This window comes from Streptomyces sp. NPDC021622 (genome assembly GCF_040640795.1).
Lineage (GTDB): Bacteria > Actinomycetota > Actinomycetes > Streptomycetales > Streptomycetaceae > Streptomyces.
In genome coordinates this window covers 110,743-166,395 of record NZ_JBFACK010000017.1, presented here as the reverse complement: position 1 = coordinate 166,395, position 55,653 = coordinate 110,743, and the positions used below count along the sequence as shown (strand labels likewise).

Annotated in this window: 53 protein-coding genes, 1 tRNA gene and 1 riboswitch (1 of these 55 only partly in view); of the genes, 29 read left to right on the top strand and 25 right to left on the bottom strand. The window is 70.6% G+C overall.

The features are described 5' to 3' along the window. Positions 1-17: 17 nt before the first annotated feature. Together murQ and AB0G47_RS30490 are read left to right on the top strand one after the other, a co-directional pair. Positions 18-989, top strand: coding sequence for an N-acetylmuramic acid 6-phosphate etherase (murQ, locus tag AB0G47_RS30495; RefSeq protein ID WP_360776570.1), 972 nt, complete (start codon positions 18-20; stop codon positions 987-989). A 72-nt stretch (positions 990-1,061) separates the two neighbouring features. Further along, the gene (locus tag AB0G47_RS30490; RefSeq protein ID WP_360776568.1) at positions 1,062-2,552 is read left to right on the top strand and encodes a PTS transporter subunit EIIC; all 1,491 of its coding nucleotides are present in this window, start codon (positions 1,062-1,064) and stop codon (positions 2,550-2,552) included. Here AB0G47_RS30490 and AB0G47_RS30485 read toward each other — a convergent pair. Continuing rightward, positions 2,498-3,502 (bottom strand): helix-turn-helix transcriptional regulator, encoded by a 1,005-nt coding sequence (locus AB0G47_RS30485; protein WP_360776566.1) that lies wholly within the window; start codon positions 3,500-3,502, stop codon positions 2,498-2,500. The genes AB0G47_RS30490 and AB0G47_RS30485 overlap by 55 nt on opposite strands. Positions 3,503-3,787: 285 nt before the next feature. On the opposite strand from AB0G47_RS30485, the gene AB0G47_RS30480 reads away from it, so the two are divergent. The 3 genes from AB0G47_RS30480 to AB0G47_RS30470 all read left to right on the top strand — a co-directional run bounded on the left by AB0G47_RS30480 (position 3,788) and on the right by AB0G47_RS30470 (position 7,276). After that, entirely contained in the window at positions 3,788-5,302 is a 1,515-nt protein-coding gene (locus AB0G47_RS30480) for an AMP-binding protein (RefSeq protein ID WP_360776564.1), read from the top strand. After that, positions 5,299-6,183 (top strand): hypothetical protein, encoded by an 885-nt coding sequence (locus AB0G47_RS30475; protein WP_360776562.1) that lies wholly within the window; start codon positions 5,299-5,301, stop codon positions 6,181-6,183. The genes AB0G47_RS30480 and AB0G47_RS30475 overlap by 4 nt, the downstream gene beginning before the upstream one ends. A gap of 331 nt (positions 6,184-6,514) precedes the next feature. Further along, positions 6,515-7,276 carry a polysaccharide deacetylase family protein gene (locus tag AB0G47_RS30470; RefSeq protein WP_360776560.1) on the top strand — a complete coding sequence of 254 codons (762 nt, stop codon included), beginning with the start codon at positions 6,515-6,517 and terminating at the stop codon, positions 7,274-7,276. Positions 7,277-7,294: 18 nt separating this feature from the next. Here the strand turns inward: AB0G47_RS30470 and AB0G47_RS30465 are convergent, their stop codons facing one another. Both AB0G47_RS30465 and AB0G47_RS30460 read right to left on the bottom strand, forming a co-directional pair. After that, positions 7,295-7,519 carry a hypothetical protein gene (locus AB0G47_RS30465; protein ID WP_360776558.1) on the bottom strand — a complete coding sequence of 75 codons (225 nt, stop codon included), beginning with the start codon at positions 7,517-7,519 and terminating at the stop codon, positions 7,295-7,297. Beyond that, positions 7,516-7,728, bottom strand: a complete 213-nt coding sequence (locus tag AB0G47_RS30460; protein ID WP_360776556.1) for a hypothetical protein — start codon at positions 7,726-7,728, stop codon at positions 7,516-7,518. The genes AB0G47_RS30465 and AB0G47_RS30460 overlap by 4 nt, the downstream gene beginning before the upstream one ends. Before the next feature lie 114 nt (positions 7,729-7,842). Between AB0G47_RS30460 and AB0G47_RS30455 the strand changes: the two genes are divergently transcribed. Both AB0G47_RS30455 and AB0G47_RS30450 read left to right on the top strand, forming a co-directional pair. Then, a complete protein-coding gene (locus AB0G47_RS30455) occupies positions 7,843-8,685 on the top strand; it encodes a helix-turn-helix transcriptional regulator (RefSeq protein ID WP_360776554.1) in 843 nt (280 codons plus the stop codon). Then, entirely contained in the window at positions 8,666-8,932 is a 267-nt protein-coding gene (locus AB0G47_RS30450) for a DUF397 domain-containing protein (RefSeq protein WP_360776552.1), read from the top strand. The genes AB0G47_RS30455 and AB0G47_RS30450 overlap by 20 nt, the downstream gene beginning before the upstream one ends. A 27-nt stretch (positions 8,933-8,959) precedes the next feature. Here AB0G47_RS30450 and AB0G47_RS30445 read toward each other — a convergent pair whose 3' ends face one another. Continuing rightward, positions 8,960-10,159 (bottom strand): MFS transporter, encoded by a 1,200-nt coding sequence (locus AB0G47_RS30445; protein ID WP_360776550.1) that lies wholly within the window; start codon positions 10,157-10,159, stop codon positions 8,960-8,962. A gap of 74 nt (positions 10,160-10,233) precedes the next feature. Further along, positions 10,234-10,560, bottom strand: a complete 327-nt coding sequence (locus AB0G47_RS30440) for a hypothetical protein (RefSeq protein ID WP_360776549.1) — start codon at positions 10,558-10,560, stop codon at positions 10,234-10,236. Between the two features lie 431 nt (positions 10,561-10,991). Here AB0G47_RS30440 and AB0G47_RS30435 point away from each other — a divergent pair, with 431 nt between their 5' ends. Further along, positions 10,992-12,260 carry a hypothetical protein gene (locus AB0G47_RS30435; protein ID WP_360776547.1) on the top strand — a complete coding sequence of 423 codons (1,269 nt, stop codon included), beginning with the start codon at positions 10,992-10,994 and terminating at the stop codon, positions 12,258-12,260. Positions 12,261-12,299: 39 nt separating this feature from the next. Here AB0G47_RS30435 and AB0G47_RS30430 read toward each other — a convergent pair whose 3' ends face one another. The 5 genes from AB0G47_RS30430 to thrC all read right to left on the bottom strand — a co-directional run bounded on the left by AB0G47_RS30430 (position 12,300) and on the right by thrC (position 19,968). Further along, complete coding sequence (locus AB0G47_RS30430; RefSeq protein ID WP_360776545.1) at positions 12,300-15,404, bottom strand: helix-turn-helix domain-containing protein; 3,105 nt, start codon at positions 15,402-15,404, stop codon at positions 12,300-12,302. Between the two features lie 350 nt (positions 15,405-15,754). Then, on the bottom strand, positions 15,755-17,377 hold the full coding sequence (groL, locus tag AB0G47_RS30425; RefSeq protein WP_360776544.1) for a chaperonin GroEL: 1,623 nt from the start codon (positions 17,375-17,377) through the stop codon (positions 15,755-15,757). 285 nt (positions 17,378-17,662) lie between these two features. Further along, complete coding sequence (locus AB0G47_RS30420) at positions 17,663-17,866, bottom strand: cold-shock protein (protein WP_005315736.1); 204 nt, start codon at positions 17,864-17,866, stop codon at positions 17,663-17,665. A gap of 424 nt (positions 17,867-18,290) precedes the next feature. Further along, positions 18,291-18,566: a MoaD/ThiS family protein gene (locus AB0G47_RS30415; protein ID WP_360776541.1), complete on the bottom strand. Its 276-nt coding sequence runs from the start codon at positions 18,564-18,566 to the stop codon at positions 18,291-18,293. A 97-nt stretch (positions 18,567-18,663) separates the two neighbouring features. After that, positions 18,664-19,968 carry a threonine synthase gene (thrC, locus tag AB0G47_RS30410; protein ID WP_360776539.1) on the bottom strand — a complete coding sequence of 435 codons (1,305 nt, stop codon included), beginning with the start codon at positions 19,966-19,968 and terminating at the stop codon, positions 18,664-18,666. A 17-nt stretch (positions 19,969-19,985) separates the two neighbouring features. Beyond that, positions 19,986-20,115: riboswitch (SAM riboswitch) on the bottom strand. Between the two features lie 155 nt (positions 20,116-20,270). On the opposite strand from thrC, the gene AB0G47_RS30405 reads away from it, so the two are divergent. From AB0G47_RS30405 to AB0G47_RS30395, 3 genes are all read left to right on the top strand, one after another. Then, a complete protein-coding gene (locus AB0G47_RS30405) occupies positions 20,271-21,215 on the top strand; it encodes a glucosyl-3-phosphoglycerate synthase (protein WP_360776697.1) in 945 nt (314 codons plus the stop codon). 123 nt (positions 21,216-21,338) lie between these two features. Beyond that, a complete protein-coding gene (locus AB0G47_RS30400; protein WP_360776537.1) occupies positions 21,339-22,745 on the top strand; it encodes a trehalose-6-phosphate synthase in 1,407 nt (468 codons plus the stop codon). Between the two features lie 136 nt (positions 22,746-22,881). Continuing rightward, the gene (locus AB0G47_RS30395) at positions 22,882-24,369 is read left to right on the top strand and encodes a right-handed parallel beta-helix repeat-containing protein (protein ID WP_360776535.1); all 1,488 of its coding nucleotides are present in this window, start codon (positions 22,882-22,884) and stop codon (positions 24,367-24,369) included. On the opposite strand, the gene otsB is transcribed toward AB0G47_RS30395, so the two are convergent. Genes otsB through AB0G47_RS30380 form a run of 3 tightly spaced genes read right to left on the bottom strand, consistent with a single transcriptional unit; the run spans position 24,357 to position 26,748 of the window. Next, positions 24,357-25,223 carry a trehalose-phosphatase gene (gene otsB / locus AB0G47_RS30390; protein ID WP_360776534.1) on the bottom strand — a complete coding sequence of 289 codons (867 nt, stop codon included), beginning with the start codon at positions 25,221-25,223 and terminating at the stop codon, positions 24,357-24,359. The genes AB0G47_RS30395 and otsB overlap by 13 nt on opposite strands. Positions 25,224-25,239: 16 nt before the next feature. Further along, positions 25,240-25,521 (bottom strand): DUF3263 domain-containing protein, encoded by a 282-nt coding sequence (locus AB0G47_RS30385; RefSeq protein WP_360776532.1) that lies wholly within the window; start codon positions 25,519-25,521, stop codon positions 25,240-25,242. 9 nt (positions 25,522-25,530) lie between these two features. Next, on the bottom strand, positions 25,531-26,748 hold the full coding sequence (locus AB0G47_RS30380; RefSeq protein WP_360776695.1) for an extracellular solute-binding protein: 1,218 nt from the start codon (positions 26,746-26,748) through the stop codon (positions 25,531-25,533). Between the two features lie 242 nt (positions 26,749-26,990). Between AB0G47_RS30380 and AB0G47_RS30375 the strand changes: the two genes are divergently transcribed. The 3 genes from AB0G47_RS30375 to AB0G47_RS30365 all read left to right on the top strand — a co-directional run bounded on the left by AB0G47_RS30375 (position 26,991) and on the right by AB0G47_RS30365 (position 30,172). Further along, positions 26,991-27,977, top strand: a complete 987-nt coding sequence (locus tag AB0G47_RS30375; RefSeq protein WP_360776530.1) for an ROK family protein — start codon at positions 26,991-26,993, stop codon at positions 27,975-27,977. After that, the gene (nagA, locus tag AB0G47_RS30370) at positions 27,977-29,116 is read left to right on the top strand and encodes an N-acetylglucosamine-6-phosphate deacetylase (RefSeq protein ID WP_360776528.1); all 1,140 of its coding nucleotides are present in this window, start codon (positions 27,977-27,979) and stop codon (positions 29,114-29,116) included. The genes AB0G47_RS30375 and nagA overlap by 1 nt, the downstream gene beginning before the upstream one ends. 132 nt (positions 29,117-29,248) lie before the next feature. Continuing rightward, a complete protein-coding gene (locus AB0G47_RS30365; protein WP_360776526.1) occupies positions 29,249-30,172 on the top strand; it encodes a 1-phosphofructokinase family hexose kinase in 924 nt (307 codons plus the stop codon). Here the strand turns inward: AB0G47_RS30365 and AB0G47_RS30360 are convergent. Together AB0G47_RS30360 and cdgB are read right to left on the bottom strand one after the other, a co-directional pair. Next, a complete protein-coding gene (locus tag AB0G47_RS30360) occupies positions 30,153-31,118 on the bottom strand; it encodes a carbohydrate-binding protein (protein ID WP_360776524.1) in 966 nt (321 codons plus the stop codon). The genes AB0G47_RS30365 and AB0G47_RS30360 overlap by 20 nt on opposite strands. A gap of 91 nt (positions 31,119-31,209) precedes the next feature. Then, the gene (gene cdgB / locus AB0G47_RS30355; protein ID WP_360776522.1) at positions 31,210-32,892 is read right to left on the bottom strand and encodes a diguanylate cyclase CdgB; all 1,683 of its coding nucleotides are present in this window, start codon (positions 32,890-32,892) and stop codon (positions 31,210-31,212) included. 393 nt (positions 32,893-33,285) lie between these two features. Here cdgB and AB0G47_RS30350 point away from each other — a divergent pair, with 393 nt between their 5' ends. Further along, complete coding sequence (locus AB0G47_RS30350; RefSeq protein ID WP_360776693.1) at positions 33,286-33,834, top strand: flavin reductase family protein; 549 nt, start codon at positions 33,286-33,288, stop codon at positions 33,832-33,834. 74 nt (positions 33,835-33,908) lie between these two features. Here AB0G47_RS30350 and arfB read toward each other — a convergent pair whose 3' ends face one another. Further along, positions 33,909-34,346, bottom strand: coding sequence for an alternative ribosome rescue aminoacyl-tRNA hydrolase ArfB (gene arfB, locus AB0G47_RS30345; RefSeq protein WP_360776520.1), 438 nt, complete (start codon positions 34,344-34,346; stop codon positions 33,909-33,911). A 203-nt stretch (positions 34,347-34,549) separates the two neighbouring features. Here arfB and AB0G47_RS30340 point away from each other — a divergent pair, with 203 nt between their 5' ends. From AB0G47_RS30340 to AB0G47_RS30330, 3 genes are all read left to right on the top strand, one after another. Further along, positions 34,550-35,125 carry a TerD family protein gene (locus AB0G47_RS30340; RefSeq protein ID WP_266865093.1) on the top strand — a complete coding sequence of 192 codons (576 nt, stop codon included), beginning with the start codon at positions 34,550-34,552 and terminating at the stop codon, positions 35,123-35,125. 152 nt (positions 35,126-35,277) lie between these two features. Then, positions 35,278-36,528, top strand: coding sequence for a Tm-1-like ATP-binding domain-containing protein (locus AB0G47_RS30335; RefSeq protein WP_360776518.1), 1,251 nt, complete (start codon positions 35,278-35,280; stop codon positions 36,526-36,528). 31 nt (positions 36,529-36,559) lie between these two features. Continuing rightward, positions 36,560-37,396, top strand: coding sequence for a phosphoenolpyruvate hydrolase family protein (locus AB0G47_RS30330; protein ID WP_360776516.1), 837 nt, complete (start codon positions 36,560-36,562; stop codon positions 37,394-37,396). Positions 37,397-37,499: 103 nt separating this feature from the next. Here AB0G47_RS30330 and AB0G47_RS30325 read toward each other — a convergent pair whose 3' ends face one another. Continuing rightward, the gene (locus AB0G47_RS30325; RefSeq protein ID WP_266865087.1) at positions 37,500-38,057 is read right to left on the bottom strand and encodes a hypothetical protein; all 558 of its coding nucleotides are present in this window, start codon (positions 38,055-38,057) and stop codon (positions 37,500-37,502) included. A 274-nt stretch (positions 38,058-38,331) separates the two neighbouring features. Here AB0G47_RS30325 and AB0G47_RS30320 point away from each other — a divergent pair, with 274 nt between their 5' ends. Together AB0G47_RS30320 and AB0G47_RS30315 are read left to right on the top strand one after the other, a co-directional pair. Next, positions 38,332-38,847, top strand: a complete 516-nt coding sequence (locus AB0G47_RS30320; RefSeq protein WP_360776514.1) for a GNAT family N-acetyltransferase — start codon at positions 38,332-38,334, stop codon at positions 38,845-38,847. A gap of 218 nt (positions 38,848-39,065) precedes the next feature. Beyond that, positions 39,066-40,634, top strand: coding sequence for a M4 family metallopeptidase (locus AB0G47_RS30315; protein WP_360776691.1), 1,569 nt, complete (start codon positions 39,066-39,068; stop codon positions 40,632-40,634). A gap of 52 nt (positions 40,635-40,686) precedes the next feature. Here the strand turns inward: AB0G47_RS30315 and AB0G47_RS30310 are convergent, their stop codons facing one another. Beyond that, positions 40,687-42,123, bottom strand: coding sequence for a M1 family metallopeptidase (locus AB0G47_RS30310; RefSeq protein WP_360776512.1), 1,437 nt, complete (start codon positions 42,121-42,123; stop codon positions 40,687-40,689). A gap of 46 nt (positions 42,124-42,169) precedes the next feature. Next, positions 42,170-42,463 carry a helix-turn-helix transcriptional regulator gene (locus AB0G47_RS30305; RefSeq protein ID WP_360776510.1) on the bottom strand — a complete coding sequence of 98 codons (294 nt, stop codon included), beginning with the start codon at positions 42,461-42,463 and terminating at the stop codon, positions 42,170-42,172. Between the two features lie 39 nt (positions 42,464-42,502). Between AB0G47_RS30305 and AB0G47_RS30300 the strand changes: the two genes are divergently transcribed. Both AB0G47_RS30300 and AB0G47_RS30295 read left to right on the top strand, forming a co-directional pair. After that, positions 42,503-42,805: a hypothetical protein gene (locus AB0G47_RS30300; protein ID WP_360776508.1), complete on the top strand. Its 303-nt coding sequence runs from the start codon at positions 42,503-42,505 to the stop codon at positions 42,803-42,805. Continuing rightward, entirely contained in the window at positions 42,802-43,230 is a 429-nt protein-coding gene (locus tag AB0G47_RS30295; protein WP_360776506.1) for a hypothetical protein, read from the top strand. Before AB0G47_RS30300 ends, AB0G47_RS30295 begins: the two co-directional genes overlap by 4 nt. Before the next feature lie 23 nt (positions 43,231-43,253). Here the strand turns inward: AB0G47_RS30295 and AB0G47_RS30290 are convergent, their stop codons facing one another. Further along, a complete protein-coding gene (locus tag AB0G47_RS30290) occupies positions 43,254-43,826 on the bottom strand; it encodes a heme-binding protein (RefSeq protein WP_360776504.1) in 573 nt (190 codons plus the stop codon). Positions 43,827-43,957: 131 nt separating this feature from the next. On the opposite strand from AB0G47_RS30290, the gene AB0G47_RS30285 reads away from it, so the two are divergent. From AB0G47_RS30285 to AB0G47_RS30275, 3 genes are all read left to right on the top strand, one after another. Further along, positions 43,958-45,487, top strand: coding sequence for a sensor histidine kinase (locus tag AB0G47_RS30285; RefSeq protein ID WP_360776502.1), 1,530 nt, complete (start codon positions 43,958-43,960; stop codon positions 45,485-45,487). Positions 45,488-45,532: 45 nt separating this feature from the next. After that, positions 45,533-46,171 (top strand): response regulator transcription factor, encoded by a 639-nt coding sequence (locus tag AB0G47_RS30280; RefSeq protein WP_266865075.1) that lies wholly within the window; start codon positions 45,533-45,535, stop codon positions 46,169-46,171. 103 nt (positions 46,172-46,274) lie between these two features. Continuing rightward, complete coding sequence (locus AB0G47_RS30275; protein ID WP_360776500.1) at positions 46,275-46,775, top strand: hypothetical protein; 501 nt, start codon at positions 46,275-46,277, stop codon at positions 46,773-46,775. Positions 46,776-46,880: 105 nt separating this feature from the next. On the opposite strand, the gene AB0G47_RS30270 is transcribed toward AB0G47_RS30275, so the two are convergent. Next, positions 46,881-47,561, bottom strand: coding sequence for a pentapeptide repeat-containing protein (locus tag AB0G47_RS30270; protein ID WP_360776498.1), 681 nt, complete (start codon positions 47,559-47,561; stop codon positions 46,881-46,883). Between the two features lie 115 nt (positions 47,562-47,676). Here AB0G47_RS30270 and AB0G47_RS30265 point away from each other — a divergent pair, with 115 nt between their 5' ends. Then, the gene (locus AB0G47_RS30265; protein ID WP_360776496.1) at positions 47,677-48,870 is read left to right on the top strand and encodes an FAD-dependent oxidoreductase; all 1,194 of its coding nucleotides are present in this window, start codon (positions 47,677-47,679) and stop codon (positions 48,868-48,870) included. Positions 48,871-48,922: 52 nt separating this feature from the next. Then, positions 48,923-49,936, top strand: a complete 1,014-nt coding sequence (locus AB0G47_RS30260; protein ID WP_360776494.1) for a zinc-binding dehydrogenase — start codon at positions 48,923-48,925, stop codon at positions 49,934-49,936. 9 nt (positions 49,937-49,945) lie between these two features. Here the strand turns inward: AB0G47_RS30260 and AB0G47_RS30255 are convergent, their stop codons facing one another. From AB0G47_RS30255 to AB0G47_RS30245, 3 genes are all read right to left on the bottom strand, one after another. Then, complete coding sequence (locus AB0G47_RS30255; protein WP_360776492.1) at positions 49,946-50,425, bottom strand: GNAT family N-acetyltransferase; 480 nt, start codon at positions 50,423-50,425, stop codon at positions 49,946-49,948. Between the two features lie 40 nt (positions 50,426-50,465). Further along, positions 50,466-51,350 carry an aminoglycoside phosphotransferase family protein gene (locus AB0G47_RS30250; protein WP_360776689.1) on the bottom strand — a complete coding sequence of 295 codons (885 nt, stop codon included), beginning with the start codon at positions 51,348-51,350 and terminating at the stop codon, positions 50,466-50,468. Positions 51,351-51,424: 74 nt separating this feature from the next. After that, positions 51,425-52,189, bottom strand: a complete 765-nt coding sequence (locus tag AB0G47_RS30245; RefSeq protein ID WP_360776490.1) for a thioredoxin domain-containing protein — start codon at positions 52,187-52,189, stop codon at positions 51,425-51,427. Between the two features lie 128 nt (positions 52,190-52,317). On the opposite strand from AB0G47_RS30245, the gene AB0G47_RS30240 reads away from it, so the two are divergent. Next, on the top strand, positions 52,318-53,712 hold the full coding sequence (locus tag AB0G47_RS30240; protein WP_360776487.1) for an FAD-dependent oxidoreductase: 1,395 nt from the start codon (positions 52,318-52,320) through the stop codon (positions 53,710-53,712). A 554-nt stretch (positions 53,713-54,266) separates the two neighbouring features. Here AB0G47_RS30240 and AB0G47_RS30235 read toward each other — a convergent pair. Next, positions 54,267-54,340, bottom strand: a tRNA-Thr gene (locus tag AB0G47_RS30235). A gap of 198 nt (positions 54,341-54,538) precedes the next feature. Between AB0G47_RS30235 and ugpC the strand changes: the two genes are divergently transcribed. Next, positions 54,539-55,653: the 5' portion of a sn-glycerol-3-phosphate ABC transporter ATP-binding protein UgpC gene (ugpC, locus tag AB0G47_RS30230; protein ID WP_360776485.1), read on the top strand. The gene runs 22 nt beyond the window's last position; 1,115 of the gene's 1,137 nt are visible here — the first part of the coding sequence; the start codon lies at positions 54,539-54,541; its stop codon lies beyond the right edge, outside the window.

Below are 55,653 nucleotides of genomic sequence, written 5' to 3'. Positions count from 1 at the left end.
TGAAAGAGCCGCACGCCATGACTTCCACGACCGACGCCAGCGACGCCACCGACGAGAACTACGGCGAGCTCCGCGCCCAGCTGGACACGCTGACCACCGAGGCGTTCCGGCCCGAGCTCTCCGAGATCGACCAGCTGCCCACGCCGGAGATCGCGAAGATCATGAACGGCGAGGACGCCACCGTGCCCGCGGCCGTCGCCGAGCAGCTCCCGGCGATCGCCGCCGCCATCGACGCCACCGCCGAGCGCATGGCCCGCGGCGGACGGCTGATCTACGCGGGCGCGGGGACGGCGGGCCGGCTCGGCGTGCTGGACGCCTCCGAGTGCCCGCCGACCTTCAACACCGCGCCCAGCGAGGTCGTCGGCCTCATCGCGGGCGGCCCGAGCGCCATGGTCACGGCGGTCGAGGGCGCGGAGGACAGCAAGGAGTTCGCCGTCGATGACCTGGACGGGCTCGGCCTCACCGCGGACGACGTGGTGGTCGGCATCTCGGCGTCGGGCCGCACCCCGTACGCGATCGGCGCGGTCGAGCACGCGCGGGCCAGGGGCGCGCTCACCATCGGGCTCTCCTGCAACGCGGACAGCGGTCTCGCGGCGGCCGCCGACCACGGCATCGAGGTGGTGGTCGGCCCTGAGCTGCTCACCGGCTCCACCCGTCTGAAGGCGGGCACGGCCCAGAAGCTCGTCCTCAACATGCTGTCGACGATCACGATGATCCGCCTCGGCAAGACCTACGGAAACCTGATGGTCGACGTACGCGCCTCGAACGAGAAGCTGAAGGCCCGCTCCCGCCGCATCGTCTCGCTCGCCACCGGCGCGACCGACGAGGAGATCGAGGCCGCACTCGCCGCCACCGACGGGGAAGTGAAGAACGCCATCCTCACCATCCTCGGCGGAGTCGACGGCCCCACGGCCGCGGACCTGCTCTCGTCCTCGGACGGCCACCTCAGGGCAGCCCTGGAAGCCGCGCGCACAACCCGCAACACCTGACCCTTTCGCACCCCGCGCCCCCCGCCGCTGCCCGAACAGCGCCACCCCGCACAGAGCAAGGCACCCCGCACCATGGCACCTGAGAACAAGAACCGCGCCACAGCCGCCGCGATCCTCCCCCTCGTCGGCGGTGCCCGGAACGTCACGTCCATCGCCCACTGCATGACGCGCCTGCGCCTGAGCCTCGCCGACCGCTCGCTGGTCGACGACGAGGTCCTGAAGGCGCTGCCCGCCGTGCTGGGCGTGGTCGAGGACGACACGTACCAGATCGTGCTCGGACCGGGCACGGTCGCGCGGGTGACGCCGGAGTTCGAGGCGCTGGTGGAGGAGGACCGCGCGGCGGCCCCCGCTCCTGAACACACCCTCACGGCAGAGGAGTTGGCGGCCCAGGGAGCCGCGCTCAAGGAGGCCCGAAAGGCCAAGAACGCAACCCCCTTCAAACTCTTCCTCCGCCGCATCGCGAACATCTTCGTACCCCTCATCCCCGCCCTGATCGGCTGCGGCATCATCGCGGGCATCAACGGCCTCCTGACCAACCTGGAGTGGCTGCCGTCGATCACCCCGGCGCTGGCGGCCATCGCCTCCGGTTTCATGGCGCTGATCGCCGTCTTCGTGGGCTTCAACACGGCGAAGGAGTTCGGCGGTACACCGATCCTGGGCGGCGCGGTCGCGGCGATCATCGTGTTCCCGGGTGTGGCGAACATCGAGGCGTTCGGCCAGAAGCTGTCGCCGGGCCAGGGCGGCGTACTGGGCGCGCTCGGAGCCGCGGTCCTCGCCACGTACATCGAGAAGTGGTGCAGGCGCTGGGTGCCGGAGGCCCTGGACGTCCTCGTCACCCCCACCATCACGGTCCTGCTCTCCGGCCTGGTCACGATCTTCGGCCTGATGTTCCTGGCGGGCGAGGTGTCGACGGGCATCGGCGCGGCGGCGAACTGGCTCCTGGACAACACGGGCGCGTTCGCGGGCCTGGTCCTGGGCGGCCTGTTCCTCCCCCTGGTGATGCTGGGCCTGCACCAGGCGCTGATCCCCATCCACACCACCCTGATCGAGCAGCAGGGCTACACCGTCCTGCTCCCCATCCTGGCGATGGCGGGCGCGGGCCAGGTCGGCTGCGCGATCGCGGTGTTCAAGCGCCTGAGGCACAACACGTCGATCCGTACGACGATCAAGTCCGCGCTCCCCGCGGGCTTCCTGGGAGTCGGCGAACCCCTCATCTACGGCGTCTCGCTCCCCCTCGGCCGCCCCTTCATCACGGCGTGCGTGGGCGGCGCGGCGGGCGGCGCGTTCATCGGCTTCTTCTCGATGATCGGCGAAAAGGTCGGCTCCACGGCGATCGGCCCGTCGGGCTGGGCGCTGTTCCCCCTCCTCGACGGCAACAAGGGCCTGGGCCTGACGGTGGCGATCTACGGCGGCGGCCTGCTGGTCGGCTACGCGGTGGGCTTCCTGGCCACGTACTTCTTCGGCTTCAGCAAGCAGATGCTGGTGGAGTTGAACGTCGGCAGGGCTCCTCAGACCAAGCAGGCGATGAGCTCCTCCCGGCTGGTCACGCCGGTCTTGCGGTAGACCGCCTTGAAATGGTCGTTCACCGTGTGCGGCGACAGGTCGAGACGGCGGGCGATCTGCTTGACGGCCTGCCCTTGGAGGGCCTGCTCGATGACCGTCCGCTCTCTGCCGGAGATGCCGTACCACTGGGCGAGTGCGGGCAACAGGTCGGCGGCCGCGGCGGGTTGGAGCGTGACCACGATATCGCCCGCCATCGCCCCTTCGAGCGGCTGGGCTTGCAGGGAGAACCATCCCAGCGGAGTGGGGGCACGCGTGATCGCGGGCGCGCCCGTGCGCCGCGCGGTGTAGGTGATGTGCCAGATGAAGCTGAACAACTCCCGCTCGCCGGCGGGGTAGACGCCGGGCACGACCCCGCCCAGGGCCTCGCGTCCCGCTGAAGCCACCCCCACGATCTCGTCGTTCCTGTTGATGATGACGATGCCGGGCGGAATGCGGACGGAGCGAGGACGCAGCGGCTTGCCCGTCACATAGCGGTTCACGGCGAGCGCGAGCGACGGCGCGAGATCGGCGGCGCGCGCGGTCTCGATCGCCGAGAACGGCCTGGACCCCCGTTCGCGCAGCAGGACCAGCACGCCCCGGACGACCCCGCGCTCGGTCAGGGCGACGCACATTTCGCTGCCATAGATGTCGGCGCCCATGGTGCCGTGCAGTCTGCGCGCCTGCGGATGCTCGTCCCGTGAGCCCGCGCCGAGCACCGTGACCGGGCAAGGGCCGTGGATGAGTTCGGCGACGGGACTCCGGGTCCGGCCGAGGGCGTCCTCCCGGTCCATGCGGCGCCGCGCATGTGTGTCATAGCCGTTCTCAGAGGCCAGGAAGCACCGCGCGCCGGTGACCGGGTCGAACCCGGAGAGCAGATACCCGTCGTGCGGCACGACCCGGCTCAGCTGACACGAGAGCTCGCCGCCCAGATCCGCCACGGTGTCCGCTCGTGCCGCCGCTTCCGGCGCCAAGCGCCCCACTGAAACCACCACAGTCACCCCCCGAGACCATTCAGCGAGTTTGGCACATATCGCCAGCAAACTCCCTTGGTTTCCGGGCCCCTTCACCCCTTCCGCCAGGCCCCTTCATCCCGTCCGGCCGGATGGGAGAGCAGGCGGATCCACTGCTCCGCCATCCCCAGATCTCGGGATACCGCGCCTTCCTCACGGCCCCGTAATTTTCGGTGAGAAGTCAGCGAGGCGCTTCCGTCCCGGAGGCGCAAGCGGGCCACTTTCGGGCGAGGGGAGGGCGGTTCCATGTTCGTGAGCGCGATTGCCGCCGCGAGGTTCGGCATGTCGATGACGCTGGGAAGGCCGTTCCACCGCCGCTCCCTGGACCGCTTGCTCGACGGGATGCGGGCGGCCCAGCGGGAGTTCGGCGGCATCGCCGTCGGCGACGGCGACGACCTGCTCGGCGGCGCCGTACTCGACCCCGAGACGCGGCGCATGGTCCAGGGGAAGCGTCTGCGCACGCAGGCCTTGCGCGCCGCGGCGGAGACCGACTTCTACGCGGAGGTGTTCAGGCGCCACGGAATCGACGCGTCCGCGATCAGTCATGATTCCGTCGCGTCGATCCCGGTCACGTCCAAGCAGGCACTGCGCGACAAGCCGTCCGCGTTCGTACGGAAAGGCGCCAGGCCCGTCCACACCTGCTCGACGACGGGGACGACGGGGCGGGCGACGACGGTGTGGCTGTCCGACGACGAACTGCACCTCGTGGCCACGCTTTCGACGCTCGCGCAGTTCCAGTCGGAGACGTTCCGTCCCGACGACCAGGTCCTGCTCGGGATCAGCCCCCGCAACCGGATCGCCGTGCACGCCACGTCCTTCGCCGCCGCGGCGGTGGGAGCGGCTGTCCGCATCGGCGGGATGATCGGTCCCGAGCAGATGCTCACGACGCTGGCAGAACACCATGCGATCCCCGGGCACAAGCCCCGGATCAGTGTGCTGACCGCACACCCTTCCTATCTCGCGCTGCTGGTGGAGACGGCGCGGCGGCGCGGCCAGGGGCCGGCCGACTTCGGCCTCGAACGCATCCTGGTGGGTGGCGAGATCCTCACCCGCGGCCTGCGTCGACGGGCCCGGGAGGTCTTCGGCGAGATCGAGTTCGAGGAGAACTACGCGCTGACCGAGCTGGTGCCGTTCGGCGGCGGCCGGTGCGAAAGGGGCCACATCCACTACGAGCCGGCCACCTGCCTCGTCGAGGTGCTCGACCTGCACGGGCGGCACCGTCCGGTCGCCGAGGGCGAGCCGGGCGTGCTGGTCGGCACTCCGCTGCCGCCGTTCCGCGACACCACTCTGCTCCTGCGGTACGACACCGAGGACGTGGTGCAGACCGTCGTGGGACAGCCGGACTGCACCATGAGCCGCCTGCCCGCGCTCGGCCAACTCCTCGGCAAGCGCCGCCAGGCCGTGTGCCACGACGACGGCTGGACCTTCGCCAGGGACGTCGTGGAGGCGCTGGAGTCGGTGGACGGTGTACCGCTGCCCGCCCGGTTCGGGTTCTGGGGGGTGCCGGGCGGCGTGGCCGTCGAGGTCGTGGCTCCGGCGGACCCCGCGCTCCGGGGCGAGATCGGGGTCGCGTTGGAGCGGCAGGGCGTTCCCCTCGCCGAACTCAGGGTCGAGGAAAGCCCCGACGGGCTGCGCCGGCCGGTCCCGCTCCGCTGCGACCTGCGGGAAGGGGAGTTGACCCCGAGCCCGCCACCCGCGGTGGTCGGGGCGGCGGCCCGAGGGGACCTGGCTGTCCGAGCTGTCCGAGGGGGACGGCCGTGATCCTCTCGATCCTCGTGGTGTACGCGTTCACGCTCCTCGCGGCGGCCGGGAGCTGGTGGTACTTCAGGCGGCAGCGGATCGCTCGGCCCCCGTTCGGCGTCATCAACCTCGGGGACGTGACGGTGGCGATGGCGGGACTCGTCCTGATCCCCCTGCTCTACATGGCGCTGCCGCTGGCGGTCGTGGTGTTCCTGCTCGCCTTCCTCACCCTCGGCGCCCTCCAGGTCGCCCTGCAACCGGTCCTCGGGCGCAGGTCCCTGTGGGTCGTGTGCCTCGGACTGATCGCAGCGGACGTGGCCCTCGGCCTCACCGTGGGCGTACGGAGCGACGCGTTCCTGCTGACCAACGACGCGATCATGGTGGTCGTGGTGATCGGCGTGGCCAACCTGTGGGCGCAGAGCGGGATGCGGGCGGCCCACGCGGCGGTGTTCGCCGCGGCCTTCACCGTCTACGACGCCCTCGCGACGTGGAAGTTCTCCGTCATGCTCCACCTCTTCGTCAAACTCACCAAGCTTCCGCTCTTCCCCCTGGTGGGCTGGGGACTCGACGACGTGCCGACGAGCTTCCTCATAGGCCTCGGAGACCTGCTCCTCGTCTCCCTCTTCCCGCTCGTGATGCGCAAGGCATACGGGAGGACGGCCGGCCTCTGCGCGCTCTTCGCGGGGCTCGCCACCACCGCACTCGTTCTCGTCCTCATCGCCGCGGACACCATCGGGCACACCATCCCCGTCATGGTCTTCCTCGGCCCCGTGATCGTCGCCCAGTACCTCTACTGGCGACTGAACCGTGGCGTGGAGCGGCCGACCCGGCAGTACCTGCGGGCCGAACCGCTCACACCGCGGACCCTCGACCGAGTCACCGAAGGAGGTGAACGACCATGACCAAGGCCAACCTCAGCTACCTCCGCTACGCCCTCTCCACGCTCGCGGCGGTGGGCTTCAGCGCTCACGGCTCCACCTGATCCACCACCACGGGTCAGCCGTGACCAGGGACGCCGGTCGTCGCGCAACAGCGCACGACCGGCGTTCCGCCGTGCCGCGTCACACCGTCGGGGAGGATCACGTGAACGTCCGCACGCGTCCACACCCGGGTCTGTCGACGAAATTGTCCGTGATCGGTAACGGACGCATCCCTCGGCCGCCGATCCCCGTCCTGCCATGTGGCCGCGAGTGACCGGGGAGCGGCGAGGGGCTGAGGGTAAAGGGGCGGGACATGGCACGGCACAGCGGCGGGCGTGGCTGGTACGGCAAGCTGATCGGGGCGGCGCTCGGGGTGACGATGCTCGCCACGGGTGCAGGGGTGTGGAACGCACAGGCCGGTACGACAGACGACTCCCCGGCGGCGAAGGCACCGAGCAGCGCCGCCAAGCCGGTCTCGGCGACCATCGCGCACGCCTCGGAGGCGGGGAAGCGCGGCATCAACCTCACCATCGACGACGGCCCCGACCCCAAGTGGACCCCTCAAATGCTCGACCTGCTGCGCGAGTACGACGTGAAGGCCACGTTCTGCATGGTGGGTACGCAGGCGCAGGCACACCCTGACATCGTGAAGAAGGTGGTCGCGGCCGGGCACCGCCTGTGCGACCACTCGGTGTCGCACGACACCGCCATGGACAAGAAGTCCGAGGCCTACCAGTCGCAGCAGATACTCGACGCCGAACGCATGATCACCAAGGCATCCGGTGGCGTACGCCCGATGTACTACCGGGCGCCCGGCGGCGCGTTCACCCCCGCCAGCCGCAAGCTCGCCGCTTCCAGGGGCATGCGCCCGCTGGGCTGGAATGTGGACAGCAAGGACTTCGAACGTCCGGGCGCGGAAGCCATGGTCGCCACCGTCGAGCGGGAGCTTCCGGGCGGCCCGACCGTCCTCTTCCACGACGCGGGCGGCGACCGCACCCAGACCGTCGAGGCCCTGCGCACGCTCCTCCCCCGGCTCAAGCAGCAGGGCTACACCTTCGGCTTCCCGGTCCGCTGAGCCCCGGCCGGGGCCCGGTCACGGCAACCGCCGCTGCCGGTTGAGCTGCCGCACCTTCTCACGCAGCACCTCGCCCGGCGGCGCCTGCCCGGCCTTCTCCGGCGGGCAGTCCCACTCCCGGCCACCGCCGAGGGGCCTCAGCTGTACGAGTCCGCCCTCGCACCCCATGACCAGCCCGACGCTGCCGTCCCGGTAGTCGACGGCGTACGTCCCGGCCTCCGGAACACTCGGGTCGCCGTTCACCGCGCGTCCTCCAGTACGGCGGCCAGCCGCAGCGCCGTATCGAGGTTGCAGCGCCCCAACTCGATCAAGGGAAGCGCCCCTTCGGCCGCCGCCGTCAGCGGGTCCATCCGCAGCGAGGGCAACGTGACCCCTGCCCCTTCGAGACCCACTCTCAACTGCCGCACGGCCTCCTCGGCCGCCCGCACCCGTTCCTCCGCCGTCAACGCCATGACCTCCGCCTTTCACACACAGTGTTCCCGTTTCCTCACCCAGCGTGGTCACTCCCGGCTAGCCTGAACAGCGATGGAGCATCAACAACCCGCCCTGTACGACCGGGAGTTGCCATGCCAGGACCGAAAGACCTCGACCCCTCATCGTCACCGCGCGCCTTACTCGGCGCCGAGCTGCGCCACGCCCGCGAGCGGGCGGGACTGAGCCAGGAGGAACTGGGCACACCCCTGTTCGTCAGCGGCTCGTTCATCGGCCAGCTGGAGGCGGGGACGCGACGGATGCACTTGGAGTACGCGCGACAGATAGACGAACTCCTGGGCACGGACGGCTTCTTCGAGCGGAACTGTGCGGCTATCGCGAAGTCGAAGTATCCCGATCACTTCGCGGAGGCGGCTGAGGCGGAGTCGATCGCGACGGCCATCAGGGAGTACGCGCCACTCCTGATCCCGGGACTGCTCCAGGCACCGGAGTACGCACGGGCCATCTTCCGCGATGGGCGCCCGAGGGCAACGGACGAGGCAATCGGCGAACTGGTAGCCACCCGCCTGGAACGAGCACACCTGCTCACCGGTCCAACAAGCCCGCTGTTGTGGGCAATCCTCGACGAGGCGGTACTACGCCGGAAGGTCGGCGGACCTGCGGTGATGTCGGAAGCGCTACGGCACGTCGTGGCCGTAGCGCACAAGTGCAGGGCCGTCATTCAGGTACTGCCCTTCGAAGCCGGGGGACATATGGCCATGGGCGGCTCTCTGAAGCTCATGGAGTTCGAGAATGCACCGCCGCTCGCCTACCTCGAAGGCTTCCGGATCGGGCGACTTGAGGATGATCCGGCCTCCGTCACCGAGTACCAGCTGGCCTACGATCTGCTCGGGGCCAGCGCACTGTCTCCGCGAGAATCCCTGGCCCTGATCGAGGCAGTGGCAGAGGATTACGCACATGAAGAGCAACAGCCCTGAGCACGACCTGAGCACGGCGATCTGGCGCAAGTCCAGCTACAGCGGCGGCCAGGGTGGCGACTGCCTAGAGGTCGCCACCTGGCGTAAGTCCACGTACAGCGACGCGACCGGCGGCAACTGCCTCGAAGTATCCGACGGTCACCCGGAAATCGTCCCCGTCCGCGACTCCAAGAACCCCACCGGCCCGAAGCTCGTGTTCCGGGCCACGACCTGGTCCGCGTTCGTCACGAACCTCAAGGCCACCTGACAGCGAGAAAGGAACGGGAGGCGGGCCTCAACCCGCCCTCCCTCTCCCCCGTACCGGCCGCCGCAGCAGATAGACGCCCGCGGTCGAGACCAGAACCGCCATGCACGCGATGAACACAAGGCCCGCGCCCTCCAGGCCGAGCGGGCCCGTCAGTACGCCCACCCCGATGACCGGCAGCGAGATGCCCGTGTACGCGACCACGAACAGCGTCGAGATCACCGCCGCGCGCCGGTCCGCGGGAGACGCCTCGGCCACCGCGGACAGCGCCCCGCGGAACGCAAGACCCTGACCGCACCCGCCGACCAGTGCGCTGAGCACCACCAGCGGCAGCAGGTCCCACCGCAGCGCGCCCGCGAGCAGCGCGAGGCCGGCGAGGAGTCCGGCGCAGCCCAGTGGCAGTGACCGCCTCACTCCGACCCGGCCGATCGCCAACTGTCCGGCGGTCGATGCGAAGAAGGCAAGGGCGACGACCAGGCCGCTCACGGCGTGGTTCTCCACGTTCAGGGACTCTGCGAGGAACGCCGGGCTGACCGAGGTGAACACCCCGAACAGCGCGAAACCCACGAAGGAGGCGATCCCCGCGGGTACGAACACCGCCCGCACCTGCGGGGGCACACCGGGCCGCTGCGGCCGTACCGTGCTCAGCGGCCGCGGCTCCCGTACGGTCTCCGGGAGCCGCAACAGGACGGCGGCCGAGGCTGCGACCAGCGCGAGGTGCACGGCGAACGGCAGGTACAGCGGCCAGGCGGCGTACTGCGCGAGCACACCGGCGAGCAGCGGACCGCAGCCGAGACCGCCCATGTTGGCGGCCGTCGCCACGAACGTGGCCCGGGAGGCGCCGACGTACGGCGCCCTGTCCATCACGTACGCCGTGGCGGCCCCTGTGAACAGTCCGGCGGACAGTCCCGAAAGCAGCCGCCCCGCGTACAACCAGCCCATCCCGACGGCGGAGAGGAAGCAGACGGCGCTCGCCGCCGCGCAGCCCAGGCCCCACAGCAGCACCGGACGCCTGCCCACCACGTCCGAGACGTTGCCCGCCAGGAGCAGTACGCCGATGACCCCGAAGGCGTACACGGCGTACACGACGGTGACCGTCAGCTCGGAGAACCCGAACTTGTCCTGGTAGAGGCTGTAGAGGGGGGTCGGCAGTGTGGTGCCGGCCATGCACACGGCGAACACCGCCCCGCTGAGCAGGCACTGGCGCCAACGCCGGTGATCACCATCCATGCCGCCGACGCTAACCCCGCACACCGCCATCGCCTGCCATGACCTGGCCGACACCGCCGCCGGGCTGCTCGCCCCTACTTGTCAGCGAGCGCGGCCTTCCCTTCCTGATCGATCTTGCCGGCGAGGTTGGCGACGTTGGACAGCGCATTCCGGGACTCGCCGACGCCCCGGCCGACGCCGTTGAGGGCGGTTTTGCCCGAGCCGTTGAGGGCCTCCACCGTCGCGGAGTCGGGGGCGAGGTGGTCGACGTTGAGGTTGTCGTGCGCCTGGGCGAGCGCCCCGGTCGCGACGTCGCCGACCGAGGCGCTCGGCGCCGGGCCGGCCGCGAACGCCCCGGAAGCGGAGGCGCCCGCCATGGCCGCGGCGGCGGCACCTGTCATCAGAAACTTGGTGATCTGCATGTCAAGGGAAACGAAAAGCCCCTGACTACGTCACTGCCCTCACGGGGTGGTGAACAGCCACCACTGGTCCGTGCCGTTCTGCGAGCAGAAGAGCTTGCCCTTGCGCATGGTGTCTCCCTGCTGAGGTCGTCTTCGCGACAGAGTTCCCGCGCCGCGGCGGGGTGCGGGCGGCCGGGTCGGGCGCCGTGTTGGCCGACGCGCCGTCGGCCGGCACGGGCCGCTGCGCCGGTGCCACAGGTACGCCCCTGGTCGGCGGGGAACGCCCCTCGCGTCACACGCGTAATCGGCCGAAGTCGCCCTGTCCGAAAGGCCCCTGGCCCCGGCGCGGATCGCCGGGACCGGCTGTCGGCGGCTACCCGGCGTACCAAAGATGGCACCGAACGTCATGACCACGCGTACGCCATCGCACCGGTACTCCGGAGGGGACCTTCATGACCGAGCCCAACGAGCCCAACCAGCCCAGCGAGCCCGACCACCCTGACGAAGAGCAGATCGCCGAAGCCTGGAGGTCCGCCGCCCACATCACGCTGGCGCCCGGCCCCAGGGAGGTCCTCGAAGAGGCGCCCGCCCCGGACGAGGAGTGGACGCTGCCCGGCGGCAAGGCCTGGGTGTACCTCGCCAACCCCAAGTTCGGCCTGGACAAGCCGGTGCTCCTCGGCGACGGGTTCAACACGGGGCCCAGCGATCTGGACTTCTCCTGGGAGATCCTGGAGCGGGGCCCGTACCCGTTCATCAGCGAGCTGCGGCAGCGCGGGCGTGACGTCGTACTGATCGGCTTCGACGAGCGCAGCGCGTCCATCCTGGAGAACGCCGAGGTCGCGCGGGCCGCCATCCGCGAGGCGATCGCGCGGCGCAAGAGCGGCCATCCGCTGGCCGTCGGCGGGTTCAGCATGGGCGGCCTGGTCACGCGGTACGCGCTCGCCAAGATGGAGCACGACAGCGAGGATCACCGGACGGCGCTGTACTTCTCCTACGACAGCCCGCACCGCGGCGCCTGGATCCCGATCGCCCTGCAGTCCTTCGCCCACTACATCCGCAAGCTCAACTCGGCCTTCTCGAACCAGATGAACAGCCCGGCCGCCCGCCAGCTCCTGTGGCAGCACATCGCGGAGTGGGACGACAGCCCCGAGACCGACAAGGAGCGCACCGAGTTCACCGCCGAGCTGGAGCGGGTCGGCGGCTGGCCGCGGCAGCCCCGGAAGATCGGCGTGGCCAACGGCGTACGCACCGGCGAGGGCAACGGAATCGCCCCCGGCGAGCGGGCGTTCCGCGGCAAGGGCCTGGCCATCACCGGCACTCACCTCTACACGCAGCCCGCGGGCGAGGACCAACTCGTCGCGCAGCTACGGGTGGTGACCCTGCGCAAGCCGCAGATCCGCACCTCGGGCCTGCCCGAGATCGACGGCGCGCCCGGCGGCACCCTGGAGGGCTTCGGCATCCTCGCCGACGAGCTGAACAAGATCCCCGCGATCATCGGCCTCGGCTCGGAGGCCGAGATCCGCGAACACTGCTTCGTGCCCGCCGTCAGCGCGGTCGCCCTGCGCGACGTCGACACCCATCAGAAGCTGTACGAGCCCTTCCCGGAGAGCTCCGAGTCCGAGGACAGCGAACTGGACGAGTACCTCTGCGCCTCCCAGAACGAGGGCCACACCCTGGTCACCGAGGAACTCTGCACCTGGATCATGGACCGGCTGCCGTAGCCGCAGGGGCCCCGCTCCGGGTGACGGAGCGGGGTCACCTCACATCCACCGCGTCTCGCGGGCCACCGCCCGCGCCTCGCGGCACCACACCTCGTCGACGGGCGGCAGCTCGTCCCACGTCCACGGCTCGGCAGGGCTTCCGTCGGTCTCCAGGCCGTACGGTGCCTTCGGGGACCAGACACGCGGCGCCGGGCGCTGCGCAACCCGGGCCTCCAGACGCTCCGCCTCCTCCGCCAGGTCCGCCTTGCGCAACGCTTCCAGCAGGGCGTCCGCGCCCTCGACGCTGACCAGGGAGACCTGGGGTACGGCGTCGCGGGCCAGCCGCGCCGCGGCGGCGTACTCCTCGGCCTCCGTCAACTCGTCCAGGAACATGGCCAGTTGGTACGCATCACCGAGGCGCACACGGGAGCGGGTGAGCAGCCCGTCGATGACCCGCTCGGCCCATCCGTCCTGCCCGGCATCCCGCAACCGCCGCGCCAGCGTGAGACCGCCGCCCCGCTCGGCGCTGCGCCGCGCAAGGCGCTCCATCAGGTCGGGCCGCCCCATGTCGCGCAGTTCGCCCAGCAGGAAGCTCACTCGCGTATCGCCTGCGTCGGCCTCCGCCACGGCACGCTCGGCAAGCGCCGGGACCGCGCCCGTCCTGCCGAGCTTGGCCACCTCGGCGAGGAAGTACGCGGCATACTCCGGATCGCCGAGGGCCACCCCCTGCGCCACGGCCCGGTCGGCGATCCGCGCCGCGGCCTCCGTCTCCCCCATCTCGCCCAGCGTCCACAGAAGGTGGGTGACGCCCACGGCCCGGGTGACATCGACGTGCCGTGCCGCCTCCTGGACGAAGGGTTCCGTCAGGGCGCCCGCCACACCCGTGGCACGCAGTCCGTCCAGCATGAACGCGACATTCTCCGGATACCTCAACTCGACGTTTCCCACGGCTCGTTCGGCGAGGAGGCGGGCGGCATCGGTCATCCCGTCGTAGTAGCGCAACTGATCGAGTACGACCCCGACGGCCTCCGGATCGCTCACGTCCGCACCGGCCGCGAGCCGGCCGGCCAGCAGCCGCGCCGCCTCGGGCTCGCCCGCGTCGACCAGCTCCTCAAGGACCTCCAAGGCGCCGTCCTGGTCGCCCACGTCGACGCGCCCCGCCGCCTCCCGCGCCACGGCGGCGAGATCGGCGCCCCGGTCTCCCACGGCGTGCAGCAGCGCCAGAAGCGCGGCGGCGAGCCCCGCGTCGCCGAGGTCGGCACCGGGGAGCAGCCGGTCGGCGAGCCGGACGGCCGCGTCCAGGTGGCCCCGGCGCATCAGGCATCCCAACAGCCATGCGGCGAGCCGTGGTTCGGGAAGCCGCACCCGGGCCATCGGATCCCGGTCCAGGAGCGCCGCCTCCTGGTCGATCTGCGTCAGGTCGGACAGCAGTCCTGCGACCTGCTCCGGATCGGTCAGATCCACCCGTGCAACCGCCCGCCCCACGATCCGGTCCACAGGAGCCTGCCACTTCGCGCTGGCCACGCTCCACAGGAAGGCGCGGGTGCTCTCGCGCGACACGAGCCCGGCGTTCTCCGCGATCCAGAGCATCAACTCGTCGCCGCGCCACGCCTGGCGGGGCAGCGTGAGGAACAGGATCTCCAGCACATGCGGGTGGCCCGCGGCGATCAGCCGGCGCAACAGCAGCGTCGCCTGCTTCCGGAAATCGCGCCGCTCGGCTTCCCTGGCCGTCACGAACAGCTCGTGCGGGTCCGTCGTGTGCTCCTCAAGTGCCCGCCACAGCGCGGGACTCGGCGCGGGCAGCGCCTCCTCGGAGCGCAGCGCCTGCTCCAGGTAGTCGGCGGGCTCGTACGCCGCGTCGCCGCCCGCGGCCGTCCGTACGGCGACCAACGCGGTCAGTACGGAACGGATGTCCGTACGGCGGCCGTCGGGGCGCACCCCGGAGCAGAGGGAGCGCAGCGCGACGGCTGCCCAGTCGGGGTCGGCCGGCCGGTGTCTGGCATCGAGCGCGGCGTCGGCGACAGCGGAAAGCAGGGCGCCGGGCAGGGGGGCGTAGTGGTGCAGGCCGCGCGCCGCGAGCGCCGCGCTGATGAGCGCGTGCTCGACGTGGCTGAAGCAGGCGCCGGGGCCCGCGCCGAACGCCTCCCGCAGCTCGGGCCCGCCGCTGAGATGCGGCACGACAAGACCGTCGCGCGACCCCGCGTTCAAGGAGGCGGTCATCCGCTGGTCCCCGCTGGAATCGGCGAGCAGCCGCCAGCACTCGAGCTCCGGGCCCGTCAGCCGGTCGGGCACGGTCACTCTGCGCGTGGCGGGGGACGCGAGCAGCGCCCGGACGCGGTTGTGCGGGTCCGTCAGCATGTCGGGCCTGGCCAGGAACTCCTGGTAGGGCTCGGTCCACATGGTGCCCACCGCCACGATGCCGCGCTGTGCGAGCAGCAGTTGCCGCAGCAGGTCCGCCGCCGCCTCGGCGCCGGGTCCGCCGTGGAAGAAGCGCTGCGCCTCGTCGAGCCAGAGGACCGCGCCCGCGCCGATCCGCCCGGCGCGCAGCAGCTCCAGGAGACCGGCGTGACCCTCGGGCCGCAGCAGCGGCCGGTCGGGCGCGAGGGCGCGCAGCCCTTCGTACAGGGATCTCGTCTTCCCGGTGGAGGAGCCGCCGGTCACCATCACCAGGACGGAGCACTCCCCGGCGACGGCGGGCTCGATGCGGCGGCGCAGCTCTCCGTCGTGGCGGCGGCTCAGGTACGGGGTGAGGTACGGGAGACCGCCGGGGTCCGCTCCGGGCAGGACGGCTTCGTGCACCTCCAGGAGGGCCGGGTCCGCGTCGCCCGCGGACAGCACCGCCGCCGGGGAGCGGTCATCGCGCCGCACCGGCAGTGTGGCGTCCTCCCGGCGGGCGGCCCGTTCCCACAGTTCCCGCAGCCGGGCGACGCCGGCGCCGTCGGCCCCTGTGGCGCGGGCCAGGGCGTGGACGGTGCGCCAAGTGGGCGGCGGATGGCCGTCGTTGAAGGCGTGGCTGACGGTGGTGCGGCCAAGGCGGACACGGTGGGCCGCCGCGCGCCCGATGAGCCCGTCGATGGTCTGCCCCGCGCTGTCGCGCCGCTGCCTCAGCTCGTTGCGCAGCTGAGCGAGCGCGGCCGCGGCGTCGCCGCCCGCATCGCCGGCCACCGGCCGCCCTCCGCTTCCCCGTTCAACGGTGTCCCTGTTCAACGGCGTTCATTTTCCTCCAGGCGCACCCCGTTGCACACGGACTTCGGGACAGTCCTCACGTCCCTGCCGGACACACTCACCGAGGAGCCGTAGTGTCCCCGTCCCGTCTCGCCGTTCTCACGGCGCTCTCCCTGATCGTGGCGATCGCCCTGGACGTCGCCCTGCTCGCCGTCGCGGTCAGGACGCTGCTCGTATAGAAGGTCGTGTCGTACAGAAGGCCGTACAGAAAACGCCCGAGGGCGGCACCCCTTCGTGAGAAGGGGTGCCGCCCTCGGTACGTGAAGACTGGCCTACCGAGCCGAAGAGGCTCAGAAGTCCATGTCACCGCCCGGCATGCCGCCCGGAGCGGCCGGAGCGGCCTTCTCCGGCTTGTCGGCGATGACGGCCTCGGTGGTGAGGAACAGCGCGGCGATGGAGGCGGCGTTCTGCAGGGCAGAGCGCGTCACCTTCGCCGGGTCGAGGATGCCCTCGGCGATCATGTCGACGTACTCACCGGTCGCGGCGTTCAGGCCGTGGCCGACGGTCAGGTTGCGCACCTTCTCGACGACGACACCACCCTCGAGGCCGGCGTTGACCGCGATCTGCTTCAGCGGGGCCTCGAGGGCCAGCTTCACAGCGGCGGCACCGGTGGCCTCGTCACCCTCGAGCTCAAGCTTCTCGAAGACGGCGGCGGCCTGGATGAGGGCCACGCCACCACCGGCGACGATGCCCTCTTCGACGGCGGCCTTCGCGTTGCGAACGGCGTCCTCGATGCGGTGCTTGCGCTCCTTGAGCTCGACCTCGGTCGCGGCACCGGCCTTGATGACCGCAACACCGCCGGCGAGCTTCGCCAGGCGCTCCTGCAGCTTCTCGCGGTCGTAGTCGCTGTCCGAGTTCTCGATCTCGGCGCGGATCTGGTTGACGCGGCCCTGGACCTGGTCGCTGTCACCGGCACCGTCGACGATGGTCGTCTCGTCCTTGGTGATGACGACCTTGCGGGCGCGGCCGAGCAGGTCCAGACCGGCGTTCTCCAGCTTGAGGCCGACCTCCTCGGAGATGACGGTGCCACCGGTGAGGATGGCGATGTCGCCGAGCATGGCCTTGCGGCGGTCACCGAAGCCCGGGGCCTTGACGGCGACGGACTTGAAGGTGCCACGGATCTTGTTGACGACCAGCGTGGACAGGGCCTCGCCCTCGACGTCCTCGGCGATGATCAGCAGCGGCTTGCCCGACTGCATGACCTTCTCCAGGAGCGGGAGCAGGTCCTTCACGTTGGAGATCTTGGAGTTGACGATCAGGATGTACGGGTCATCCAGGGCCGCCTCCATGCGCTCCATGTCGGTCGCGAAGTACGCCGAGATGTAGCCCTTGTCGAAGCGCATGCCCTCGGTGAGCTCAAGCTCGAGCCCGAAGGTCTGCGACTCCTCGACGGTGATGACGCCTTCCTTGCCGACCTTGTCCATCGCCTCGGCGATGAGCTCGCCGATCTGGGTGTCGGCGGCGGAGATGGAGGCCGTCGAAGCGATCTGCTCCTTGGTCTCGACATCCTTCGCCTGCTCGAGCAGGGCGCCCGAGACGGCCTCGACGGCCTTCTCGATGCCGCGCTTGAGGGCCATCGGGTTGGCACCGGCGGCCACGTTGCGCAGACCCTCGCGCACCAGGGCCTGGGCCAGGACGGTCGCGGTCGTCGTGCCGTCACCGGCGACGTCGTCCGTCTTCTTCGCGACCTCCTTGACCAGCTCGGCGCCGATCTTCTCGTACGGGTCCTCGAGCTCGATCTCCTTGGCGATGGAGACACCATCGTTGGTGATCGTGGGGGCGCCCCACTTCTTCTCGAGGACGACGTTGCGACCCTTGGGGCCCAGGGTCACCTTGACGGCGTCGGCGAGCTGGTTCATGCCGCGCTCGAGGCCGCGCCGTGCCTCCTCGTCGAACGCGATGATCTTGGCCATGTGAAGTGGTCCTCCCGGACGGGGTGGAAATGCAAACGGACCGTGCCCGCGCCCGCGACGGACGGCCTGCGCGCCGTGTGGTTCCTTGCCCCACCCGGCCTGCGGACCTCGCTGACCCGATCCAAGTTCTGTCACTCTCACTGGGAGAGTGCTAAGCCAATGATTAGCACTCGCCCCCTACGAGTGCAAGCGCCTCTCACCGATCCCAGACGTACGAGGGGCCCGTACCCCTGTCGGGATACGGGCCCCTCGCCGTGAGTGCGTCGGTGGCCGATCGCGCCGAGATCAGACGGCGAGCTTGACCATGTCCGCCTGCGGACCCTTCTGGCCCTGCGAGATCTCGAACTCGACTCGCTGACCTTCTTCAAGGGTGCGGTAGCCGTCCATCTGGATCGCGCTGTAGTGGACGAAAACATCCGCACCACCGTCGACCGCGATGAAGCCGTACCCCTTCTCCGCGTTGAACCACTTGACGGTGCCCTGAGCCATGCCTAACTCCCCTATTACTGGCCCTTGCACGGGCCCGCACTTCGCGGACCCGGGTCAGACCTCACCCCCCCAATGGGATGTGGAGGTGTGCGCCGGAACGCGTCGACCGCGGCTGAATGTATCTGTCCAACTGCCGTCTGCAACAGGTCAATCGGACGAGAATTCCGGGCACGCCCGATCGGAAATATGCGGAGAATTTGCCGGACTTCAGGGCAAGTCGGGCCAGACAAATGCCGTGAACGGCTCAAATGGGCACTGCACTTTGGCTACTTCTTGTCGGCTCCGGACCGACTTCGTATATGCGCTCGGCACAAACGGAGAAGCTCGTTTCCCAACTGTACCGCGCTCAACCACACTGAATTGCCCCCTCCGCTTCTCTCGCGGAGGGGGCAATGGAGATAACACAGGGTGCTTGCGTAAAGGATCAGCCGCCGGCGACGGCGGGAATGATCGAGACGCCCGCGCCGTCCGGAGTGGCCGTCTCAAGCCCCTGCTCGAAACGGACGTCGTCGTCGTTCACGTACACATTCACGAAGCGGCGCAGCTTGCCCTGGTCGTCCAGGACGCGGGCGGCGATACCGGCGTGGTTCTTCTCCAGGTCGGCGATGACCTCGGAGAGGTTCGCCCCCTCGGCGGCAACCTCGGCCTGACCGCCGGTGTAGGTGCGAAGAATGGTGGGGATGCGGACGTTGACGCTCATGGGGTTCACCTCAGAGTTACGGGGAGGGAGCGCCCCTGAAAGGGGCGCGGGGAACTGCGCGACCAGCCACGACGGCCCCGCAGACAAGCGGACAAGCTCAGCCTGCAAGACCCGCTTCGCGGAACGCGTCCAGGCTGGGCCGAATGGTCGCGGTGGCCTGGGACGTCTCAGCAACGGCGTCCAGGGTCTTCAGGCCGTCCCCGGTGTTGAGCACAACGGTGGTGAGGGACGGGTCGATGAGACCGGCCTCGATCAGCTTCTTGGCAACGCCCACCGTCACACCACCGGCGGTCTCCGCGAAGATCCCTTCCGTGCGAGCGAGAAGCTTGATCGCATCGACGACCTGCTCGTCGTTCACGTCCTCCACCGCACCCCCCGTACGCCGCGCGATGTCGAGGACGTACGGCCCGTCGGCCGGGTTGCCGATGGCCAGCGACTTGGCGATGGTGTTCGGCTTCTGGGGACGTACGACGTCGTGCCCCGCCTTGAAGGCGGCCGACACCGGCGAGCACCCCTCCGCCTGCGCCCCGAAGATCTTGTACGGCTTGTCCTCAACGAGGCCAAGCCGGATCAGCTCCTTCAGACCCTTGTCGATCTTCGTGAGCTGCGAGCCCGAAGCGATCGGGATGACCAGCTGGTCAGGAAGGACCCACCCCAGCTGCTCACAGATCTCGTACGCGAGGGTCTTGGAGCCCTCGCCGTAGTACGGCCGCAGGTTGACGTTGACGAAGCCCCAGCCCTCGCCCAGCGGGTCGCCGATGAGCTCGGAGCAGAAGCGGTTCACGTCGTCGTAGTTGCCCTCGATGCCGACGAGCTCGCCGCCGTACACCGCGGCCATGACGACCTTGCCCTGCTCCAGGTCGTGCGGGATGAACACGCAGGAGCGGAAGCCGGCGCGGGCGGCGGCGGCGCCGACGGCACCGGCGAGGTTGCCCGTCGAAGAGCACGAAAGAGTCGTGAACCCGAAGGCGCGCGCAGCCTCGAGCGCCTGCGCCACGACACGGTCCTTGAAGGAGTGCGTCGGGTTGCCGGAGTCGTCCTTGACGAACAACTTGCCCTGCTCGACGCCGAGTTCACGGGCGAGGTTGTCGGCCTTGACGAGCTGGGTCCAGCCGGGGTTCAGGTTCGGCTTGTCGGCCACGTCGGCGGGGACGGGGAGCAGCGGAGCGTAGCGCCAGATGTTGGCGGGGCCGGACTCGATCTGCTTGCGGAGCGCCTCGGGGTCACCGGTCGGCAGGTCGTAGGCCACTTCGAGCGGGCCGAAACAGGCCTGACAGGCGAAGATGGGGCCGAGCGCGTAGAGCTCGCCGCACTCGCGGCAGGAGAGGCCCGAAGCGGGGCCGAGGTCTACGGAGTTCGTAGCGGTGGTGGTGTCGTTCGTTGCGACAGTCTGCGCAGCCATGGAGGCGAGGCCCTTTCTCCTCATCTTCCCCGCGGCGCATCTCGCCGCGAGACGGAATTGGCACCTTCCCCACCGTGACCTCGTCGGTCGGCGGGAGGGTTGCCGGGGCTTCAACGGGCCGTATCCCTCTGCCCCTCTGGATGAGCGCTATGGCGCCGGGCTCGCGGTCCCGGTGCATTTGTTACGCGATGACCCCCGACATGCGATGGTCATCCGCGTTGTTCAAGACTGTAACCGAAGGCCTGGACGCTTGAGATAGTCGTCCGAACCGCGAGATGGATCACACAGAAAGGACCCTGACCTTGCTGGAAGAGGCCGAGCGCTGGCTGAGCAGGCGTTCCTGGTCCGTCGCCGACCGGCCGCTGGACCGGCTCACCGCAGCGAAGAAGGTGTCCGGCACGTCGGTGAGTGTCGTGCTGCCCGCGCTCGACGAGGAGGAGACGGTCGGCGAGATCGTCGCGGAGATCCGCCGTGAGCTGGTCGAGAAGGCCCCGCTCGTCGACGAGCTCGTGGTGATCGACTCGGGCTCGAAGGACCGCACGGCCGAGGTCGCGCGCGCCGCGGGCGCGCGGGTCGTGCACCGGGACGAGATCCTCCCCCGCATCCCGGCCGTGCCCGGCAAGGGCGAGGTCCTGTGGCGTTCGCTCCTTGTGACCGGCGGTGACATCGTCGCGTTCGTCGACGCGGACCTGAAGGAGTTCTCGGCGGACTTCGTCTCGGGCATCGTGGGCCCGCTCCTGACCGAGCCCGACGTGGACTTCGTGAAGGCGATGTACGACCGCCCGCTCGGCGAGGCCGCGGGTCAGGGCGGCCGGGTCACCGAGCTGATGGCGCGCCCGCTGCTGAACATGCACTGGCCGCAGCTCGCCGGCTTCGTCCAGCCGCTCGGCGGCGAGTACGCGGCGCGCAGGTCGCTGCTCGAACGGCTGCCGTTCCCCGTCGGTTACGGAGTGGAGCTTGGCCTCCTTGTCGACGCGCTGCACACGGTGGGCCTCGACGCGCTCGCGCAGGTCGACGTCGGTGTGCGCAAGCACCGTCACCAGGACGGTCAGGCGCTGGGCCGGATGGCCGCGGCGATCTACCGGACGGCACAGCTGCGGCTCGCCCGCGGACACCTCGTACGCCCCGAGCTCACGCAGTTCGAGCGGGGCGAGCACGGGTTCGTGCCGCGCACCCACGCCGTGGACACGGAGGAGCGGCCGCCGATGGCCGACATCGCGGAGTACGCGGAACGCCGCGTGGCGTAGCCGTACCCGACTGGGCACGCGGGTCCGCACGCGACTGCTTGCTCCTGGAACGTATACGGCCGCGCCCCCGCGGGGGTCCGGCCGTACGTTTGAGGGTTCCCCGGAGGGGCTAGATTTCGGCACATGGTCTCCGAGCAGGCAGCGGCCCCGGCCGCCCAGGTCCTCGTCGCGTCCAACCGCGGCCCTGTCACGTACACCCTGGAGGAGAACGGGGAGCTGACGGCCAAGCGGGGCGGCGGCGGACTCGTCTCCGGGCTCAGCGCGATCGGGGACGAGGCGGACGCCCTGTGGGTCTGCGCGGCGCTGGGTGACGGCGACCGGGAGGCCGTGCGGCGCGGGGTGGCCGAGCCGGGCGTACGGATGCTCGACATCGACGCCGGGTCGCACGAGGGCGTGCACGCCGACGCGTACAACGGGATCGCGAACTCGGTCCTTTGGTTCGTCCACCACATGCTCTACCAGACCCCGCTGGAACCGGCGTTCGGCCCGGAGTTCCGGGCGCAGTGGGCCTCGTACGAGACGTACAACCGGGCTTTCGCGGAGGCACTCGCGCAGAGTGCCGGGTCCGGCGCCGCGGTCCTCGTCCAGGACTATCACTTGTCGCTCGTGCCCGGGATGCTCCGCGAACTCCGCCCCGACCTGCGCATCGGCCACTTCTCGCACACGCCGTGGGCGCCGGTCGACTACTTCCGGATGCTGCCGGACGACATCGCCGAGCAGCTGCTGCGGGGCATCCTGGGCGCCGACCGGGCGGCGTTCCTGACGGGGCGGTGGGCGGACGCGTTCACCGCGTGCTGCGTGGACGCGCTCGGCGGTACGTCGGGGACGCGGATCGGGGTGCACGGGCTTGGGGCGGACGCGGATTTCCTGCGGGAGCGGTCGCGGCGGGCGGATGTGGAGGAGCGGCTTGTCGCGCTGCGGGAGCAGGTGGGGGGCGACCGGAAGGTGATCGTCCGCGTCGACCGGACGGAACTGTCGAAGAACATCGTGCGGGGGCTGCAGGCGTATCGGCAGCTCCTGGAGGACCACCCCGAGTGGCGCGAGCGGGTGGTGCACGTCGCGTTCGCGTATCCGTCCCGGCAGGACCTGGCGGTGTACCGCGACTACACGGCGGAGGTGCGGCGGCTCGCGGACTCGATCAACTCGGCGTACGGCGTGGCGGGTTGGACCCCGGTGGTGCTCCACGTGAAGGACGACTTCGCGCGGTCGCTCGCGGCGTACCGGCTGGCGGACGTGGCTCTGGTGAACCCCATCCGGGACGGGATGAACCTGGTCGCCAAGGAGGTGCCGGTCGTCTCCGACGAGGGGTGCGTTCTTGTTCTGTCGCGGGAGGCGGGGGCGTACGAGGAGCTGGGCGAGGACGCGCTGGTGGTCAACCCCTATGACGTGACGGGGACAGCGGCCGCGCTGCACGAGGCGTTGACGATGCCGTCGGACGAGCGGGCGGAACGAACGAAGCGGCTCGCCGCGGCGGCTACGGCGCTGCCGCCTGCCCAGTGGTTCCTGGACCAGCTGGGGGCGCTGGGGTAGGGGCTCCGGCTCCGCCGGCCGCGAGGTGACCGCAGATCACGCCGGGCAATCGGGTGGGTGGGCGGGAAAATCCGTCCAACCCCACCCCACGTTTGTCCATGGGCCCCCGGCCAGCCCCCTCGGTACCTTCCGGGGCATGGCCCTACGCCGCACAAGCACCGTAGCCCTCACCGCCCTCGCCCTGGCAGGGGCGACAGCCGCCCCCGCCGCCGCGGAGGCGAAGACGTACTACGTCGACTGCCAGCGCGGCAGCGACGACGCGTCCGGCACCTCCGCCGGAACGGCCTGGCGCAGCCTGCAGAAGGCGAGCGACCACACCTACGCCCCCGGCGAGAAGCTCCTGCTGCGGCGCGGCACAAGCTGCACGGGGGTGCTGGCCCCCAAAGGTGCGGGTGCGGCCGGCGCCCCCGTGCTGATCGACGCGTACGGAAGCGGCAAGGCCAAGCCCCGCATCCAGGCGAACGGCGCCCGCGCCGCCCTGCATCTGGTCAACACCGAGCAGTGGGAGATCCGGAACCTGGACCTCTCCAACACCGGCCCCGCCACCACCACGGAACGCCGCGCCGGGCTCTACGTCCAGCTCACCGACTACGGCACGGCCGACCACTTCGTCGTCGACGGAGTCGACGTCCACGACGTGAACGGCGCCGACTTCAAGGACCCCGACCCCTCCGGCGGGATTCTCTTCGTCGTGCAAGGAAGCACCACCCCCACCCGTTTCAACGGCCTCCGCGTCGAGGACTCCACCGTCCGCCACGTCGACCGCACCGGCATCGGCACCATGTCGACCTGGGGCAGCGGCACGGACGCCGATGCCGAACTCCTTTCCAGCGGCGTCGAGTTCGTACGCAACAAGGCTTACGACGTCGGTGGCGACGGCATCGTCATCCACGAGACGCGGAAGGCCCGCGTCGAGCACAACTACGTGGACGGGTTCAACATGCGCTCGGCCGGTTACAACGCCGGCATCTGGGCCTGGGAGTCGCAGGACGCGCTCTACCAGTACAACGAGGTCACCGGCGGCCACGGGACGCGGGACTCGATGGCGTACGACATCGACGGCGGCAACGTCCGCAACACCTACCGGTACAACTACAGCCACGACAACGAAGGCGGCTTCCTCCTCGTCTGCAATGGCGCGGACACCACCAGCGACGGCAATCGCATCCACGACAACATCAGCGTCAACGACCGGAACACCACGTCTCCGTACGCCGTGATCTCCGTCGTCTGCGGGGCCGCGACCGACACCCAGGTCTATCGGAACACCGTCGTCACCGACCGCGCCGACACCGCGCTCGTCTCCAACAACGGGCCCACCGGCGTCACCTTCCGCGACAACATCTTCGTCGGCGCGCCCGGTGCCGGGTCACCCATCAAGGACACCGTCAGCACCTTCAGCAACAACCTGTACTGGCGGACCGCCCAGCCGCGCGACCCGTCCGGCGTCAACGCCGACCCCCGGTTCACCGACACCACTCCGGACGCCCCCGACGACGTACGGCTGAAGAGCGGTTCCCCCGCCCGCGGCATCGGCACGCCCGTCGACGACGGGACCACCCACGACTACTTCGGCAATCCGATCCCCGATCCGCCCAGCCTCGGGGCAGATCAGGGAAGTTGAGCCGCGATCGCCGCGATCAGTTCCACCACGCCCTGCGGGCCTTCCACCACCAGGTCGGCCCGCTCGGCCAGTTCCGCGACCTCCGCGCTGCCGCTGCACACCAGCAGGCCGCGCACCTGGTCCGAGCGGAGCTTCTCGACGGCGGCGAAGGCGGGCAGGTCGCCCAGGTCGTCGCCGGCGTAGACGACCGTCTCGGCGCCCACTTCGCGTACGTAGTCGGCGAGGGCCACGCCCTTGTCCATGCCAGGGGGCCTCAACTCCAGGACCAGGCGGCCCGGTTCGACGATCAGGCCGTGGCGGGACGCCAGCTCGCCGAGCGGCTCGCGCAGCGCCTCGAAGGCGGCCTGCGGGTCCTGGGCGCGGCGGGTGTGGACGGCGACCGCACGGCCCTTCTCCTCGATCCAGGTGCCGCGCCAGGCGCCGATCGTGTCGAGGAAGCCGGGGAGTTCGGCGCGGACCGCCGCGACGCCGGGGTGCGGTTCGGCGGCGTGCACGGCGGAGGAGACGGCGTCCCAGCGCTCGGCGCCGTAGTGCCCGAGCACGACGAGGTGTTCGAGGCCGGGGACGCCCGCGAAGCCGCCGTAGCGCACGGCGACGCCCGCCGGGCGGCCGGTGACCACGGCGACGGACCGCACCTTCGGCGCGAGCGCGGCGATGGCGGGCACGGCGCCGGGGTGGGCGCGGGCCTGCTCCGGGTCGGGGACGATCGGGGCCAGCGTGCCGTCGAAGTCGAGCGCGATCACGGCACGTTCGGGCCGCGCCAGGAGCGCGGCCAAGCCCTCGCGCCCGGCGGCGGTCACGGGTTCGGGCAGCTCGGGAGAGGGAGAGGACGGCGAGTACACGGGGTCACCCATGGGGCCGACCCTACGCTCAACGCTCCTCGCGCCGGGACTCCCTAACCCGCCGAAGCCGGTTGACGGTCACCGGGTCGTGCGCGAGGGCGCGGGGATCGTCGAGCAGGGCGTTGAGGACCTGGTAGTAGCGGACCGGCACCATGCCGAGCCGTTCGCGGATCGCGCGCTCCTTGGCGCCGGGCCCGGACACCCAGTCCTGCCGCTCCAGGGCGAGGATCGCCCGGTCGCGCTCGGTCAGGCCGGTGTCGTCCGGGGTGCGGTCGTCGGTGGTGTCTGGCCCGTCTGCTGTGCCCGTCATGCCGTCACGCTATTCCGAGTTCGCCTCGGTCGCCGCCTTGGTCTGGATCTGGGTGAGGATCGAGGCCGGGTCGGCGTTCGGGGCGACGGCCTTGCCGATGTACTTCTTGACCTCGACGGAGACCCGCGCCCAGGACGTCTTGCCGACCGGGTACAGCTGCGACGTGGGCAGCTCCTCCAGGAACTCGGCGAGCGCCTTGTCGCCCTTGTTGCCGGTCATCTGCTGTGCGGCGGAGGTGGTGACGGGCAGCAGGTCGTACTCGCGGGAGAAGTCCAGGACGTTCTTCGTGCTGTAGGCGAAGTCGAGGAACTTGCCGATCTCCTCGCGGTGGCCGTTCTGCTTGAAGGCCATCATCCAGTCGGCGACGCCCATGGTGGCCTTGGCGTTGCCGTTCACGCCGGGCATCGGCACCATGCCGTACTTCACGCCCTTCTTCTCGGCCATCTGCATCAGCGTGGGATGGCCGTTGAGCATGCCGACGTCGCCGCGGGTGAACGCGGCGAAGGCCTCGGCGCGGTCGAGCTCGGCGGGCGCCGTCGGTCCGGTCAGGCCCTTGTCGACCAGCTCGTCCTTCAGCCAGGTGAAGGTCTTCACGTTCTGCGTGGAGTCGATGGCGTACGTGCCGACGTTGTCGGTGTAGCCGCCGCCACCGCTGAGCAGCCACTGCATCGTCTCGGCCTGCGCCTCCTCCGGGCCGAGCGGCAGGGCGTAGGGGATCTTCACGCCGCGCGCCTTGAGCGCCTTGGCGTCGGCCGCAAGCTCGGTCCAGCTCTGCGGCGGGGTGAGCCCGGCGTCCTTGAAGATCTTCTCGTTGTAGAAGAGGAGGCGCGTGGAGGAGGCGAACGGCATGCCGTACTGGACGCGGTTGACCTCGCCCGCCTCCGAGAGGGGCGCCATGAAGTCGGCCTGGGTGGAGATGGCGAGCAGGTCCTCGGCGCGGTACAGCTTGTCCTGCGCGGCGTAGTCGGCGTAGGCGCCGATCTGGGCCATGTCGGGGGCGTTGCCCGCCTTGACCATGTCCTTGACCTTGCGGTCGACGTCCGTCCAGGAGTAGACGCTGACGTCGACCTTGATGCCCGGGTTCTCGTCCTCGAACTTCTCGGCGAGCTTGTCCCAGTACTTCTGGGAGCTGTTGGCCTTGGAGTCGCCGTAGTCGGCGGCCACCAGCTTGAGGGTGACGTCGCCTGAGTCGCCCGGACCGCCGCAGCCGGCGAGAGTCGCCGCCATGCCCAGTGCGGCTACCGCCGCGGTCAGTCCTGTCGCGCGCCGCTGCACAGCTGTTCCCACCCTCGATGATCTACGTGAACTGCGATTTCTCCCCGCGCATGAACACGAGGTCTACACCACTCCAGTATCGCTTGCGCAACCACCTGCTTCGGACACCCGCCCGATTGCCCACGCCCGATTACCCCACGCAAGTACCCGAAGTGGACTAGACCTCTCGCGGGTCACGCGCGAGACTGTCCCCCGTGAAACACGTCATCGCCCTCGATGTGGGCGGCACCGGAATGAAGGCCGCCCTGGTCGGGGCGGACGGCACGCTCCTGCACGAGGCCCGCAGGCCCACCGGCCGCGAGCGCGGGCCCGACGCCGTGGTCGAGTCCATCGTCGGCTTCGCCGCCGACCTGCGCGCGCACGGGATCAAGGAGTTCGGGGAACCCGCCGCCGCGGCCGGCGTCGCCGTGCCGGGGATCGTCGACACCGAGCGGGGCATCGCGGTGTACGCGTCGAACCTCGGCTGGCACGACGTCCCGCTGCGGGACCTGCTGAGCCGGAGGCTGGAAGGCGTACCCGTGGCCCTGGGCCACGACGTCCGCACCGGCGGCCTCGCCGAGGGGCGGATCGGCGCGGGCAAGGGCGCCGACCGGTTCCTGTTCGTGCCGCTCGGCACGGGCATCGCCGGGGCCATCGGGATCGGCGGCGGCATCGAGCCCGGTGCGCACGGCTCGGCCGGCGAGATCGGGCACATCGTCGTACGCCCCGGGGGACCGCCCTGCGGCTGCGGCCAGCGCGGCTGCCTGGAGCGGCTCGCCTCCGCGTCCGCGGTGAGTCAGGCGTGGGCGGCGGCGAGCGGCGACCCCGACGCGGACGCGGCGGACTGCGCGAAGGCCGTGGAGTCCGGCGACCCGCTCGCCCTGGAGGTCTGGCAGAACGCCGTCGACGCGCTCGCCGACGGTCTGATCACCGCCCTCACCCTCCTGGACCCGCACACCCTGATCATCGGTGGCGGTCTCGCCGAGGCCGGGGAAACCTTGTTCACACCCCTGCGGGCCGCGGTCGCGGCGCGCGTCGTCCAGTTCCAGACGCTGCCCCAGATCGTGCCCGCGGCCCTCGGCGACACCGCCGGATGCCTGGGCGCGGGCCTGCTGGCCTGGGACCTCGTCAACCAGAAGTCCGAGCAGAAGTCCGGCCCGAAGCCAGACCCGAAGTCCGACCCCACGGAGGTAACCGCCTGATGGCCACAAGCAAGGTGCTCGCCGGCGCTCAGGTGGTGCTGCCCACCGGGACCCTCACGGACAGCCGAGTGATCGTCGACGGTTCGCGGATCGTAGGGAGCGCTCCCGGCGACGCGGAGACCGTCGACCTCACCGGTCACTGGGTGGTGCCCGGCTTCGTCGACATCCACAACCACGGCGGCGGCGGTGCCTCCTTCACCTCCGGCACCGTCGACGACGTACTGAAGGGAGTCCGGACCCACCGCCTGCACGGCACCACGACCGTCGTCGCGTCGACCGTCACCGGCGAGATGGACTTCCTGGTCCAGCGGGCCGGGCTGCTCTCCGAACTCGCCGAGCAGGGTGACATCGCCGGCATCCACTTCGAGGGCCCCTTCATCTCCCCGTGCCGCAAGGGCGCGCACAGCGAAGCCCTCCTTCGCGACCCGGACCCGGCCGATGTGCGCAAGCTGGTCGACGCGGCACACGGCCACGCGAAGATGGTCACGCTCGCCACCGAACTGCCCGGCGGCATCGACTCCGTACGCCTGCTCGCCGAGCACGGCGTGATCGCGGCCATCGGCCACACGGACGCGACGTACGAGCAGACCGTGCAGGCCATCGACGCGGGCGCCACCGTCGCCACGCACCTCTACAACGCGATGCCCGGCCTCGGCCACCGCGCGCCCGGACCGATCGCCGCCCTCCTGGAGGACGAGCGGATCACCGTCGAGCTGATCAACGACGGCACCCATCTGCACGAGGCCGCCTTCGAGCTGGCCTTCCACCGCGCGGGTGCGGGGCGCGTCGCGCTCATCACGGACGCGATGGACGCGGCGGGCTTCGGCGACGGCCGCTACATGCTCGGCCCTCTTGAGGTCGAGGTGAAGGACAGCGTGGCGCGGCTCGTCGACGGCGGTTCGATCGCGGGATCGACCCTCACCCTGGACCGGGCGTTCAAACGCTCGGTGACCATCGACAAGCTGTCCGTCGAGGACACCGTCCGCGCCATCTCCGCCAACCCGGCCAAGCTCCTTGGGATGTACGACAGGATCGGCTCGCTCGAGCCCGGCAAGGACGCGGACCTGGTGGTCCTCGACGCGGGCTTCGACCTCAAGGGCGTGATGCGCAAGGGCGAATGGGTGGTTGAGCCCTTTTAGCCCCAACTCAGGCGATTTCACCTGCCGTTGAGCGCCAGGCGGTTGGTCCCCACCTCTGGGCCAACCGCCTTCTGTTTGGCATGATCAGACGCCGAAAGCGACCGAACGTGACCGTTCCCGGGGGTGGTACCAGTGATCCTGACCGTCACGCTGAACACCGCCCTGGACATCACCTACCAGGTCCCCGCCCTCACCCCGCACGCCTCGCACCGCGTCACCGAGGTCACCGAACGCCCGGGCGGCAAGGGCCTGAACGTCGCCCGCGTGCTCGCCGCGCTCGGCCACGACGTGACGGTGACCGGCCTCGCGGGCGGCGACACCGGCCGCACCCTGCAGGGCCGTCTCGCGCACGAGCCGCGCGTCACGGACGCGCTGCAGCCGGTCGCCGGGGCGACCCGCCGCACGATCGCCGTGGTGGACACGACGACCGGCGACACCACACAACTCAACGAGCCGGGGCCGCAGGTCTCCCCCGCCGAATGGGCGGCGTTCCTGTCCGCCTACGAGGAGTTGCTGCGCGACGCGTCCGCCGTCGCGCTGTGCGGCAGCCTGCCGCCGGGTGTGCCGGTCGGCGCGTACGCCGTGCTGGTCCGCACGGCCCGCGCCGCCAAGATCCCGGTCCTCCTGGACACCAGCGGGGAGCCGCTGCGCCGTGGCGTCGCCGCACGCCCCGACATCGTCAAGCCGAACGCCGACGAACTCGCCGAGCTGACCGGCTCCCACGAGCCCGTCCAGGCGACCCGTGACGCCCGGCGCCGGGGCGCGCACACGGTGGTGGCATCCCTGGGCGCCAAGGGCCTCCTGGCGGTCACCCCCGACGGCACCTGGCAGGCGACCCCGCCGGCCCATGTCCACGGCAACCCGACGGGCGCAGGCGACTCGGCGGTGGCGGGCCTGCTCTCGGCCCTGGTGGAGGGCCACGCCTGGCCGGAGCGCCTGGCCCGCGCGACGGCCCTCTCGGCGGCGACGGTGGCATCGCCCGTGGCGGGCGAGTTCGACGCGACGGTGTACGAGGAGCTGCTGGGGAGGGTGAAACCTACCCCTGAGCGCCCTTGAGCCACATCTGGTCGAGGTTCGCCCCGCAGATGCTGCTCTGGTCGCACGCGAGCGCGATCGTGTTCGTCCCCTTGTTGAGCTGGATCACGGCGTACGTGTTCGTCCAGCCCTTCTCCCAGTCGCCTTCGTCTGCGCCGGCGAAGTTCTTCATGTTCAGCGGGCGGGTTTCCTTCTTGCCGTTCACGATGATGTTCGCGTTGGCATCCTTGCCCGGCACGCCGTACGTCACCTGCAGTTTGTACGTCCCGCCCTTGGGGATGCCGTTCACCGTCCATGTGACCTGGGCGCCGACCTTGTCGAAGCCCGCCACGTAGACACCGCCCGCGGCCTCCGCGCCGGGGACGTCCGACGCCGTCGTCGTGCCGCCCTCCAGCTTCAGGGCCTTCGCGTCCGTCTTGGGGAGGTCGACCGGGTCCGCGGGCTTCGACGGCTTCTCACTGGGCTCGACCGTCGACGCCTTGCTGGGCTTGCCGCCCGCCTCGGGGCCGTCCTTCTCGTCACCGCCGCCGGACAGCATCGCCGCGCCGATCCCGATGGCGACGACCGCCACCACCGCGATCGCGCCGATCAGCAGGCCCTTGGTGTTGGGGCCCCGGCCCCGGCCGCCGCCCGTGCCCGCGGGCGCCGGCGAGTACTGGGGCGCGCCGCCCGGCTGCGTCTCCGGAGCCGCGTAGTGGGCGTTCGGCTGGCCGTACGTCTGCTGCTGTGGGACCTGCTGGCCGTACGTCTGCGCCTGCGTCTGCTGCGGGTGACCGTACGAAGGGCGGCGGTCGCCGACCGCGCGGACCTGGTTGTACGAGGACCGGGGGCCCGGGTAGCCGTAGCCGCCGCCTCCGCCGGGCGGGGTCGCACCGGCCGCCTGGCCGTCCTCGTACAGATAGCCGAACGGGTCGTCGTCGCCCTGCGGCGCGCTCGGCGTCTCGCCGTTATTGCCGGGCGTCGTCATTCCCAGGTCACTCCCTCATACATATCGCTGACCGGGGGAGCCTACCCGCTCCGAGTGATGCCACGGGGTGGCGTTGACCTCATCCGGACCGTCAGCCGGCCCGCCGGTGCTGCTTGGCACGTGAGCGTTTCTCCACGTACATCCGCTGGTCAGCGGAGTGCAACACTTCGTCGGCCGACATCCCGCAGTGCGCCCAGCCGATGCCGAAACTGGCCCCGACCCGGACCGCACGGCCGTCCACCCGGATCGGCGGGATGATCGCGTTCCGCAGCCGCACCGCGAGGTCCTGCGCGTCGGCCCTGCCGAGCCCGTCGGCGAGGACGACGAACTCGTCACCGCCGAGCCTGGCGACCGTGTCCCCGTCGCGTACGCCGTTGGTGAGCCGCCTCGCCACCTCGATGAGGACGGCGTCGCCGGTGTGGTGGCCGAAGCGGTCGTTGATGGACTTGAAGCCGTCGAGATCGCAGAAGAGAACGGCCAGACCCTTGGTGCCGTCGTCCGTGTCGCCGTGCCCCTCCGGGGGCGCGACGGTGTGCACGTGGCGGTCGAAGCCCTCGCCGCCCTGCTGCAGGCTGTTCGGCGCCTGTGCGGCGTGCAGGCCGTAGTCGAAGCCGTGCTGCCCGTCCGCGTCGTAGGCGCCGTCGTACGCGGCGTCCAGCGAGTCCACCGCGCTGGGCTGGCCCGCGTGCGGGCGGCGGCACAGGCGCGCGCTGAGGCGGGAGCGCAGCTCCGCGGAGTTGGGCAGGCCGGTCAGGGAGTCGTGCGATGCGCGGTGGGCGAGCTGGAGCTCGCGGCGCTTGCGCTCCTCGATGTCCTCGACGTGGGTCAGGAGGAAGCGGGGGCCGTCGGCGGCGTCCGCGACGACGGAGTTGCGCAGCGACACCCAGACGTACGTCCCGTCGCGGCGGGCCAGGCGCAGCTCGGCGCGGCCGCCCTCGGCGGAGGTGCGCAGGAGGGTGCCGATGTCCTCGGGGTGGACGAGGTCGGAGAAGGAGTAGCGGCGCATGGCCGACGCGGGGCGGCCCAGGAGGCGGCAGAGGGCGTCGTTCGTCCGCAGGATGCGGCCGTGCTGGTCGCCGCCCATCTCGGCGATGGCCATGCCGGAGGGTGCGTACTCGAAGGCCTGCCGGAAACTCTCCTCGCTGGCCCTCAGTGCCTGCTGCTCGCGCTCGAGCCGGACCAGGGCGCGCTGCATGTTGGCTCGTAGACGCGCGTTGCTGATCGCGATGGCGGCCTGGAAGGCGTACATCTGCAGGGCCTCGCGGCCCCAGGCGCCGGGCCTGCGGCCGTTGCGCGGGCGGTCCACGGAGATCACGCCGAGCAGTTCACCGCCGGCGGCGCCGGTCGCGTACATGGGGGCGAAGAGCCGGTCGGAGGGGTGCCACTCGTCCTCGAAGCGGGGCTCGGGCCCCTCGGTGTACCACTGGGGGACGTCGTCCTCGTCGAGAACCCAGCCCTCGGTGTACGAGATGAAGCGGAGGGCGCCCCAGGGCTCGCCCATGGAGAGGCGGCGCTCCCAGGCGTCACGGGAGCCGACCCGGCCGGTGATGAGCGCCTCGGCGGCGGTGTTGCCCGCGAAGGCGGCGACGACGAGGTCGCCGTCAGGGCGCACGAGATTGACGCACGCCAGCTCATAGCCAAGGCCGTTGACCACGCCGTCGGCGACGGTCTGCAGCGTGTCCGCCAGGCTTCGGGCCGTGTTCAGGTCCGCCACCACTTGATGCAGCTGCCGCAGGGTCGCAAGACGGACGTACGGCTCCGACTCGGTCTCCATTGCTCGCTCTCCCCGAGACCTCGACAGCAACTCCAGGATTCGCAGCGCCCTTAGTTCCCTCAGTGTCTGAGTCACCTCAGTGTCTGATTGCCACCGTCACTGAATCACAGCGAGCAGCTCACTCGGTACACAGGGTCAACAATTTATGGGTCCTGTGACTCAAGTCACAGGTGGGAAGCCTTCGTTGGTCCAGTCCACTGGCCTAGTCCACCCTCTCGGCAGCGGCCCATAGGCCATCGGTCCTAGGCCCGGTCTCGGCCCCGGGCCCGATGTGGCGGCGGCGAGAGCCGGGCTAGCGTCGGTGCCGTGGTTCCCGTACCGAAGACACTCCAGACGCCGCAGGCGCCGCCCCAGGGCGCTCCCGCGACCTCCCCCGCCCCGGCATCCCCCAGCATCCCGACCCTCGGCAGGCATCCTGTGGGGGTGAGCAACGAAGAGTTCCGCGCCGCCATGTCCCGGCTCGCAGCGGGCGTGGTCCTGGTGACCGCGCGTGAGCTTCCGCTGGACGCGCAGGACCCGATGGCACCGGGCGGCGAGGATGTCGGCATGACCGCGACGGCCTTCCTCTCCGTCTCCCTGGACCCGCCGCTGGTGCTGGTCAGCCTGCGCGAGGGCTCCCGGATGGACGACCTGCTCGCCGAGCAGCCGCTGTGGGGCGTCTCGGTGCTCGCCGAGAGCCAGCGGCACATCGCGGGGCGGTTCGCCATGAAGGGCCGGATCAGCGACCGGCTGCTCTTCGAGGACATCCCTTACGCACGGGGCGAGGCGTCCGGGGCCCCGCTGGTGGGCGGCGCGCTCGCGACGCTGGAGTGCCGCACCGAGCAGACGGTGACGGCGGGCGATCACACCCTGGTCATCGGGCGCGTGCTCGCGGCGGAGCTGCCCAGCGCGGACGGGGGGCCGCTGATGTATTTCAAGGGGAAGTACCGGCATCTGGGCTGAGCGGCGTTTGCTGAAGCGGGGTTTGCCGAAGCGCGGTTTGCTGGCTCGGGGTTTGCGGGCGCGGGTTTGCGGGCTCAGCCCCAGCCCTGGACCGAGCGGCCGCGCTTGGTCTCGCTGCGCTGCTTCTTGTTCCGCAGCCGCCGCTCGTTGATGCCACGGGGGATCTTCGTGGCCCTGCGGGGCCGCGGCGGCGGGGCGGTGGCTTCCGCGAGGAGCGCGGCGAGACGGATCGCGGCCATCTCGCGGTTGCGCCACTGGGAGCGGTGCTCCGACGCCCGCACGCTGACGACGCCGCCGACGAGACGGCTCGCGAGGCGCTCCAGGGCGCGCTCCTTCCACACCTCGGGCAGCGCGTCCGTGTTCGCCAGGTCGAACCTCAGCTCCACCTGCGAATCACTGGTGTTGACGTGCTGCCCGCCCGGCCCCGAGGACCGCGAGAAACGCCACATGAGCTCGGCCTCGGGCAAGGAGACGGAGCCGCGGATGACATAGGGACCGGACATGTGCTCCATGGTCCCGCGTCTGTCCGGTCCACGTCACCCGTATTTACGGGTCGTCATGCCGACGCGCCGGGGAGGTGTGGTGCCAGAGGTGAGTAAAGAAAGTAAAAGGAACTGGAACCTCTGGGACCCCGGTCGACGTTCATAGAGGTGACGGTAGCTTCGTCCCCAGTACGAAGCCCGTTCGTACGCAACGAGGGAAGGGACTCCCAACAATGGCAGTAAGCCTGTCCAAGGGTGGCAACGTCTCGCTCACCAAGGAGGCTCCGGGCCTGACCGCCGTCACCGTGGGCCTCGGCTGGGACGTCCGCACCACCACTGGCACCGACTTCGACCTGGACGCCTCCGCGATCGCGGTGAACCCCCAGGGCAAGGTCTTCTCGGACGGCCACTTCGTCTTCTTCAACAACAAGGCGACGCCGGACCAGACCATCGTGCACACCGGTGACAACGTCACGGGTGCGGGCGAGGGCGACGACGAGCAGATCAACGTCAACCTGGCGGGCCTCCCGGCCGACATCGACAAGATCGTCTTCCCAGTCTCGATCTACGACGCCGAGAACCGCTCGCAGAACTTCGGCCAGGTGCGGAACGCCTTCATCCGTATCCTCAACCAGGCCGGCGGCACGGAGATCGCTCGTTACGACCTCTCCGAGGACGCCGCCACCGAGACCGCCATGGTCTTCGGCGAGCTGTACCGCAGCGGTGCGGAGTGGAAGTTCCGCGCGGTGGGCCAGGGCTACGCGTCCGGTCTGGTCGGTATCGCACAGGACTTCGGCGTCAACGTCTGAGGTTCACCAGGCAGTTGACGAGGGCCCCCGGCGGATTCGTTCCGCCGGGGGCCCTCGTCGTCGGTACAGGGTAATCGGGTGGGTGGGAGGGAAAGATCCGCCGCGAAGCGGCGGGACAGGGTCGAACCACGACGGCGGGAGTGTGAGAGCCCATGGCAACGGTGGTGCTGGTCGGCACGCTGGACACCAAAGGCGCCGAGTACGCATGGCTGCGCGAGCGGCTGCGGGAGTACGGCAGCGACGTCCTGCTCGTCGACGTGGGCACACTGCCGCCGCCCGCGCAGGCGCCCACCGCCGACGTACCTGCCGAAGCCGTGGCCCGCGCGGCCGGGCACGACCTGGCGGAGCTGCGCACCGCGGGCGAACGGGGCGCGGCCGTCGCGGCGATGGCGGACGGCGTGACCGAGGTGATCCTCGACCTGCACCGGAAGGGCAGGCTGCACGCGGTGCTCGCCGCAGGGGGCAGCGGCGGCTCGGCGATCGCCGCGCAGGCGATGCGGGCGCTGCCGATCGGGGTGCCGAAGCTGCTGGTCAGCACGATGGCGGGCGGGGACGTCGCCCCGTACGTGGGAAGCAGCGACATCACGCTGATGTACAGCGTGGTGGACATCTCCGGCATCAACTCGGTCTCCCGGCAGGTCCTCGGCAATGCGGCGGCCGCGGCCTCCGGCATGGCGCGCCGCTTCGAGCGCAACCACGACGAACTCGCGGGCCGGGGCCGCAAGGTGGTCGCGGCGACGATGTTCGGCGTGACGACGCCCGCGATCGACGCGGCCCGCGGCCGCCTCACCGAGCTCGGCTACGAGGTCCTCGTCTTCCACGCGACGGGCGCCGGCGGCCGCGCGGTGGAGAAACTGGCGGCCGACGGCCTCCTGGACGGCGTACTCGACCTGACCACCACCGAACTGGCCGACGATCTGGTCGGCGGTGTCCTCTCCGCGGGCCCCGAGCGCCTCACCGCCGCGGGCCGCGCGGGCATCCCCCAGGTGGTCGCCCCCGGCGCCCTCGACATGGTCAACTTCGGCCCCGAGCCGACCGTCCCGGCACGGTTCGCGGACCGCAATCTGCTCGTCCACAACCCCACGGTCACCCTGATGCGGACGACCGCCCAGGAGATGGCGGCCCTGGGGGCGTCGCTCGGCCACAAGCTCGCCGCGGCACGCGGCCCCGCCGAACTGTTCTGGCCGTTGCGCGGCGTCTCGGCGGTGGACATCGACGGCGGCCCGTTCGAGGACGCGGCGGCGGACGCGGCGGGCCTGGCCGCCCTGCGCACGACGGTGCGGGGCAGCGGGGTCCGGCTCCACGAAATGGACGTACACATCAACGACGCGGCGTTCGCGGTGGCGATGGCGAACCGCCTGGACGAGCTGATCACCTCGCGCGAGCTGAAGCCGGCGCCGTGACGCGCACCCTCACTTCAAGGAGCAGCTGGGCATGACGTCGATCTCCCGCAAGGAAGCCCTGGCTCGTCTCAACGCCCAAGTGGCGGCGGGGAATCCCGTCATCGGTGCCGGAGCCGGCACCGGACTCTCCGCCAAGTGCGCGGAGGAGGGCGGCGTGGACCTCCTGATCATCTACAACTCGGGCCGCTACCGCATGGCGGGCCGCGGCTCGCTCGCCGGCCTTCTCCCGTACGGGGACGCGAACGCGATCGTGGTCGACATGGCGCGGGAGGTCCTGCCGGTGGTCAGGGACACCCCGGTGCTCGCCGGGGTGTGCGGCACGGACCCGTTCCGGGACATGGGCCGCTTCCTGGACGAACTGAAGACGATGGGCTTCGCGGGCGTCCAGAACTTCCCGACGGTCGGCCTCTACGACGGCACGTTCCGCACCAACCTCGAGGAGACGGGCATGGGTTACGCCCTGGAGGTCGACATGGTCCGCGAGGCCCACGCCCGCGACCTCCTGACGGCCCCCTACGTCTTCGACCCGGCCCAGGCGGCGGACATGGCCCGCGCGGGCGCGGACGTCCTCGTCCCGCACGTGGGCCTGACCACGAAGGGCTCGATCGGCGCGGGCACGGCCCTGACCCTGGACCAGGCGGCGGCAGCGGTCCAGGAGATGCACGACGCGGCGAAGGACGTGAACCCCGACATCCTGGTGCTCTGCCACGGGGGCCCGATCGCGGAGCCGCAGGACGCGGCGTACGTCCTGTCCCGCACGACGGGAATCGTCGGCTTCTTCGGCGCGTCCTCCATCGAACGCCTCCCCACGGAGCGGGCGATCGTGGAGCAGACCCGGGCGTTCAAGGCGCTGACGTCCACGCCGTGAAGCCATGGAATGGGACGGCCGCCCTGTTACGGAAAGCCGTCCCATCCAGAAGAGGCCTGCTACTTGCTACTCGCCTACTAGCTACTTGCCTACTTGCTACTCACTACTCCACCGGAATCTTGGTGATCCGGTACGTTACTTCGTACTTCCACTTGCCCATCCACGTGCCGCCCTCGAACGGCCACGGCTTGTCGCCCGCGTGGATTTCCGAAATGGGGCGGGAGACCGTGAGCTGACCGAGTTCGTCGTCCGGGTCGATCTTCTTGAGGACATCACTCATCGCAGTGTACGAGACGTCGATGAGCTGCTGGCCGAACTGGCCGGGGATGGGGACGACCTTGTTGACGGAGTCCAGCATCTCCTTGAGGGCCTGGCCGTACTTGCCCCAGTCCGAGCTGAAGTCCTCGTCGTAGCCGGCGATTCCGAGGGTGAGGGTGTCGTCCATGCCGACCTCGCCCTCGAAGATCACGGACTCGGTCGGGTTGAACATCTTCGTCTGCTGGTCGTTGATGTCGAGCGGCTTGGTGAGGACGACGTTGCGGATGTCACCACAGGCGGCGGCGCCCACGACGTAGAACTCGTCGCCGCCGAGGTTGTCCTCGGTGTCGAAACAGTGGACCTTGACGAGCTCGACGCGGATACGTGCCCTGCTGCTTGCCACGTCATTCTCCCTTCCGGGGAATTGGTTGAGTGCCGCACTTTTTGGTTGAGAACCGAATGCATTCTCGCCCCACAGATTTTCTGTGGGCACGGGCGGCGCTCGTACAGATTGAAGAATTCGTGCGCCTCGCGGCAGCCGTTCTTCCGGCCAAATCGACAGCTGTCCTGAATTTGTTCAGGCGCGCGATACCGGAATCAATTCCTGGTGCGTGAGGGAAAGAAAGCGAAATGGGCGGCAACGGGAACCGGCCCCTCCGTCCACTACTCTGCGCCGCATGATTCTCGAACCGCTCACCCCGTCGGACAGCGGCGCCCTGCCCGGCGAACTGCTCACCGAGCTCACCGCCGTGTACGCCTCCAACCGCGCCTTCCACGCGCTCTCCGGCGACTTCCCCGACCCGGACGACATCCGCCCCGAGCAGGTCGCCGCCGCACTGGCGGACGAGTTGGCCGTGCCGGGGGCCGAGGTGCTGCTGGCCCGTTCCGAGGGGCGGGTCGTCGGGGTCGGGATCACGCTGGACCGGCATCCCGATCCCGCCGACCCCGATCCGTGGATCGGGCTGCTGATGGTGGACGTGCGGCAGCAACGCAAGGGGTACGGGAGGAAGTTCGCGGGCATGATCGAGAAGCGGTTCCGGGAGGAGGGGCGCGAGGGGGTGCGTCTCGCCGTCCTCGAGGGCAATGACGCGGGGTTCGCCTTCTGGGGCTCGCTCGGGTACGAGGTCGTCGACCACCGGAAGGACCGCGGCGCGGATCGTCCGTGCGCCGTGCTCCGCAAGCCGCTGGGGTAGTGAACAGCCGTACGCATAGCGGACATTGGGCCGCACCATTCGGACAAGAACAAGTAAAGAGTTGTTCGTGAACCGTCAATCAACGGGTCACCGGTGTCACTCTCTCTCCGCCGCTCCCCACCCGGCCAAGCCCTTTCCAAGGAGAGCCAGTGAGACAGCAGTCCCCCACCCCTCGCAAGACCGCTGTTCGCGCCGCCGCGCTCGCCGCATCCGCCGCCATGGTCGTCATGGGCGTCCAGAGCACCACCGCCGCCACCGCGGCCGGTGACCAGGACTCCGCCGGCGCGGGCACCCTGCGCCTGAGCGCCGCGCAGCGCGCCGAGGCCATCAAGTCGGCCCAGGCGGACGCCTCTTCGGCCGCCGATGCGATCGGACTCGGCGGCAAGGAGAAGCTCGTCGTCCGCGATGTCGTCAAGGACACCGACGGCACCGTCCACACCCGCTACGAGCGCACCTACGACGGCCTGCCCGTGCTCGGCGGCGACCTCGTCGCGCACACCGCCAAGAGCGGCAAGCTGAAAAGCGTCGACAAGGCCCGCAGCGGACGGATATCCGTGGCGTCGACCGACGCCGATGTGTCGAGCGCCGACGCCAAGAAGTCCGCCGTCGCCGCGGCCGACTCAAAGAAGGCAAGCGCCAAGAACGTACGCAAGGTCATCTGGGCCGGGGACAAGGGCAGTTCGCCCGTCCTCGCGTACGAGACCGTCGTGACGGGCGTACAGCACGACGGCACCCCCAGCGAGCTGCACGTCGTCACCGACGCCCGCACCGGCAAGCAGCTCTTCAGCCACGAGGCCATCGAGAACGGCACCGGGACGGGCCAGTACAGCGGCTCCGTCGCCGTCGGCTCGACCGCCTCCGCGTCCGGCGGCTACGACCTCACCGACGGCGCCCGCGGCGGCCACAAGACGTACGACCTGAACGGCGGCACGTCGGGCACCGGCACCCTCTTCCACGACGCCGACGACAAGTGGGGCGACGGGACGCCGCAGAACCGGCAGACCGCCGCCGTCGACGCCGCGTACGGGGCCGCGCAGACCTGGGACTTCTACAAGTCCGAGTTCAACAGGAACGGCATCGCGGGCGACGGCAAGGCCGCCTACTCCCGCGTCCACTACGGCAACGCGTACGTCAACGCCTTCTGGTCCGACGCCTGCTTCTGCATGACGTACGGAGACGGAGCGGGCAACCTCAAGCCGCTGACCTCGCTCGACGTGGCCGGCCACGAGATGACCCACGGCCTCACCGCCGCCACCGCGAACCTCAACTACAGCCGGGAGTCCGGCGGTCTGAACGAGGCGACGAGCGACATCCTCGGCACGTCCGTCGAGTTCCACGCCAACAACCCGAGCGACGTCGGCGACTACCTCATCGGCGAGAAGATCGACATCCGCGGCAACGGCACGCCGCTGCGCTACATGGACAAGCCCAGCAAGGACGGCAACTCCGCCGACTTCTGGTCCAAGAACGTCGGCCGCCTCGACGTGCACTACTCGTCCGGCGTCGCCAACCACTTCTTCTACCTGCTGAGCGAGGGCAGCGGCGCGAAGACCATCAACGGCGTCTCCTACGACTCCGCCACGGCGGACGGCAGTTCGCTCACCGGCATCGGGCGGACCAAGGCCTACCAGATCTGGTACAAGGCGCTGTCCGTCTACATGACGTCGACGACCAACTACGCGGGCGCCCGCACCGCCACGCTCAAGGCGGCCGCCGACCTGTACGGCGCGGGCAGCGCCGAGGAGAAGGCGGTCGCGGCCGCCTGGACCGGCGTGAACGTCAAGTAGCCCTGAACAGGGCCAAGTAGCTCTGGAACAAGGCCGGACCACCCCTCAGGCCTCAGGGGTGGTCCGGCTTTCCGTCGCCGTAGAGCCACGGACCCCAGATCGCGCGCACCTTCTCGCGCGCCGCGTCGCCGCCCGCGTGCTCCTCGACGTACCGGGTGAAGTCCTTCGTGTCCGCGTTGCCGTGGCGGTGCGACTTCGTCCAGCCCTGCACGATGTCGTAGAAGGTGTCGTCGCCCACCGCCTGCCGGATCTTGTGGACGACCATGCCGCCACGCTCGTACACCGGACTGTCCGAGACGCGCGCCGCGGACGGCGGCTTCGCGGGCGGGAAGGCCCAGATCGCCTCGTTGTCCTCGTCGGACTCGTAGTACTCGTCGTCGTAGATCGCGTCGAAGGTCTCCTGGACGCTGTCCCCGTCGTGGTCCTCCTCCCACAGCCACTCCGCGTACGTCGCGAAGCCTTCGTTGAGCCACATGTCCTGCCAGGACTTGGGCGTCACGGAGTTGCCGAACCACTGGTGGGCCAGCTCGTGGACGAGGAGTCCGGTGTCGGGGGCGCCGGGGAACGTGGGGCGGGTCTGGGTCTCCAGGGCGTAGCCCGCGGAGTCCTCGTCGTCGACGATCGCGCCCGTCGAGGAGAAGGGGTAGGGGCCGAAGTTCAGCTCCTGCCACTCCATGATCTCGGGGATCTTGGCGAGCGTCTTCGCGCTCGCCTTGGCCTGGGAGGGGTCCACGGCGGTGAGCACGGGGATGCCCGACTCGGTGGTCGAGCGCTTCAGCTCGTACGTCCCGATGGCGACGGTCGCCAGATAGCTCGCCATCGGTTCCGCGCTGTGCCAGGCGAAGGTGGTGCGGCCGTTCTTGGTCGACTCGCGGGTCAACTCGCCGTTGGAGATGGCCTTCAGGCCCTTGGGGACGGTGAGCTTTATGTCGTACGCGGCCTTGTCCGAGGGGTGGTTGTTCGCGGGGAACCAGGCCATCGAGCCCGTCGGCTCGCCGAGCGCGATGGCGCCCTCCGCCGTCCGCAGCCAGCCCTCCTCGGAGTCGTCCGGGTCGGTGATGGTCTCCGGGGTGCCGGAATAGTGGACGGTGGTGCGGAACGTCTCGCCCTTGTCGAGGTCGTCGGGCGGACGGACCGTCAACTCCTGCCCGTCGCGGTGGAAGTTGGCGCCCTTCCCCTCGACGGTCACCGTCTTCACGTCCAGACCCTTGAGGTCGAGGTTGAAGGCGCTGAGGTCCTGCGTGGCACGTGCCGTGATCTCGGCCTTGCCGGTGAGATGGCGGGAGTCGGGGTCGTAGCCGATGGTCAGGCCGTAGTGCGCGACGTCGTAACCGCCGTTGCCCAGCTTCGGGAAGTACGGGTCGCGCACACCGTCGGCTCCGGGCGTGCCGTGCACTCCGGAGCCGCTGCATGCGGTGAGGGCGAGGGCGGTGAAGGCGGCCAGTGCGGCGGTGGTTGTGCCGCGGGGCGCCGTGGATCGTGGGTGCACGCATGCGATCTTATGCGGCATATGTTCGGCGGCCACGGCGCGGTCCTCACTGGCGGACGCTCCGCTGCCGGACGCTTCCCGGCAGGGCCGGCCAGTAGTGCTCGGTGAACAGACGGGCGACCAGCTCGCCCCGGCTGGAGACACGGGCCTTGGTGAAGACGGTCTTGAGGTGGTCGCGGACCGTGTGCGGCGAGATGAACAGCGTGCCGGCGATCTCGGCGGTGGTCATCCCGCGCGCGACGAGCTGGGTGATCTGCAGCTCCCGCGAGGTCAGACCGTACGCGTCGGCGATCAGGACCGCCAGGTCGGCGGGTGTCGCGGGCTCGATGACCAGGGCCACCGGGGCGGTCCTGCCGCCGGGTCCGGTGAGGCGGGAGGCGTGGCAGACCAGCCAGCGGCCTTCGGTGGTGCGGATGCGGACGCGGGCGTTGCCGTGGTCGCGGCCGTCGGCGACGGCCCGCGCCTGGAGGGCCGTGCGGCACCACGTCCGACGACCCGGTCCAGCGGCTCCGGCGGCAGCTCGCCGCCGTCGGCGATCCCCGGATCGGCCGCCGCGTACTGCAGGAGGCGGCGCACGCCGTCGGCCCGTACGCGTGGCGGCTGCTGCCCGAGCCCGACCGCGCGTGGTTGCGGCGCCATCTGCGCACCGCAGTCGGCCTGGCCTCGCCCATGGTTCCGGTGAACGCGTCGGTCCTGCTGCGGCTCCTGGATTCCGGACAGTTGTCGATCACGCGCGGCGTCCACGCGATCGAGGCGGTGGAGGGGCGATTCCGGGTGCGTACGCGGAACGACTCCGAACGCGCCACGGAGTCCGTCGTCGATACCGCGGAGTCCGTGGGCACCCCCGAGTCCGTCGTCGACACGGAGTACGTCGTCAACGCCGTGAACCCGCCGCCGCAGGCGGTCCCGGCCGCGGCCCGCCCCCTGGTCGAGTCCCTGGTGGCCACCGGCCTGGCCACGCTCCACCCGTCCGGCGGGCTGACCCCCGCCGACCCGCGCGTGCACGTGGTCGGCGACCTGGCCGGCGGCGGCTCGTTCATCACGTCCGGCATCCCCGGCGTCGCCGCCCAGGCGTCCCGCACCGCCCGGGCGCTCAGGACGCCCTGACGCCAGCCGTCAGCCGTCAGCCGTCAGCCGTTCAGCGCCGCGACACCGGCCCGGGCGAACTTCTCGTCCAGGTCGCCGGAGGGAGCGCCCGCGACGCCGATGCCCGCGATCGGGGCGCCCTTGGCGGTGACCGGGGCGCCGCCCGCCAGGAACAGCGTGCCGGGGATGTCCTTCAGGTTCGGGGCCTGCTCCAGGCGCTTGGCCAGCTCGGAGGTCGGCGCGTTCCAGGAGACGGCGGTGTACGCCTTCTTCTCGGCGGACTCGTAGGACTGCGGGCCCGCGCCGTCGCCGCGCAGGGTCACGATGGTGTTGCCGTTGCGGTCCACGACGGCGACCGTGACGCGCTGGTTCTCCTTCTTCGCGGCGTCCAGGCTCGCCTGCGCGGCCTTGGTCGCCGCGGCCACGGTGAGGTGCGTGGACTGCTGGAGGTTGCCGTTGCCCGCGTCGGCGACGACAGGGGCCTTGGACGCGGCGTCCGGGGTCCCGGCGGTCGCGGAAACGGCGCCGAAGGTGCCGGCCCCGAGGGCGGCGATCGCGAGGGCGCCGGTGACGATGCGGGTGCGCTTCGAGCGCTTGTGGCTGGGGTTCTTGGTCATGCGTCGATCTTCCGGCCGCGCCCCGGCGGACCCCGTCGGCGTACCGGCTGCTCCCGAGGAGCGTTCCGGCTGACCCCTGGGTCAACCGATCGGCTGACCCGTGCCGGCCCACCCCGGGTCACAATAAATGGGTGACCCAAAACGGCGATCCCAACCCCGCCGACCCCACCGCTCCGGCCGCTCCCACCGGTCCTGCTGACCCGGTCGGTCCCGCCGCCCCCGCCGACCCGGCCGGTCCCACCGCTCCCGCCGACCCGGCCGCTCCCGCCACTCCCACCGCTCCCGCCACTCCCACCGCTCCCGCCGGCCCCGCCACTCCCGCCGCTCCCGCTGTGGGCAGGCGTTCCGCAGGGCGGAACGGGTGGGCACAGCCCCCGCTACGGGGCACCGATGAACAAGGCGCCCGCCCCGGCGACGGGTACGCGCACCCTGGCACGGGGTACGACCAACCCGGCACGGAGTACGCCCACCCCGGCACGGGGTACCCGGACCCCGACGCACGCTGGCTCGCAGCCGTCATGCACACGGCGTTCTTCCTGCTGCTCGCCGCCTCACTGGCCCGCTTCCTGATCCGCCACCCCGGCGAGCCCCGCACCCCGTGGATCATCGCGCTCTCCGTCTCCCTCGCGCTGCTCTACGTACTCGGCCCCTCGCTCGGCACCCGCCGCACCCCGCACCGCCTCGCCTGGCTGACCCTCGTCGTGACGGCCTGGGGCGTGCTCGTCATCCTCGCGCCGAGCTTCGCGTGGTGCGCGGTGCCGTTGTTCTACACCGGCCTTCGTACGCTGCCGCCGCGCGCCGCCCTGCTCCTGGTGGCCGTACTGACCGCGTTCGTGGTCACCGCGCAGCTCGAACTCGCGGGCCGCTTCGACCCGAACCTGCTGTTCGCCCCGCCCGCATGGGCCGCGGTGGCCAGCGCCGTCTTCCTGTACATGCAGCGCCAGGCGGCCCGCCAGCGCGAGCTCATCGACGACCTCATCCGCACCCGCCGCGAACTGGCCGCCACCGAGCGCCGCGAGGGCACCCTCGCCGAACGCCAGCGGCTCTCCATGGAGATCCACGACACCCTCGCGCAGGGCCTGTCCAGCCAGCAGATGCTGCTCCAGGCCGCCAACCGGGTCTGGGACGCGGACCCGGCCAAGGCCCGCACCCACGTCCGTACCGCAGAGTCGATCACCGAACGCGGCCTCGCCGAGGCCCGCCGCTTCGTGCACGATCTGGCGCCCGCCGACCTCGCGGACGGCGGCGGTGTGACCCAGGCACTGCGGGCGCTCGCGGAACGGGAGTCGGACGCGGGCCTGACGGTGCGCTTCCACGCGGAGGGCACCCCGGTGCCGCTGCCGGACCGGGTCGGCTCGGCGCTGCTCCGCATTGCGCAGGGCGCGCTGGCCAACGTACGCGAGCACGCCGAGGCGAACACGGCGGCGCTGACCCTGACGCTCCTGGACGACCAGGTGGTCCTGGACGTCGCCGACGACGGCAGGGGCTTCACACCTTCCGTCGAACAAGACAGGCGCACCGGCGTACGGGGCCACGGCCTTCCCGCGATCCGCGCGCGGGCGGGACAGCTCGGCGGCACACTGACGATCGAGTCGGCACCGGGCGAGGGCACGGTCCTCTCCGTGTCGATCCCGCTCGAGCCGCCCCTGGAGACCTCGTGACCGGAGACCTCATGACGCTGGAGACCCCATGACGCTGGAGACCCCATGACGACCGCACCTCCCGTCCGCCTCCTGGTCTGCGACGACCACGTCGTCGTACGCGCGGGTCTGCTCGCCCTCCTTGGCAGCGCCCCGGACATCGAGGTGGTCGGCGAGGCGGGCACGGGCGAGGAGGCGGTGGCCCTGGCCGCGAAGCTGACGCCGGACGTGGTCCTGATGGACCTGCAGCTCGGCGAGGGCATCGACGGCGTGGAGGCGACGCGCCGCATCGCGTCGTCGTCCGGCACCCCGCCCCATGTCCTGGTCCTGACGACGTACGACACGGACGCGGACATCACGCGGGCGATCGAGGCGGGCGCGACGGGTTATCTCCTCAAGGCGGAGCGCCCCGAGGAGCTCTTCTCCGCGATCCATGCCGCGTCGCAGGGCCGCACCGCGCTCTCGCCGCCGGTCGCCTCCCGGGTCATGGCCCGCATGCGCGCCCCGCAGCCCTCCCTCACGGACCGCGAACGCGACATCCTCGGCCAGCTGTCCCAGGGCCTCGGCAACCGGGAGATCGCCCGCGCCCTGTTCATCAGCGAGGCCACCGTGAAGACGCATCTGGGCCGGATCTACGACAAGCTCGGCGTCGATACGCGGGCGGGCGCGGTGGCGGTGGCCAAGGAGCAGCGGCTGCTGCCCTGACCTGAGCGCCGCCTCGCCCTGCCCTGACCTGAGCGCCCCTGCCCTGAGATCCCTGTGACCGCCGCGGACCGAGCCGCCGCCCGGCCGTGACACCATCGACCCCGTGCTCGACATCGGCTACGCGCTCTCCCGCCGCTTCCCGGACCCCCCGCAGCTGGACTACAGCCGCGCGGACGTCCACACCCTGCGCCATGACCTGTTCTGCGGGGACGTGTACCTGGCGGACACCAAGGCCGACCGGGAGCTGTCCACAGCCTGGGGATGGGTGCCCGTCCTCGACTTCGCGTGGGCGCTGTGCGACATCGTCGAGACGCTGGACCAGGATCCGCTGGGGAGCCGCGCCTCCCGCCCCCAGTACGCGGAGCTGGACTTCACGGAGTCCAGTGACCGGATGCTGTTCACCCGCCGCTTCGGCTGGGTGGACATCGAGGCGGACTGGATGGACCCGGACGAGCCCCCGCTGAACTTCTCCCACGCGGAGCTGCGCCGCGAGGCCCGTGACTTCCTCCAGGACCTCCTGGCGGACCTCTCCGACCTCCATGACTCCCTGGCCGACAACCCCGCCCTTTGGACCCTCCAGTCCCGCTTTCCTCGCGTCGCGTAACCCTGGGCCGAGATCCCCCGCACCTCACCCGACCGAACAGGCTTTTCCCCAGCCACCCACCCGATACGCGGGGTAATCGGGTGGGTGGGCGGGAAAGAACCGCTGCTAGAGGCCAGGGGCCAGCACCCGCACCCCCACCTGCGCCGCGAACGCCGGGGCCAGATCCATCAGTTGGGCCGTGCTGATCACCGCCCCGGCCAGGCAGTCGATCCCCCGCAGGATGTCCAGCTCCGCCGCCGAGCGCAGGTCGACGTCCTTCATGCGTACGCCGCTGAAGTCCGCCCCCTTCAGGGCGCAGTCCACGAACTCGACGCGCTCCAGGGCCGCCTGCCCGAAGTCCGGCTCCACCAGCACGCACCCCTCGAACACGACGTCCTTCAACCGCGCCTTCCGCAGGTTCAGATAGTCGATCTTGCCGCCCCGCACGACGACCCGCTCCAGCACACTCCCGTGCAGCTGAACCCCGCCGAGACGCGCGTCCACCACCTCGACGTCCCGCAGCGACGCCTCCACCAGCTCCGTGCCGACCCCCTGCAACTCCGTCAGCACGGAGTCCACGAAGCGGGCCCGGCTCAGCCGCGTCTCGGTCACCGAGCAGCCCGTCACCGCGCAGTCGAGGAACAGTGCTCCCCCGCCGTCCTGCCCGTCGAAGTCGAGGTCCCGGAACTCCACCCCGTCGTAGTCCCCGTCGGGCGACAACTCGCCCTCCTCGAACGCCCGGAGCACGGGCAACCGCACCTCGGGCCGCCGAGCCTTCTTCACCACTGCCGCACCCTGTCGTCCCATCCCCCCATCGTGCACTCCACCACTGACAAGGCAGCCCGATGTCACATCCGGCGCCCCCTCGGCCGTCGTACCGGGGAAGGCCCACAACGGACCCCACCGCGACAGGAGCCCACCCATGGGGACCACACGGAACATGCGGAACACCCGCCTCACCGTCATCGGCGGCGGCTTCGCCGGCCTCACCGCCGCCATCACCGCCGCCGAAGCCGGCGCCAAGGTGACCCTGCACGAGTCCCACCACACCCTCGGCGGCCGCGCCCGCACCGCCGAAGGCCCGTACCGCACGAACGAAGGCCCGCACGCCCTCTACAACGGCGGCCCGCACTGGGCCTGGCTCAAGCAGCGCGACCTCATCGGCCCGCTCGCCCCGCTCCCGCCGCTTGAAGGCAGCCGGCTCCGCCTCCACCACCAGGGCAGGCTCCGCCGCACCCCGCCCCTCGCGATGCTGCGGCTGCTGCGCCGCAAGGCCGAACAGGCCCCCGTGGACGCCGACTTCATGACATGGGCCACCGGCGAGGTCGGCGAGGAGGGCGCCCGCGCCGCCGCGCACTACATCGCCGTGGCGACGTTCCACCACGACCCCGGCTCGCTCTCCGCCAGGTTCGTGCACGAGCGCCTGCGCCGCGCCACCAAGCTGCCCCCCGAGGCCCACTACCCGCGCGGCGGCTGGGGCTCGGTCATCGACCGCATGGCGGCGCTCGCCTGGAACCTGGGCGTACGCGTGGAGACGCTGTCCCGCGTCGACGACCCCGCCGCCCTGACCGCCGAAGGACCGGTCGTCGTCGCCACCGCGCTCCCGGCCGCCCGCCACCTCCTGCGCGACGAATCCCTGCAGTGGGCCGGCGCCCGCACCACCCTCGTCGACCTCGCCCTGCGCTCCCGCAAGGGCGACCCCTTCGCGATCTCCGACCTGGACAGGACCGGCTGGGTCGAGCGGTTCACCACCCAGGACCGGAGCCTGGCCCCCGCGGGCCAGGAGCTCGTCCAGGCCCAGATCCCGCTCTCCCCCGAGGAGTCCAAGGCGGACGGATCGGCCCGCCTCGACCACCTCATGGACCTGGGTTTCCCGCACTGGCGCGACCGCCTCGTCTGGCGCCGCGACGCCCTGGCCGCCGGCCGCACCGGCGCGGTGGACCTGCCGGGCACCACCTGGCGCGACCGTCCGGCGATCGACCGCGGCGACGGCGTCTATCTGGCGGGCGACCAGGTGGCGGCGCCCGGACTGCTCTCCGAGGTGTCCTTCAACAGCGCGCTGGAGGCCGTGACGCTCGCGCTCGCCCCGGCGAGGCTTGACCTCAAGTCCGCTTGAGGTACGAGAGTGGCGGACAGACCCAGAGCCGAGAGCCCACAAGGAGCCCACCATGCACGCCATCCGCCTGCACACCTTCGGCCCGGCCGAGAACCTCAAGTACGAGGAGACGGCGGACCCGGCACCGGCCCCCGGCCAGGTCCGCATCGCCGTCACGGCGGCCGGCGTGCACCTCCTGGACACCGCGATCCGGGGCGGCTTCCAGGGCCCGCTCCCCGAACTGCCGCCGCTGCCCACGATCCCCGGCCGCGAGGTGGCCGGCACGGTCGAGTCCCTCGGCGAAGGAGTCGACCCCGCCTGGCTCGGCAAGCGCGTGGTCGCCCACATCGGCTTCGCCCCCGGCGGCTACGCCGAACTGACCGTCACGGAGGCCGCCCGCCTGCACGAGATCCCAGAGGGCATCGACGACGCGGCGGCCGTCGCCCTGATCGGCACGGGCCGCACGACGATGGGCATCCTGCAGTTCGCCGACCTGGCCCCCGGCTCCGTGGCCGTCATCCCGGCCGCGGCCGGCGGCATCGGCACGCTCCTCGTCCAGTACGCCAAGCACCGGGGCGCCACCGTCGTCGGCCTCGCGGGCGGCCCGGAGAAGACGGCCCGGGTCGAGGCGAACGGCGCGGACCTGGCCGTGGACTACAAGAACCCGGAGTGGCCGGACGAGGTGCGTACGTACCTGAAGTCGGTGCACGCCCCCGGCGCCACCGTCGTCTTCGACGGGGTCGGCGGCGACGCGGGCCGCGCCGCCGTGGACCTCCTGGCCCCCGGCGGCACCCACATCGTCTTCGGCTGGTCCGGCCAGGGCCTGCACGACGGCGAACCCCTGACGTTCACCGAAGAGGAGCTCGCCGCCCGAGGCATCACCCAGCTGGGCGTCCTCGGCCCGGCGATGATGCAGAAGGCCGGCGGCGACAACCCCGTCCGCACCCTGGAGCTGGCCGCGCTGACCGAGGCGACGCGGGGCCACTTCACGCCCGCCGTCCAGCGCTTCCCCCTGCGCGACGCGGCAGCCGCCCACCGCGCCCTGGAAAGCCGGGGCACGACGGGCAAGGTCGTACTGATCCCCTGAGAGGCCCCGTTACCGACCGGAGCCCAACTCCGCCAGCGCCCCATCGGTCAGCCGATAGACCGTCCACTCGTCCTGCGGCAGCGCGCCGAGCGACTTGTAGAAGTTGATCGACGGCTCGTTCCAGTCGAGCACGGACCATTCGAGACGCTCATAGCCGCGCTGCACACAGATCCGCGCCAGCTCGGCAAGCAGCGCCTTGCCGTACCCGCCGCCCCGCGCCTCGGGCCGTACGTACAGGTCCTCCAGGTAGATGCCGTGCACTCCGCGCCAGGTGGAGAAGTTCAGGAACCACAGCGAGAAGCCGACGACCTCACCGGACGCGTCGTCCTGCGCGATGTGCGCGAACGCGGCGGGCCGCTCCCCGAAGAGCGCATCGCGCAACTGCTCCTCGGTCGCCCTGGCCTCGTCGAGCGCCTTCTCGTACTCGGCGAGGTCACGGACCATGGCGTGGATCAGGGGGACGTCTGCGGGTATGGCGGTACGAATCATGGCCGCAGGGTACGTCGACCCGGCGCCGCCGGGCAGGCCGTCACCGTCCAAGGAGCAGCCGGGCGACCTCCAGGTCGTCCTCGTCCACCGGCCGTCCGTCCTCGATCTCCCACAGCGCGTTCTGCAACACGCGGCCCAGCGTCCAGGCACGGGCCCGCTCCCGGTCGAGCCCGAGCACCTCGGTCATGGCATCGAACCGCCACAGCACGTCATCAACATCAAAACGGTTGTTGATGGCGGGCCACAGGTCGAACCCCGGGTCCCCGGCAAGCGGCTTCGGGTCGATGGCGAGCCACGGCTCGCGCTCGGCCGCCAGTACGTTCTCGAAGTGCAGGTCCCAGTGCAGCAGCCGGTCACCGGGCTCCCCCATGACCTCACGCACCGCTCCCCCGCACCGCTCGACGACCGCACGCTCGGCAGGGTCGCCGATCGCCTTCAGGGCGCCCGGCAGGTCGTCGACCATCTCCGCGGCGATGTCGCCGAGCCGCCGCATCCCCTCGGGCGCGGCCACCGACGTGAGCCGGGCGAGCAGCTCGGCGATGACGAGGACCGCCTTGCGGGTGTCGGCCATGGTCGACAACATCCGCGCGGAGTCCAGCCGTTCGAGCAGCATCGTGCCGGTGCCCGCGTCGTGGTCGAGGAGCCGCACGGCCCCGTCACCGCCCCACACCCGAAGGCCGACCGGCTCCCCCTCGGTCTCCTCGTCGAGCACCTGGAACTTCACCACGGCCGGCGTCCCGTCGGCCCGCACCACGGGCAGGACGAGGGCGGCCATGCCGTGCATCGACGGCCCGTCGACGGTCAGGTCCCACCGCTCGACGAACTCCGTCACGCGCGCGGGCAGCCCCGCGATGAAGGCACGTCCGGCCTCACCGGCGTACATGTGCTGCGACTCGACCAGCTCGTCCGGAATGCGAATGTCCATCACGCCCGCGACGCTACCGACGCACGGCCGGCCGCCGCACCGGGATTTCCCGGGCGACGGCCGCACACGGGCGGTCAGGAGATCCCGGACGCCTTGAGCTCCTTGGCGAACGCCGCCTTGTCGAACAGCGCGTTGTTGTCCGGCTTCTCGCCGTCGATGAAGACGGACGGCGTGCCCTGCATGCCGTCGTCGGTGAAGGACTGCATGGCCTCACCGACCCACTTCTTGTACGTCACGTTCTTCACGGCCTTGTCGAAGGCCGGGCCCCGCAGGCCGTCCACCTTGTCGGCGATCTTCAGCAGGAACTCGGGCGTGTAGGCGTCCTCGGTCTCGCTCTCCGGCTGGTTGGCGAAGACCGCGGCGTGGAACTGCGGGAACTTGCCCGCGTCGACCGAAGCCCGCAGCGCGTTCGCCGCGTTCACCGAGCCATGGCCGCCGAGGTTCTTGTCGAGGAACGAGGCGAGCGTGTACTCGACCTTGACCTTGCCCTCGGCCAGCGGCTTCACCAGGGCCTGCGCGCCGGTTTCCTCGAACTTCTTGCAGATCGGGCAGCGCGCGTCCTCGTACAGCTTGACCGTGTGCCCGGCCTTCGGGTCGCCGACCGTGATGACACCGCCCTTCACCGACGCGGGCACGTCCGCGAGCGCCGCGGTGTCCGCCGAGGGCGCCTTCGCGTCGGAGCCGCCGCCTCCGGAGGAGTCCGATGCCGGGGCCGACTCCTCGACACTGCTTCCGCCGTTGCCCGTGATGTCCTCAGGGCCGCAGGCGGCTGCGCCCATGGCGACGAGTGCGGTGGCGGCCACCGCGGCGGCGATGCGCCGGGCCTTGCGTACGGCCATCTGAACAGTCCTCCAGGATCTCGACACATGACGCACATGACGCTCCGCCACGTGCCGGATCAACGTATCGGAACCCCGCCCCCCGACCCCCTCCCCAAAGCCCCCACCAGCGCAGTAACGTCCGGCACATGAGCAGCACGATCAACGGCGGCATCTCGTACTGGTACGCGGACCACGGCACCCCGGCCCCCCGTGAACCCCTTCCGGGCGACGAGAGTGCCGACGTCTGCATAGTCGGCGGCGGCTACACGGGCCTGTGGACCGCGTACTACCTGAAGAAGGCCGCCCCCTTCCTCCGCATCACCGTCCTGGAGCAGAAGTTCTGCGGCTACGGCGCGTCGGGCCGCAACGGCGGCTGGCTCTACAACGGCATCGCGGGCCGCGACCGCTACGCCCGGCTGCACGGCAAGGAGGCCGCGGTCCGCCTCCAGGAGGCGATGAACCAGACGGTCACCGAGGTGATCGAGACGGCCGGGGCAGAGGGCATCGAGGCGGACATCCACCACGGCGGCGTACTCGAAGTGGCGTACACCCCGGCCCAGTTGGCACGCCTGAAGGCCTTCCACGAAACGGAACTGGCATACGGCGAAAAGGACCGCACCCTCCACGGCGCCCGGGAGACGGCCGACCGGATCCGCGTCGCGGGCGCCGTCGGCTCGACCTGGACCCCGCACGGCGCACGCCTGCACCCGGTGAAGCTGGTGAAGGGCCTGGCGGCGGCGGTCGAAGCGCTGGGCGTGACGATCCACGAATCAACGCCCGTCACAGAGATCAAGCCGAAGCACGCGATCACCCCGTACGGCACGGTCCGCGCCCCCTACATCCTGCGCTGTACGGAGGGCTTCACGGCGTCCTTGAAGGGCCAGCGCCGCACTTGGCTCCCCATGAACTCCTCGATGATCGCAACGGAACCCCTCTCCTCCGCCCAATGGGACTCCATCGGCTGGGAGGGCCGCGAGACGCTCGGCGACATGGCGCACGCATACATGTACGCCCAGCGCACGGCAGACGGCCGCATCGCGCTCGGAGGCCGCGGCGTCCCGTACCGCTACGGCTCAAAGACGGACAACGACGGCCGCACCCAGCCCGCGACGATCGAAGCCCTCCACGAAATCCTGACCCGCTTCTTCCCCCAGCTGGCCGGGGTGGAGATCGCCCACGCCTGGTCCGGCGTGCTCGGCGTCCCCCGCGACTGGTGCGCCACGGTCACCCTGGACCGCGCGACGGGCCTCGGCTGGGCGGGCGGCTACGTCGGCTCGGGCGTCGCCACCGCCAACCTGGCGGCCCGCACCCTGCGCGACCTGGTCCAGCAGGACTCGGGCCAGGCAGGCACCACGGACCTGACGACGCTCCCCTGGGTCAACCACAAGGTCCGCAAGTGGGAGCCGGAGCCCTTCCGCTGGATCGCCGTCCAGGGCATGTACGCGACATACCGCAACGCGGACCGCCACGAACTGACGACCCCGACCGCCCAGGCCCCGCGCCTGGCCAGGATCGCGGACCGGCTTTCGGGGCGGCACTAGGAAAAAGCAAGAGCCCCCTGTCGGATCCAAGGCCGAGGTCAACGGGCTCGCTGGACGCGTTCGGACGGAGCTGGATCACTGCGGAAGTCAGGCCGACCGAGACCACAACTGAGCCCACGTGGGCGGCCCTGCGGTAGTGCACCGCCGACTTGCTCAGGATCTGCACCTGGCGCTCAGTGAGATCACTGCCCGGCCCCACCCGAGCGGGCGCACTGCCGCAGCTCGGCCCGCTCGGCAGGGCTCACCACGTCCCGCAGAACAATGTAGGGAAGTTTGATCGCCGGGCGGTCGGCCGCTCCGCCTACGGGCCCGCGGGGCCGGCGGCCGACGCCACGTCGAGCAGAGCCCGGACGGCGCCCGGTTCGTGCAGGTTCAGGGAGCCGCCCCGGACGACCGGCCGCTGTCCAGCACACGGTGGCCGTGGCGGAGCGACCACAGGTACACACGCCCGTCGACGACCAAGCGGCGAGGCTTCCTCGAACGGCGGGGCACGGAGCCGAGCCTACGCGGCCTGATCCACAAGACACGAGCGATCCGAGCCGGGGTTTCAGGAGAGCCCCCTGTCGGATTCGAACCGACGACCTACGCATTACAAGTGCGTTGCTCTGGCCATCTGAGCTAAGGAGGCATGCACTGACGTGCCCGAGCAGTGTAACCAACACCGCCCATGCGCCCGTCGAAAATTTCCTCGAAGGTCGAAGGCCCACGACTACTGACAGACCGAGGGCCCCCGGGGTACCGTCCGAACAGTTCACTCAGGTGGACTACACCACTCCCTCTACTCGGATCGTCCGGCACGTTCCTGCCGGTGAAGGGGGCCCTCACCATGGCCACTGTTACGTTCGACAAGGCGACCCGCATCTACCCGGGTTCCGAAAAGCCCGCTGTGGACGGTCTCGAAATCGAGATCGAGGACGGCGAATTCCTCGTACTCGTCGGCCCGTCCGGCTGCGGAAAGTCCACCTCCCTGCGCATGCTCGCGGGCCTGGAGGACGTGAACCAGGGTGCGATCCGCATCGGTGACCGCGACGTCACGCATCTGCCGCCGAAGGACCGGGACATCGCCATGGTGTTCCAGAACTACGCGCTGTACCCGCACATGACCGTCGCCGACAACATGGGCTTCGCGCTCAAGATCGCCGGCGTCAACAAGGCGGAGATCCGGCAGAAGGTCGAGGACGCGGCGAAGATCCTCGACCTCACCGAGTACCTGGGCCGCAAGCCCAAGGCGCTCTCCGGCGGTCAGCGCCAGCGTGTCGCCATGGGTCGCGCCATCGTGCGTGAGCCGCAGGTGTTCCTCATGGACGAGCCGCTCTCCAACCTCGACGCCAAGCTCCGCGTCTCGACGCGTACGCAGATCGCGTCGCTGCAGCGCCGCCTCGGCATCACCACCGTGTACGTCACCCACGACCAGGTCGAGGCCATGACCATGGGCGACCGTGTGGCCGTACTGAAGGACGGTCTGCTGCAGCAGGTCGACTCGCCGCGCAACATGTACGACCGTCCGGCCAACCTCTTCGTCGCCGGCTTCATCGGCTCCCCCGCCATGAACCTGGTCGAGGTCCCGATCACCGACGGCGGCGTGAAGTTCGGCAACTCGGTGGTCCCGGTGAACCGCGAGGCGCTGTCCGCCGCGGCCGACAAGGGCGACCGCACCGTCACGGTCGGCGTCCGTCCGGAGCACTTCGACATCGCCGAGCAGAACGGCGCCGCCGCGAAGTCCCTCTCCAAGGAGACCGAGGACGCCCCCGCGGGCCTGGCCGTCTCCGTGAACGTCGTCGAGGAGCTCGGCGCCGACGGTTACGTCTACGGCTCCGCCGAGGTCGGCGGCGAGCACAAGGACCTCGTGGTCCGGGTGAACGGCCGCCAGGTCCCGGAGAAGGGCGCGCAGTTGCACGTCGTCCCGCGTCCGGGCGAGATCCACGTGTTCTCGACGTCGAC

What these genes read in the sequence shown, in the direction of transcription:
- murQ (WP_360776570.1), top strand. Translation starts at nt 18, where the DNA reads ATGACTTCCACGACCGACGCCAGCGACGCCACCGACGAGAACTACGGC.
- AB0G47_RS30490 (WP_360776568.1), top strand. Translation starts at nt 1,062, where the DNA reads ATGGCACCTGAGAACAAGAACCGCGCCACAGCCGCCGCGATCCTCCCC.
- AB0G47_RS30480 (WP_360776564.1), top strand. Translation starts at nt 3,788, where the DNA reads ATGTTCGTGAGCGCGATTGCCGCCGCGAGGTTCGGCATGTCGATGACG.
- AB0G47_RS30470 (WP_360776560.1), top strand. Translation starts at nt 6,515, where the DNA reads ATGGCACGGCACAGCGGCGGGCGTGGCTGGTACGGCAAGCTGATCGGG.
- AB0G47_RS30460 (WP_360776556.1), bottom strand. Translation starts at nt 7,728, where the DNA reads ATGGCGTTGACGGCGGAGGAACGGGTGCGGGCGGCCGAGGAGGCCGTG.
- AB0G47_RS30455 (WP_360776554.1), top strand. Translation starts at nt 7,843, where the DNA reads ATGCCAGGACCGAAAGACCTCGACCCCTCATCGTCACCGCGCGCCTTA.
- AB0G47_RS30450 (WP_360776552.1), top strand. Translation starts at nt 8,666, where the DNA reads ATGAAGAGCAACAGCCCTGAGCACGACCTGAGCACGGCGATCTGGCGC.
- AB0G47_RS30445 (WP_360776550.1), bottom strand. Translation starts at nt 10,159, where the DNA reads ATGGATGGTGATCACCGGCGTTGGCGCCAGTGCCTGCTCAGCGGGGCG.
- AB0G47_RS30440 (WP_360776549.1), bottom strand. Translation starts at nt 10,560, where the DNA reads ATGCAGATCACCAAGTTTCTGATGACAGGTGCCGCCGCCGCGGCCATG.
- AB0G47_RS30435 (WP_360776547.1), top strand. Translation starts at nt 10,992, where the DNA reads ATGACCGAGCCCAACGAGCCCAACCAGCCCAGCGAGCCCGACCACCCT.
- groL (WP_360776544.1), bottom strand. Translation starts at nt 17,377, where the DNA reads ATGGCCAAGATCATCGCGTTCGACGAGGAGGCACGGCGCGGCCTCGAG.
- AB0G47_RS30420 (WP_005315736.1), bottom strand. Translation starts at nt 17,866, where the DNA reads ATGGCTCAGGGCACCGTCAAGTGGTTCAACGCGGAGAAGGGGTACGGC.
- AB0G47_RS30415 (WP_360776541.1), bottom strand. Translation starts at nt 18,566, where the DNA reads ATGAGCGTCAACGTCCGCATCCCCACCATTCTTCGCACCTACACCGGC.
- thrC (WP_360776539.1), bottom strand. Translation starts at nt 19,968, where the DNA reads ATGGCTGCGCAGACTGTCGCAACGAACGACACCACCACCGCTACGAAC.
- AB0G47_RS30400 (WP_360776537.1), top strand. Translation starts at nt 21,339, where the DNA reads ATGGTCTCCGAGCAGGCAGCGGCCCCGGCCGCCCAGGTCCTCGTCGCG.
- AB0G47_RS30395 (WP_360776535.1), top strand. Translation starts at nt 22,882, where the DNA reads ATGGCCCTACGCCGCACAAGCACCGTAGCCCTCACCGCCCTCGCCCTG.
- otsB (WP_360776534.1), bottom strand. Translation starts at nt 25,223, where the DNA reads ATGGGTGACCCCGTGTACTCGCCGTCCTCTCCCTCTCCCGAGCTGCCC.
- AB0G47_RS30385 (WP_360776532.1), bottom strand. Translation starts at nt 25,521, where the DNA reads ATGACGGGCACAGCAGACGGGCCAGACACCACCGACGACCGCACCCCG.
- AB0G47_RS30380 (WP_360776695.1), bottom strand. Translation starts at nt 26,748, where the DNA reads ATGGCGGCGACTCTCGCCGGCTGCGGCGGTCCGGGCGACTCAGGCGAC.
- nagA (WP_360776528.1), top strand. Translation starts at nt 27,977, where the DNA reads ATGGCCACAAGCAAGGTGCTCGCCGGCGCTCAGGTGGTGCTGCCCACC.
- AB0G47_RS30360 (WP_360776524.1), bottom strand. Translation starts at nt 31,118, where the DNA reads ATGACGACGCCCGGCAATAACGGCGAGACGCCGAGCGCGCCGCAGGGC.
- cdgB (WP_360776522.1), bottom strand. Translation starts at nt 32,892, where the DNA reads ATGGAGACCGAGTCGGAGCCGTACGTCCGTCTTGCGACCCTGCGGCAG.
- arfB (WP_360776520.1), bottom strand. Translation starts at nt 34,346, where the DNA reads ATGGAGCACATGTCCGGTCCCTATGTCATCCGCGGCTCCGTCTCCTTG.
- AB0G47_RS30340 (WP_266865093.1), top strand. Translation starts at nt 34,550, where the DNA reads ATGGCAGTAAGCCTGTCCAAGGGTGGCAACGTCTCGCTCACCAAGGAG.
- AB0G47_RS30335 (WP_360776518.1), top strand. Translation starts at nt 35,278, where the DNA reads ATGGCAACGGTGGTGCTGGTCGGCACGCTGGACACCAAAGGCGCCGAG.
- AB0G47_RS30330 (WP_360776516.1), top strand. Translation starts at nt 36,560, where the DNA reads ATGACGTCGATCTCCCGCAAGGAAGCCCTGGCTCGTCTCAACGCCCAA.
- AB0G47_RS30320 (WP_360776514.1), top strand. Translation starts at nt 38,332, where the DNA reads ATGATTCTCGAACCGCTCACCCCGTCGGACAGCGGCGCCCTGCCCGGC.
- AB0G47_RS30315 (WP_360776691.1), top strand. Translation starts at nt 39,066, where the DNA reads ATGGTCGTCATGGGCGTCCAGAGCACCACCGCCGCCACCGCGGCCGGT.
- AB0G47_RS30290 (WP_360776504.1), bottom strand. Translation starts at nt 43,826, where the DNA reads ATGACCAAGAACCCCAGCCACAAGCGCTCGAAGCGCACCCGCATCGTC.
- AB0G47_RS30280 (WP_266865075.1), top strand. Translation starts at nt 45,533, where the DNA reads ATGACGACCGCACCTCCCGTCCGCCTCCTGGTCTGCGACGACCACGTC.
- AB0G47_RS30270 (WP_360776498.1), bottom strand. Translation starts at nt 47,561, where the DNA reads ATGGGACGACAGGGTGCGGCAGTGGTGAAGAAGGCTCGGCGGCCCGAG.
- AB0G47_RS30265 (WP_360776496.1), top strand. Translation starts at nt 47,677, where the DNA reads ATGGGGACCACACGGAACATGCGGAACACCCGCCTCACCGTCATCGGC.
- AB0G47_RS30260 (WP_360776494.1), top strand. Translation starts at nt 48,923, where the DNA reads ATGCACGCCATCCGCCTGCACACCTTCGGCCCGGCCGAGAACCTCAAG.
- AB0G47_RS30255 (WP_360776492.1), bottom strand. Translation starts at nt 50,425, where the DNA reads ATGATTCGTACCGCCATACCCGCAGACGTCCCCCTGATCCACGCCATG.
- AB0G47_RS30250 (WP_360776689.1), bottom strand. Translation starts at nt 51,350, where the DNA reads ATGGACATTCGCATTCCGGACGAGCTGGTCGAGTCGCAGCACATGTAC.
- AB0G47_RS30245 (WP_360776490.1), bottom strand. Translation starts at nt 52,189, where the DNA reads ATGGCCGTACGCAAGGCCCGGCGCATCGCCGCCGCGGTGGCCGCCACC.
- AB0G47_RS30240 (WP_360776487.1), top strand. Translation starts at nt 52,318, where the DNA reads ATGAGCAGCACGATCAACGGCGGCATCTCGTACTGGTACGCGGACCAC.